Origin of the sequence: Methanococcoides methylutens (assembly GCF_000765475.1) — an archaeon.
Classification (GTDB): domain Archaea; phylum Halobacteriota; class Methanosarcinia; order Methanosarcinales; family Methanosarcinaceae; genus Methanococcoides; species Methanococcoides methylutens.
Genome location: NZ_JRHO01000010.1, coordinates 1 through 57,489, shown reverse-complemented (window position 1 = coordinate 57,489; position 57,489 = coordinate 1). Strand labels below are relative to the sequence as shown.

The 57,489-nt window shown below is 42.7% G+C and carries 62 protein-coding genes and 1 pseudogene; 28 read left to right on the top strand and 35 right to left on the bottom strand.

Features of this window, described 5'->3' with window-relative positions; genetic code table 11:
• Positions 1–15: 15 nt before the first annotated feature.
• Positions 16–765: a DNA/RNA nuclease SfsA gene (gene sfsA / locus LI82_RS05305; RefSeq protein ID WP_236622672.1), complete on the bottom strand. Its 750-nt coding sequence runs from the start codon at positions 763–765 to the stop codon at positions 16–18.
• Positions 766–799: 34 nt separating this feature from the next.
• Positions 800–1,147: a DUF5518 domain-containing protein gene (locus tag LI82_RS05300; protein WP_048193929.1), complete on the bottom strand. Its 348-nt coding sequence runs from the start codon at positions 1,145–1,147 to the stop codon at positions 800–802.
• Positions 1,148–1,584: 437 nt separating this feature from the next.
• On the opposite strand from LI82_RS05300, the gene LI82_RS05295 reads away from it, so the two are divergent.
• From LI82_RS05295 to LI82_RS05245, 12 genes and pseudogenes are all read left to right on the top strand, one after another.
• Complete coding sequence (locus LI82_RS05295; protein ID WP_048193928.1) at positions 1,585–2,106, top strand: DUF367 family protein; 522 nt, start codon at positions 1,585–1,587, stop codon at positions 2,104–2,106.
• 24 nt (positions 2,107–2,130) lie between these two features.
• Positions 2,131–2,586, top strand: coding sequence for a TIGR00725 family protein (locus tag LI82_RS05290; protein WP_048193927.1), 456 nt, complete (start codon positions 2,131–2,133; stop codon positions 2,584–2,586).
• Positions 2,587–2,685: 99 nt separating this feature from the next.
• Complete coding sequence (locus LI82_RS05285) at positions 2,686–2,907, top strand: sulfurtransferase TusA family protein (protein ID WP_048193926.1); 222 nt, start codon at positions 2,686–2,688, stop codon at positions 2,905–2,907.
• Between the two features lie 15 nt (positions 2,908–2,922).
• Complete coding sequence (locus LI82_RS05280; RefSeq protein WP_048193925.1) at positions 2,923–3,360, top strand: DsrE/DsrF/DrsH-like family protein; 438 nt, start codon at positions 2,923–2,925, stop codon at positions 3,358–3,360.
• Positions 3,361–3,391: 31 nt separating this feature from the next.
• Positions 3,392–3,553 carry a rubredoxin gene (locus LI82_RS12890; RefSeq protein ID WP_048193924.1) on the top strand — a complete coding sequence of 54 codons (162 nt, stop codon included), beginning with the start codon at positions 3,392–3,394 and terminating at the stop codon, positions 3,551–3,553.
• 60 nt (positions 3,554–3,613) lie between these two features.
• Complete coding sequence (locus LI82_RS05270; RefSeq protein ID WP_048193923.1) at positions 3,614–5,104, top strand: glutamate synthase-related protein; 1,491 nt, start codon at positions 3,614–3,616, stop codon at positions 5,102–5,104.
• A 107-nt stretch (positions 5,105–5,211) separates the two neighbouring features.
• Positions 5,212–6,186, top strand: a pseudogene (locus LI82_RS05265) (lyase family protein); the annotation flags it as partial.
• Complete coding sequence (locus LI82_RS13355) at positions 6,166–6,567, top strand: hypothetical protein (RefSeq protein WP_330217370.1); 402 nt, start codon at positions 6,166–6,168, stop codon at positions 6,565–6,567. The pseudogene LI82_RS05265 and the gene LI82_RS13355, both read left to right, overlap by 21 nt.
• Positions 6,564–8,240: an FAD-dependent oxidoreductase gene (locus LI82_RS05260; RefSeq protein WP_048193922.1), complete on the top strand. Its 1,677-nt coding sequence runs from the start codon at positions 6,564–6,566 to the stop codon at positions 8,238–8,240. The genes LI82_RS13355 and LI82_RS05260 overlap by 4 nt, the downstream gene beginning before the upstream one ends.
• Positions 8,240–9,007, top strand: a complete 768-nt coding sequence (locus LI82_RS05255; RefSeq protein WP_048193921.1) for a succinate dehydrogenase/fumarate reductase iron-sulfur subunit — start codon at positions 8,240–8,242, stop codon at positions 9,005–9,007. The genes LI82_RS05260 and LI82_RS05255 overlap by 1 nt, the downstream gene beginning before the upstream one ends.
• A 267-nt stretch (positions 9,008–9,274) precedes the next feature.
• Positions 9,275–11,497 carry a DNA topoisomerase I gene (locus tag LI82_RS05250; RefSeq protein ID WP_048193920.1) on the top strand — a complete coding sequence of 741 codons (2,223 nt, stop codon included), beginning with the start codon at positions 9,275–9,277 and terminating at the stop codon, positions 11,495–11,497.
• Positions 11,498–11,519: 22 nt separating this feature from the next.
• Positions 11,520–12,755 (top strand): MBL fold metallo-hydrolase, encoded by a 1,236-nt coding sequence (locus LI82_RS05245; RefSeq protein WP_048193919.1) that lies wholly within the window; start codon positions 11,520–11,522, stop codon positions 12,753–12,755.
• 156 nt (positions 12,756–12,911) lie between these two features.
• Here the strand turns inward: LI82_RS05245 and LI82_RS12420 are convergent, their stop codons facing one another.
• The 4 genes from LI82_RS12420 to mobA all read right to left on the bottom strand — a co-directional run bounded on the left by LI82_RS12420 (position 12,912) and on the right by mobA (position 18,208).
• The gene (locus LI82_RS12420; protein ID WP_052402743.1) at positions 12,912–16,169 is read right to left on the bottom strand and encodes a nitric oxide reductase activation protein NorD; all 3,258 of its coding nucleotides are present in this window, start codon (positions 16,167–16,169) and stop codon (positions 12,912–12,914) included.
• Between the two features lie 6 nt (positions 16,170–16,175).
• Positions 16,176–17,000: a CbbQ/NirQ/NorQ/GpvN family protein gene (locus LI82_RS05235; protein ID WP_048193918.1), complete on the bottom strand. Its 825-nt coding sequence runs from the start codon at positions 16,998–17,000 to the stop codon at positions 16,176–16,178.
• 283 nt (positions 17,001–17,283) lie between these two features.
• Entirely contained in the window at positions 17,284–17,439 is a 156-nt protein-coding gene (locus tag LI82_RS13060; RefSeq protein ID WP_160174948.1) for a hypothetical protein, read from the bottom strand.
• Between the two features lie 163 nt (positions 17,440–17,602).
• Positions 17,603–18,208, bottom strand: coding sequence for a molybdenum cofactor guanylyltransferase (mobA, locus tag LI82_RS05230; RefSeq protein WP_048193917.1), 606 nt, complete (start codon positions 18,206–18,208; stop codon positions 17,603–17,605).
• A gap of 89 nt (positions 18,209–18,297) precedes the next feature.
• Here mobA and LI82_RS05225 point away from each other — a divergent pair, with 89 nt between their 5' ends.
• Positions 18,298–18,843 carry a ferredoxin domain-containing protein gene (locus tag LI82_RS05225; protein WP_048194184.1) on the top strand — a complete coding sequence of 182 codons (546 nt, stop codon included), beginning with the start codon at positions 18,298–18,300 and terminating at the stop codon, positions 18,841–18,843.
• Between the two features lie 53 nt (positions 18,844–18,896).
• Here LI82_RS05225 and LI82_RS05220 read toward each other — a convergent pair whose 3' ends face one another.
• From LI82_RS05220 to LI82_RS05190, 7 genes are all read right to left on the bottom strand, one after another.
• On the bottom strand, positions 18,897–20,882 hold the full coding sequence (locus LI82_RS05220; RefSeq protein ID WP_048193916.1) for a DUF460 domain-containing protein: 1,986 nt from the start codon (positions 20,880–20,882) through the stop codon (positions 18,897–18,899).
• A gap of 248 nt (positions 20,883–21,130) precedes the next feature.
• Positions 21,131–22,021 (bottom strand): serine/threonine-protein kinase RIO2, encoded by an 891-nt coding sequence (locus tag LI82_RS05215; protein ID WP_048193915.1) that lies wholly within the window; start codon positions 22,019–22,021, stop codon positions 21,131–21,133.
• A 71-nt stretch (positions 22,022–22,092) separates the two neighbouring features.
• Positions 22,093–22,485, bottom strand: a complete 393-nt coding sequence (locus LI82_RS05210) for a DUF2111 domain-containing protein (RefSeq protein WP_048193914.1) — start codon at positions 22,483–22,485, stop codon at positions 22,093–22,095.
• Positions 22,486–22,570: 85 nt separating this feature from the next.
• The gene (gene trxB, locus LI82_RS05205; protein WP_048193913.1) at positions 22,571–23,491 is read right to left on the bottom strand and encodes a thioredoxin-disulfide reductase; all 921 of its coding nucleotides are present in this window, start codon (positions 23,489–23,491) and stop codon (positions 22,571–22,573) included.
• A 14-nt stretch (positions 23,492–23,505) separates the two neighbouring features.
• Positions 23,506–23,748: a glutaredoxin family protein gene (locus LI82_RS05200; protein ID WP_048193912.1), complete on the bottom strand. Its 243-nt coding sequence runs from the start codon at positions 23,746–23,748 to the stop codon at positions 23,506–23,508.
• 109 nt (positions 23,749–23,857) lie between these two features.
• Positions 23,858–24,754: a hypothetical protein gene (locus tag LI82_RS05195; protein WP_135607246.1), complete on the bottom strand. Its 897-nt coding sequence runs from the start codon at positions 24,752–24,754 to the stop codon at positions 23,858–23,860.
• A gap of 247 nt (positions 24,755–25,001) precedes the next feature.
• Complete coding sequence (locus LI82_RS05190) at positions 25,002–25,781, bottom strand: archaellin/type IV pilin N-terminal domain-containing protein (protein WP_048193910.1); 780 nt, start codon at positions 25,779–25,781, stop codon at positions 25,002–25,004.
• Between the two features lie 685 nt (positions 25,782–26,466).
• On the opposite strand from LI82_RS05190, the gene LI82_RS05185 reads away from it, so the two are divergent.
• The 3 genes from LI82_RS05185 to trpA are packed head-to-tail and all read left to right on the top strand — an operon-like array spanning position 26,467 to position 29,301.
• The gene (locus tag LI82_RS05185) at positions 26,467–27,309 is read left to right on the top strand and encodes an indole-3-glycerol-phosphate synthase (protein WP_330217369.1); all 843 of its coding nucleotides are present in this window, start codon (positions 26,467–26,469) and stop codon (positions 27,307–27,309) included.
• 29 nt (positions 27,310–27,338) lie between these two features.
• Complete coding sequence (gene trpB, locus LI82_RS05180; protein WP_048193908.1) at positions 27,339–28,523, top strand: tryptophan synthase subunit beta; 1,185 nt, start codon at positions 27,339–27,341, stop codon at positions 28,521–28,523.
• Between the two features lies 1 nt (position 28,524).
• Complete coding sequence (trpA, locus tag LI82_RS05175; protein WP_048193907.1) at positions 28,525–29,301, top strand: tryptophan synthase subunit alpha; 777 nt, start codon at positions 28,525–28,527, stop codon at positions 29,299–29,301.
• A 171-nt stretch (positions 29,302–29,472) separates the two neighbouring features.
• Here the strand turns inward: trpA and ftsY are convergent, their stop codons facing one another.
• From ftsY to LI82_RS05130, 10 genes are all read right to left on the bottom strand, one after another.
• A complete protein-coding gene (ftsY, locus tag LI82_RS05170; RefSeq protein WP_048193906.1) occupies positions 29,473–30,594 on the bottom strand; it encodes a signal recognition particle-docking protein FtsY in 1,122 nt (373 codons plus the stop codon).
• A 59-nt stretch (positions 30,595–30,653) separates the two neighbouring features.
• Positions 30,654–31,070: a prefoldin subunit alpha gene (gene pfdA / locus LI82_RS05165; protein WP_048193905.1), complete on the bottom strand. Its 417-nt coding sequence runs from the start codon at positions 31,068–31,070 to the stop codon at positions 30,654–30,656.
• A 5-nt stretch (positions 31,071–31,075) separates the two neighbouring features.
• Positions 31,076–31,252 carry a 50S ribosomal protein L18Ae gene (gene rpl18a / locus LI82_RS05160; protein ID WP_048193904.1) on the bottom strand — a complete coding sequence of 59 codons (177 nt, stop codon included), beginning with the start codon at positions 31,250–31,252 and terminating at the stop codon, positions 31,076–31,078.
• A 44-nt stretch (positions 31,253–31,296) separates the two neighbouring features.
• Positions 31,297–31,950 carry a translation initiation factor IF-6 gene (locus tag LI82_RS05155; protein ID WP_048193903.1) on the bottom strand — a complete coding sequence of 218 codons (654 nt, stop codon included), beginning with the start codon at positions 31,948–31,950 and terminating at the stop codon, positions 31,297–31,299.
• Between the two features lie 49 nt (positions 31,951–31,999).
• Positions 32,000–32,266, bottom strand: coding sequence for a 50S ribosomal protein L31e (locus LI82_RS05150; protein WP_048193902.1), 267 nt, complete (start codon positions 32,264–32,266; stop codon positions 32,000–32,002).
• Between the two features lie 10 nt (positions 32,267–32,276).
• Positions 32,277–32,432, bottom strand: coding sequence for a 50S ribosomal protein L39e (locus LI82_RS12715; RefSeq protein WP_081955742.1), 156 nt, complete (start codon positions 32,430–32,432; stop codon positions 32,277–32,279).
• Positions 32,433–32,589: 157 nt separating this feature from the next.
• Positions 32,590–33,183 carry a DUF7411 family protein gene (locus LI82_RS05145; protein WP_048193901.1) on the bottom strand — a complete coding sequence of 198 codons (594 nt, stop codon included), beginning with the start codon at positions 33,181–33,183 and terminating at the stop codon, positions 32,590–32,592.
• Between the two features lie 2 nt (positions 33,184–33,185).
• The gene (locus LI82_RS05140; protein ID WP_048193900.1) at positions 33,186–33,542 is read right to left on the bottom strand and encodes a DNA-binding protein; all 357 of its coding nucleotides are present in this window, start codon (positions 33,540–33,542) and stop codon (positions 33,186–33,188) included.
• A 108-nt stretch (positions 33,543–33,650) separates the two neighbouring features.
• Positions 33,651–34,100 (bottom strand): 30S ribosomal protein S19e, encoded by a 450-nt coding sequence (locus LI82_RS05135; RefSeq protein ID WP_048193899.1) that lies wholly within the window; start codon positions 34,098–34,100, stop codon positions 33,651–33,653.
• A gap of 203 nt (positions 34,101–34,303) precedes the next feature.
• Positions 34,304–35,575, bottom strand: a complete 1,272-nt coding sequence (locus LI82_RS05130) for an adenylosuccinate synthase (protein WP_048193898.1) — start codon at positions 35,573–35,575, stop codon at positions 34,304–34,306.
• A 306-nt stretch (positions 35,576–35,881) separates the two neighbouring features.
• Between LI82_RS05130 and LI82_RS05125 the strand changes: the two genes are divergently transcribed.
• The 3 genes from LI82_RS05125 to LI82_RS05115 all read left to right on the top strand — a co-directional run bounded on the left by LI82_RS05125 (position 35,882) and on the right by LI82_RS05115 (position 38,664).
• Positions 35,882–36,550 (top strand): acyltransferase, encoded by a 669-nt coding sequence (locus LI82_RS05125; RefSeq protein WP_048193897.1) that lies wholly within the window; start codon positions 35,882–35,884, stop codon positions 36,548–36,550.
• Between the two features lie 100 nt (positions 36,551–36,650).
• Positions 36,651–37,727, top strand: coding sequence for a DegT/DnrJ/EryC1/StrS family aminotransferase (locus LI82_RS05120; RefSeq protein WP_048193896.1), 1,077 nt, complete (start codon positions 36,651–36,653; stop codon positions 37,725–37,727).
• 1 nt (position 37,728) lies between these two features.
• Positions 37,729–38,664: a UDP-N-acetylglucosamine 3-dehydrogenase gene (locus tag LI82_RS05115; RefSeq protein WP_048193895.1), complete on the top strand. Its 936-nt coding sequence runs from the start codon at positions 37,729–37,731 to the stop codon at positions 38,662–38,664.
• 263 nt (positions 38,665–38,927) lie between these two features.
• Here LI82_RS05115 and LI82_RS12415 read toward each other — a convergent pair whose 3' ends face one another.
• The 4 genes from LI82_RS12415 to LI82_RS05095 form a co-directional block, all read right to left on the bottom strand.
• The gene (locus LI82_RS12415; RefSeq protein ID WP_160174947.1) at positions 38,928–40,076 is read right to left on the bottom strand and encodes a PGF-pre-PGF domain-containing protein; all 1,149 of its coding nucleotides are present in this window, start codon (positions 40,074–40,076) and stop codon (positions 38,928–38,930) included.
• A gap of 384 nt (positions 40,077–40,460) precedes the next feature.
• Positions 40,461–41,156, bottom strand: a complete 696-nt coding sequence (locus tag LI82_RS05105; RefSeq protein ID WP_048193894.1) for a tetratricopeptide repeat protein — start codon at positions 41,154–41,156, stop codon at positions 40,461–40,463.
• A gap of 9 nt (positions 41,157–41,165) precedes the next feature.
• Positions 41,166–41,798 carry a hypothetical protein gene (locus LI82_RS05100; RefSeq protein ID WP_048193893.1) on the bottom strand — a complete coding sequence of 211 codons (633 nt, stop codon included), beginning with the start codon at positions 41,796–41,798 and terminating at the stop codon, positions 41,166–41,168.
• 66 nt (positions 41,799–41,864) lie between these two features.
• A complete protein-coding gene (locus LI82_RS05095; RefSeq protein ID WP_048193892.1) occupies positions 41,865–42,275 on the bottom strand; it encodes a threonyl-tRNA synthetase editing domain-containing protein in 411 nt (136 codons plus the stop codon).
• 237 nt (positions 42,276–42,512) lie between these two features.
• Between LI82_RS05095 and LI82_RS05090 the strand changes: the two genes are divergently transcribed.
• A complete protein-coding gene (locus LI82_RS05090; protein WP_048193891.1) occupies positions 42,513–42,749 on the top strand; it encodes a sulfurtransferase TusA family protein in 237 nt (78 codons plus the stop codon).
• A 73-nt stretch (positions 42,750–42,822) separates the two neighbouring features.
• Here the strand turns inward: LI82_RS05090 and moeB are convergent, their stop codons facing one another.
• Positions 42,823–43,641, bottom strand: coding sequence for a molybdopterin-synthase adenylyltransferase MoeB (gene moeB, locus LI82_RS05085; protein ID WP_048193890.1), 819 nt, complete (start codon positions 43,639–43,641; stop codon positions 42,823–42,825).
• A 303-nt stretch (positions 43,642–43,944) separates the two neighbouring features.
• Between moeB and thrC the strand changes: the two genes are divergently transcribed.
• From thrC to LI82_RS05070, 3 genes are all read left to right on the top strand, one after another.
• Positions 43,945–45,189 (top strand): threonine synthase, encoded by a 1,245-nt coding sequence (gene thrC / locus LI82_RS05080; protein WP_048193889.1) that lies wholly within the window; start codon positions 43,945–43,947, stop codon positions 45,187–45,189.
• 20 nt (positions 45,190–45,209) lie between these two features.
• The gene (locus tag LI82_RS05075) at positions 45,210–45,485 is read left to right on the top strand and encodes a ubiquitin-like small modifier protein 1 (RefSeq protein ID WP_048193888.1); all 276 of its coding nucleotides are present in this window, start codon (positions 45,210–45,212) and stop codon (positions 45,483–45,485) included.
• Between the two features lie 84 nt (positions 45,486–45,569).
• Positions 45,570–46,478, top strand: coding sequence for an ABC transporter substrate-binding protein (locus LI82_RS05070; RefSeq protein WP_048193887.1), 909 nt, complete (start codon positions 45,570–45,572; stop codon positions 46,476–46,478).
• On the opposite strand, the gene LI82_RS05065 is transcribed toward LI82_RS05070, so the two are convergent.
• The 5 genes from LI82_RS05065 to LI82_RS05045 form a co-directional block, all read right to left on the bottom strand.
• Positions 46,467–47,168: a DNA alkylation repair protein gene (locus tag LI82_RS05065; protein WP_244602157.1), complete on the bottom strand. Its 702-nt coding sequence runs from the start codon at positions 47,166–47,168 to the stop codon at positions 46,467–46,469. The genes LI82_RS05070 and LI82_RS05065 overlap by 12 nt on opposite strands.
• A gap of 306 nt (positions 47,169–47,474) precedes the next feature.
• Positions 47,475–49,022 carry a sulfate adenylyltransferase subunit CysN gene (gene cysN, locus LI82_RS05060; protein WP_201770298.1) on the bottom strand — a complete coding sequence of 516 codons (1,548 nt, stop codon included), beginning with the start codon at positions 49,020–49,022 and terminating at the stop codon, positions 47,475–47,477.
• The gene (gene cysD, locus LI82_RS05055; protein ID WP_048193885.1) at positions 49,019–49,927 is read right to left on the bottom strand and encodes a sulfate adenylyltransferase subunit CysD; all 909 of its coding nucleotides are present in this window, start codon (positions 49,925–49,927) and stop codon (positions 49,019–49,021) included. Before cysD ends, cysN begins: the two co-directional genes overlap by 4 nt.
• Before the next feature lie 65 nt (positions 49,928–49,992).
• Positions 49,993–50,817, bottom strand: coding sequence for a phosphoadenylyl-sulfate reductase (locus LI82_RS05050; RefSeq protein ID WP_236622671.1), 825 nt, complete (start codon positions 50,815–50,817; stop codon positions 49,993–49,995).
• 54 nt (positions 50,818–50,871) lie between these two features.
• Positions 50,872–51,732: a 4Fe-4S binding protein gene (locus LI82_RS05045; protein ID WP_048193884.1), complete on the bottom strand. Its 861-nt coding sequence runs from the start codon at positions 51,730–51,732 to the stop codon at positions 50,872–50,874.
• A gap of 218 nt (positions 51,733–51,950) precedes the next feature.
• On the opposite strand from LI82_RS05045, the gene LI82_RS05040 reads away from it, so the two are divergent.
• Entirely contained in the window at positions 51,951–52,910 is a 960-nt protein-coding gene (locus LI82_RS05040) for an inorganic phosphate transporter (RefSeq protein ID WP_052402739.1), read from the top strand.
• An 87-nt stretch (positions 52,911–52,997) separates the two neighbouring features.
• Here the strand turns inward: LI82_RS05040 and LI82_RS05035 are convergent, their stop codons facing one another.
• Complete coding sequence (locus LI82_RS05035; RefSeq protein WP_048193883.1) at positions 52,998–53,225, bottom strand: hypothetical protein; 228 nt, start codon at positions 53,223–53,225, stop codon at positions 52,998–53,000.
• Between the two features lie 98 nt (positions 53,226–53,323).
• Here LI82_RS05035 and LI82_RS05030 point away from each other — a divergent pair, with 98 nt between their 5' ends.
• Genes LI82_RS05030 through LI82_RS05020 form a run of 3 tightly spaced genes read left to right on the top strand, consistent with a single transcriptional unit; the run spans position 53,324 to position 55,855 of the window.
• Positions 53,324–53,611, top strand: coding sequence for a glutaredoxin family protein (locus LI82_RS05030; protein ID WP_135607247.1), 288 nt, complete (start codon positions 53,324–53,326; stop codon positions 53,609–53,611).
• Between the two features lie 28 nt (positions 53,612–53,639).
• Complete coding sequence (pscS, locus tag LI82_RS05025; RefSeq protein WP_330217368.1) at positions 53,640–54,851, top strand: O-phospho-L-seryl-tRNA:Cys-tRNA synthase; 1,212 nt, start codon at positions 53,640–53,642, stop codon at positions 54,849–54,851.
• Positions 54,848–55,855 carry a DUF169 domain-containing protein gene (locus tag LI82_RS05020; protein ID WP_048193880.1) on the top strand — a complete coding sequence of 336 codons (1,008 nt, stop codon included), beginning with the start codon at positions 54,848–54,850 and terminating at the stop codon, positions 55,853–55,855. Before pscS ends, LI82_RS05020 begins: the two co-directional genes overlap by 4 nt.
• Before the next feature lie 98 nt (positions 55,856–55,953).
• On the opposite strand, the gene LI82_RS05015 is transcribed toward LI82_RS05020, so the two are convergent.
• Positions 55,954–56,187 (bottom strand): sulfurtransferase TusA family protein, encoded by a 234-nt coding sequence (locus LI82_RS05015; protein ID WP_048193879.1) that lies wholly within the window; start codon positions 56,185–56,187, stop codon positions 55,954–55,956.
• A gap of 379 nt (positions 56,188–56,566) precedes the next feature.
• Here LI82_RS05015 and LI82_RS05010 point away from each other — a divergent pair, with 379 nt between their 5' ends.
• Positions 56,567–56,863: a winged helix-turn-helix domain-containing protein gene (locus LI82_RS05010; protein WP_236622670.1), complete on the top strand. Its 297-nt coding sequence runs from the start codon at positions 56,567–56,569 to the stop codon at positions 56,861–56,863.
• Positions 56,864–57,489: the final 626 nt, after the last annotated feature.

Below are 57,489 nucleotides of genomic sequence, written 5' to 3'. Positions count from 1 at the left end.
GGCATAAGCAATAATTCAAAGTAATTTCCATCCATCACACAGAGGTATATTGCCCCTGTAGATAATTTCCCGGCCCTCATAATTGAATACCAGGGGGCATACATTAACGCCCGCATCAATCGCATCCCTGAAAGCAGCTGCAAGGTCAGGATCAATAACTTCATTCGGGGCGAAGCATTGTGCATTAGGCCTGAATATCAGTACGATTAGAAGTGCTTCATCACCACCACTGACCGCCTTTATCAGTTCTTCAATATGCCTTCTTCCCCTGGAGGTCGGTGCATCGGGAAATATTGCTTTCCTGTCATTAATAAGAGTGCAACCTTTTACTTCCACCCATATCTTCTTATTCCCTTTTCCCAGAAGAAAGTCCAGCCGGCTATCCCCGAACTTCTGCTCAGCTGCAACTGAATCCAGCCCTTCAAGGAAAGGAGATACCTCATTCCTTATAGCCCATTCCGCGATCTTGCGATGGAATGCTGAATTGATCAGGATCCAGCCATCATCAGCTTTAGCGGCAATGACATCCCAGCCGGTCTTCCGGTTAGTATTGGCAGCTTTTTTCAGAAGCAGGTCATTGCCTGCATAGAGAAGGTCCTCAAGTCTTCCAGGATCATGAATGTGCACCTTCTCTTCCTGCACATCAGCAGGAGATCCGGAAATTGATCTGATATCCACAATTCCCAGGAACCTGTTAGGTCTTGACATTAATTTTGCTTCGGCATCCCATGGGATCTCTATTACCACTTCTTTTTCAGGCATCATTTGGTTTCCTGTATTAAAAAAAGAAAAGGGAAGATCAATTATTATCCGCTACAACTCCACCTACAACAGCACCGATGATTCCGAATATCGCAGTGTAGATGACAATTACGAATGTAATAAAAAGACCTGATCCTGCCAGAATAGCACCCAACACCGGAATATCTGCAAGCAGAAGTGCCAGAACACCTGAAAGCATGAATCCGGGAATAGCTGCCAGTAAAGACATCAAAACACCCACTTTGAAGCCACCGAAAGCACCTTCGGAAGCAACATATCCACCGATAAGACCTCCAAAGAAAGGAGAAAGTGCATTCACCAGCGGTACCATATAGAGAATGACTGTACATATCAGTCCAATAATTGCTCCTTTTATAATATTCATAAGAACGTATCCTGTTACTATATATTTCAATATAACAGCTGAACATTTTATGTAGTTATCTATTGAACAGAAAATGCATGTTTATAAGTTTAGATCGTTTTTTTTAGCATATTAAAATAACTTTCCATAGAATGTTTACGCCGTTAACATTTAAATAGTATAATGATAATTAGCGAATACTGAAAGACACTATTAAATCCTATTTGAGAATGTCTTTGAGGAAAAACGAATACTACCACCAATTTGAACCTGATGCTGGGGTTCCTCAGTGTCAGGATTCATACCTATTCTTGTATATACAGTATTTTGTTCAGACCTATCCGAAATTGTATTTAATCCGATCAATTTCACTATTATGAACTTTTTAATCCATTTAAAATTTTGAGATCGAACTGGAATCCAAAAAGTATAACCTTAAAAACAACAATTAAGGCTTCATGGATAAACAGAAAGAGAAAAAGTACCACCTTCATATTTATCACGCCCGTCAGTGCGATCCGAAAAAATGCACCGGCAAAAAGATGGCACGATTTGACCTTGCACGCCTTTTCGACAAGGTCCAGAAGATCCCACGCGGATCCATTCTACTCGACCCAATGGCAGAACAGGCACTTTCCCCGGCAGACAGCAACGAGCAGAACATAACTGTACTTGATTGCTCCTGGGAAACCGTTGAGGAAGTATTCCCACAACTTTTAAGATTGCAGCTTAAACACCGTGCACTTCCTTATCTTGTAGCTGCCAATCCTGTGAACTTCGGGCGGCCTTTCAAACTCAATTCCGTTGAAGCATTTGCAGCTGCCCTATACATACTTGGTAATAAAGAACAGGCAGAGGAGATCCTTTCAAAGTTCAACTGGGGACATAGTTTCCTTGAGGTTAATAGAGAGCCACTTGAAGACTATTCCAAAGCAAAGGACAGCAAGGATATCATCAGAATCCAGGGCGAATACATCTGACCGGCAAAAAAGGAATTTGATACATTGATACAGATCGGAGTCATTGGCGCAGGTTCATGCGATAAGAGAGTAGCAAAGTTGGCCGAAACCGTCGGTGCTGAAATCGCAAAGAACGACGCAATACTCATTTGCGGAGGCCTGGGTGGTGTGATGGAAGCTGCAGCAATGGGATGTAAAGCAGAAGGCGGGCAGACCATAGGCATACTTCCGGGAAACAAGAAAGAGGATGCGAACGCGTATATTGATCTTGTGATCGTTACTGCAATGGGACATGCAAGAAATGCGATCATTGCACAATCATGTGATGCACTGATAGCTGTAGATGGAGAATACGGCACACTTTCAGAGATAGCGCTTTCTCTAAAGATGGGGAAGCCGGTCGTAACACTGGAATCAAAATGGGACGTAGAAGGAGCATGGATCGCAGCAAGCCCGGAGGATGCTGTTAAGATCGTATTGGGGCTATTTTTGACAAGGTAACAATACTTTAATAGTATAATAAAGATAGCTTATTAGGGACTAAATTGTGGTGCTACATCACAATTTATGATCTACACAAATTTATGGGGGAAATCAAATATGACAGATATTGAAATTGATACCAGAGGGGAAACATGCCCTGTACCTCTTGTAGAATGCCGCAAAGCTTTGAAGAAGGCATCCGAAGGAGATGAGGTCACAATTCTCGGAACGCATCCCGCATCAAAAAAGGAAATACCAATGGCATGCAAAGCACTTGGGCTTGAGATCATTGGTGTTGAAGAAAAAGATGAGGAATGGAAGATAAAGATACGCAGGTAACGTTTGGGGGTTACTATGACCGATACTGCAGAGACTACCGATAAGGCTGTCATTATTGTCCATAGTGGGGATCTGGACAAAATATACAGCGCCCTTATAGTTGGCAATGGGGCACTTGCAATGGGAATGGATGTTTCCATGTACTTCACTTTCTGGGGACTTCAGAGACTTAAAAAAGGTGGACTTGAAAAGGGACCCCTTTCAAAGATGCATATGCTGGGACTTGGAAAATGGATGATAAACAAACGCATGAAAGCAGCAAACGTAGCTTCTCTTGAAAAGCTCATGAACGACTACAAGGAACTGGGCGGGAAAATACTTGCCTGTGAGATGACCATGGAAATTATGGGAGTCAAGGCTGAAGAGCTTCGCACCGAATGGATCGATGAATACGGTGCAGTGGGCACCTATGTCAATGAAGCAAGGGATGCGAAAATAACACTGTTCATTTAAACAAAATTTAACAGAGGGAGTGTGAATTGAAATGACAGGCTATCGATGTAATGTCTGTAACGTTTTTGAATACGATGACGCAGAAGGAAATGCTGAAATGGGCATCGAACCGGGAACAAAGCCGGAAGATTTCCCTGATGACTGGAAATGCCCTATATGTGGTGCAGATAAAAGTCACCTGCTGCCAGTTTGATATTTTTAGATATTATTAAATTTTATATTTTTTAACACAGCAAAGGGGTGTGCTTGCAGGATGACCGAATATCGATGCAACGTCTGTGGCGCTTTTGAGTATGATGATACAAGGGGAGACTCGAACACCGACATAAAACCCGGAACAAAGCCGGAAGATTTCCCTGAAGACTGGCGCTGTCCGATATGTGGTGCTGACAAGAACCACCAGATGCCTGTTGAAAAAGAAGAGATCGAGGAGATCACTTCAGAAGAGATAGTTACCTGTCCCAAATGTGGTACAAAGAGTAAGATCACAGTATCAGAATTTGGAAAAATAGACATCAGTGGTTATCTTGGAGAATGGAGAAGAACCTCAGATACTACTGAAACCTACATGGAAGACATCCACAAGATCTCTGTTAGTGGTGAATCCATACTTGAACCGATGAAGACAAAGCAAGATGTGCTTTCATGGAATGACATCCTTATCAAAGGAGCACAGCTTGCAAAGATACCTCTTAACGAGGATGAAGCTGTCAACACTAACACCGTCATTGGACCAAAAGCAAAGCACCCACTTGTTATTGAAACTCCCGTGTTCATTACCCATATGTCATATGGCGCATTATCCAGTGAAATTAAACAGGCCCTTGCAATGGGAAGTGCTGCTGTAAAGACCGCAATGTGTTCAGGGGAAGGCGGCATCCTCAAGGAGAGCATGGAGAAAGCCCACAAGTATATTTTTGAATATGTGCCGAACAGATACAGTGTCACCGAAGATAATCTCAAGAAGGTGGATGCCATCGAGATCAAGATCGGACAGTCTGCTAAACCTGGCATGGGTGGACACCTGCCTGCTGAGAAGGTAACACATGAGTTGGCGGAGATCAGGGGATTTCCGGAAAGCACAGACATCGTAAGTCCTGCTCATTTTGACGATATCCGAAGCAAGGAGGACCTGAAAGCAAAGGTCGACTGGCTCAGAGAGACCTCAGGAGGCAAACCTATCGGTATCAAGATGGCAGCAGGTAATATCGAAGCTGACCTTGAAATTGCTGTTTATGCAAAGCCCGATTTCATTACCATCGATGGCAGACCAGGAGCAACTGCTGCTGCACTCAAATTTGTAAAGAATGCAACATCGATACCCACAATATTTGCACTTTACCGTGCGAGGAAATTCCTTGATGAGAAAGGCATAAAGGATATTTCCCTTATAATCACAGGTGGCCTGCGTGTATCTTCCGATCTTGCAAAAGCACTTGCACTTGGTGCAGATGCAATTGCCATAGGCACAGCAGCGCTCATGGCGTGTGCCTGCCAGCAATACAGGCAATGTGATACCGGAAAATGTCCGGTCGGCGTCACAACACAGGATCCTGAACTTCGTTCCAGACTTAAGATCGATATTTCTGCAAAGAAACTTGAGAACTTCCTTAGAGTATCCACCGAAGAACTTGAAAATTTCGCAAGGCTCACAGGAAATGATGATGTTCACAAATTAAGCATCAATGACCTTTGCACTACAAATTCCGAAATTTCAGACCATACCGAGATCGAACATGTCTGAGATCTGATGCATATCATAGAAAATAAGATCGTAAAGCAGGTCTATAAAATAAAAGCATAAATAACCGGGGGGGTTATATCCGTTTAGAGAAAGACACACTTGGGGAAGTGGAAGTGCCTGAGGACGCCTATTATGGCCCTCAGACAACAAGGGCAGTTCATAATTTCAAGGTCAGCCGCCAGAGGCTGCCCCCTTCTTTTGTAAAAGCACAGGCTGCAATAAAGATGGCATCAGCACGTGCGAATATGGAAGCCGGAAAGCTTGATATCACAAAGGGAGAAGCCATAATCAGAGCTGCATCCGAGGTGAGAGAAGGTAAGTTCGATGACCAGTTCGTGGTAGATGCGTTCCAGTCAGGTGCAGGGACATCACAGAACATGAACGCAAACGAGGTCATTGCCAACAGGGCACTTGAGATCCTTGGAGTTGAAAAGGGACATTATGACATAATACACCCAAACGACCATGTGAACATGTCCCAGTCTTCAAATGATACTACACATACTGCTATTCACATTGCTGCTGTGGAGACCATTAATTCAGAGCTCATGCCTGCACTTGTGGAAATGCTGACAGTATTTGCTGAAAGGTCAGCTGAGTTCATGGAGATCGTCAAGCCCGGAAGAACACATCTGCAGGATGCAGTGCCGGTCACACTCGGCCAGGAATTCTCCGGGTATGCACATATGCTTGAACTTGGGATCAAACGGCTTGAAGTTGCCATTGATAGCCTTTAGGAGCTGAACATGGGAGGCACTGCTGTTGGTACCGGACTGAACACACCGGAAGATTTCGGACAACTGGCAATAAAAGAGATGGAACATATCACAGGCCAGGATTTTAGGCTGGCTCAAAATGCATTTGAGGCCACGCAGTCTGCAGAGGCCATCCTTGGAGCGTCGGGAGCACTTCGAAGCATTGCTGTAACACTTATCAAGATCGCAAACGACCTGCGTCTTCTTTCAAGCGGTCCAAGAACAGGTATCGGAGAGATCAACCTTCCGGCAGTACAACCCGGTTCTTCCATCATGCCCGGGAAAGTGAACCCCGTGATGGCCGAAATGCTGAACATGGCATGTTTCCAGATCATCGGGAATGATACAACAATAACAATGGCTGCACAGGGAGGTCAGTTCGAACTCAACGTATTCACCCCTGTACTTGCCTATGATCTTCTTAGCTCGATAGAGATCCTCACAGGTGCATCGATCTCCTTTACAGAAAGGTGCCTTCGGGGAATCACTGTGAACAGGGAACGATGTGAGGAACTATCAAAGCAGAGCCTTGCTCTTGTCACCATACTGGGAACAAGCATAGGTTATGAGAAGGCTGCAGAGATCGCACACACTGCACACAGGGAGAACAGAAGCATAATCGAGGTAGTGAAGGAGATGAACATAATGGGTGAGAAAGACGTAGAGAAACTTCTTGATCCCATCACCATGACAGGAGTGGGTAAATGATCACACATGATGTGATAATGATAGGAGGCGGCCTTTCAGGTCTCAGATGTGCTATTGAACTTCATGAAAAGGGAGTGGACGTAGCCATCATCTCAAAAGTTCCTCCGATACGAAGCCACTCCGGAGCTGCACAAGGAGGGATCAATGCATCCCTTGGCTCCAATGACAGCTGGGAATCGCATGCATTTGATACTGTTAAGGGAAGCGATTACCTTGCTGACCAGGACACTGTTGAAATACTATGTAAGGAAGCTCCTGACAGGGTTCTTGAAATGGAACACTGGGGAACCAATTTCTCAAGGAAGGATGATGGGACCATAGCACAGCGTCCTTTTGGTGGTGCAGGATTTCCCAGGACCTGCTATGCAGGGGACAGGACCGGACACAACCTTCTTCATACACTTCATGAAAGGATATTACGTGCTGGTATCAAGGTCTACAGGGAATGGCTTGTAACAAAAGTTGTCATAGAGGATGACAGGTGTCTGGGTTTTGTAGCTATGAACATGCTAAACTCCAAACTTGAGGTTTTCAAGACAAAGGCTACAGTACTTGCCACCGGAGGTTATGGGAGAATCTACGCGAAATCCACCAATGCCATTATCAACAAAGGTTTCGGGATAAGTCTTGCTTATCGTGCAGGAGTACCACTCCAGGACATGGAATTCGTACAGTTCCACCCCACAACATTATGGGGCACTAATATACTGATCACCGAAGGTGCAAGGGGTGAAGGCGGATACCTCTACAACAAGGACCATGAAAGGTTCATGAAAGGCTACGCAGCCTCATCAATGGAACTGGCACCCAGAGATATTGTTGCAAGGTCTATCCAGCAGGAGATCGACGAGGGAAGGGGATTCCCCGGAGGTTATGTCCATCTGGACATCACACACCTTGGAAAGGACCTTATCGAAGAAAGACTGGCAGGAATAAGGCAGATCTGTATCGATTTTATAGGCATTGACCCGGTCGAGGAACCTATTCCCGTACAGCCCGGGCAGCATTACTCTATGGGTGGCATCACCTCAAACAAGGACGGTGCAACCCCTGCAAAAGGACTCTATGCAGTTGGGGAATGTGCCTGTATAAGTGTTCATGGTGCAAACCGACTGGGAGGAAATTCACTCCTTGACACCGTGGTCTTTGGAAGAAGGGCAGGAGTACATGCAGCAGATTATATTGCATCACTTGAAGAAGCGACCGATGCTCCCCTGACAAAGGCACTTGATAGTGAGAGAACTGCAATTTCTCAAATGATGGGGAAAGATGGAGAAAGCTATTCCAGCATCAGTCAGGAACTGAAACAGACCATGCAGGAGAACGTAGGTGTTTTCAGGGAACACGACAAACTCGAGCAGGCGGTCAGGGATATCAAAGATCTGGAAGAGAGAGCAAAGTCACTGAAAGTCAGAACAGAAGCAAAGGAATTCAACCTGGAACTGCTCAATGCCATCGAGCTTAAGGGTATGCTGGACCTGGCACATGTCATCGCATTAGGAGCATTGGTACGTGAGGAAAGCAGGGGTGCACATTACAGGACCGATTTCCTTGAAAGGGACGACAAGAACTGGTTAAAGCACACACTCGCCTATCCCGCACCGGAAGGTCCACGACTGGAATACAAAGATGTTAGTATAACGATCTTCCAGCCACAGAGGAGGATTTACTGATGATCAAGCTAAAGATCAGAAGACAGGATGGTGAAAAGGTCTGGTATGATCTCTTTGAGGTTGAGGACAAGCAGGGAATGAATCTGCTGGAAGCATTGTTCTTTGTCCAGGAAAAACTTGATGGAAGCCTTACTTTCCGATACTCTTGCAGAGGTGCTGTCTGTGGAAGTTGTGGAATGCTCATCAACCGGGTACCAAGGCTTGCCTGCAAGGTACAGGTATCTGAACTGAGGAAGGAACCTACGAATGAAGGGAACTCGGAGGTCATGATAGCTAACAAGAAGACTGAAACAGACAATAATGAAATATTGATAGAACCACTACCTAACCTGAATGTCATACGTGACCTTGTAGTAGACATGAATCCATTCTATAATTTGCTGGAAAGTGTAAGACCCTGGCTTGAGATGAAGAATGATATTCCTGAAAAGGAAAACATTATAGATCAGGAAATGCAGGTCAAGCTTGAACAATATACTAACTGCATCCTATGTGCAATATGCCACGGGTCATGCCCTGTTGCAGCAAGGGACAGGAAATACTACGGACCGGCAGCTCTTGCAAAAGCATGGCGTTTTGATCTTGACCCAAGGGAAAATGAATCCAATAGAAAAGAAAGGCTTGAAATCGTGAACTCAGAATCCGGCGTATGGGGTTGCGACACTGTATACAAGTGTGTTGCAGTCTGTCCCAAAAAAGTGGCACCTACGTTAGGGATAAATGAACTTCGCAACAGGATAAATACAAATAAGAAAAAAGAAGAGTAAGTAAGTAAGTAAGTAAGTAAGTAAATAGTACTTTTCTTTGAAAATTATTATAGAATATGGATAGAAAGATACAAGATTGGAAATAACAAAATATATTACATCATTTCAACAGGAACATATGATCGGGAACTAGTATGCGAGAATATTAGTGTGACACAAAACTTTTTATTATATAAAGATTTTCAACACCTGATATACTCATTATAGTTTCACTGGTAACGGCAAGACGTTCCATATATTTATAAATCGATAATACCGGAGTTTTCGATGCATCTTATCATAGCAGAAAAACACATTGCGGCCAAGAGGATAGCAACTATCCTTGCCCCGAAGAAACCAAAGCAGGTACGTGTCAGCGGAATGGATACCTACGAGTTCAATGCTGATGACAGGACCGTTGTCATGGGGCTTAGTGGACACATCGTCCAGCTGGACTTCCCTAAAGCATACAACAACTGGCAGAAAGTAGAGTCAAGAGAGCTCATCGATGCTGAGGTCATCACCACACCCACACATGTAAAGATCGTGAGTGCACTTAAAAAGCTGGGAAAAGAAGCAACACACGTTACCATTGCTACTGACTACGACCGAGAAGGAGAACTTATTGGTGTCGAAGCGCTTGAGATCATCAAGAAAGTGAACCCTGAAGTAGACTTTGACCGTGTATTCTACAGTGCGATCACAAAGAAAGAGATCGATGATGCTTTTGCAAACCCTGCAGCTATTGATTTCAATCTTGCTGATGCAGGCCATTCCAGACAGGTCATCGACCTGGTATGGGGAGCATCGCTCACAAGATACCTTTCAATTTCAGCAGGCAGGCTGGGTAAGCTATTCCTATCTGTAGGAAGGGTACAATCACCGACCCTTGCACTTATAGTCGACAAGGAGAAAGAAAGGCAGGCTTTCATCCCAAAACCATACTGGGAAATTTTTGCCACCCTCAAGGATGATAAGGGTGAACTCTTCAACATCCAGCACAAGACCCTGAAGTTCTGGGACAAAGCAGAAGCAGAAAGGGTAATGGACATCATAGGTGACAATGCAACCGTTACTTCGGTAGTCAGATCAAAGAAGACAGACAAGCCCCCCACTCCTTTCAATACCACCGAATTCATAGGCGCTGCAAGTTCCATCGGGTATAGTGCTGCAAATGCCATGAGGATCGCAGAATCACTCTATACAAGCGGTTTCATTTCATATCCGAGGACTGACAACACCGTATATCCGGCATCTATCGATCTGAGAGAGCAGATCGAGATATTCAAGAAAGGCACTTTCAAGGAATATGCCGAAAAACTGCTCGCCAAGGAAAAACTTGTTCCGACCCGTGGTAAGAAAGAGACCACCGATCACCCTCCTATCTATCCTGCATCACTTGCAAAGAAGAGCGAGCTCAATGACCAGGAATGGAAGCTTTACGAACTTGTGGTCAGAAGATTCTTTGCAACCTTTGCTGAAGAGGCCGAGTGGGAGACCCTGAAGGTAAAGTTCGATATTGAAGATGAGGAATTCAAAGCGAACGGTGCCAGACTTCTTCACGCAGGATGGAGATGGTACTACCCATACAATGCACCACAGGACAGGCTGCTTCCTGCCCTTGAAGAAGGTGAAGTACTCACTATAAAGAGCAAAGAGATGACGTCAAAGGAGACACAGCCACCCGGAAGATATGGTCAGGGAAGGCTCATCAAGCTCATGGAAGAGCTTGGACTTGGCACAAAAGCAACACGTCATGACATTATCAGCAAGCTATATTCAAGAGCATACGTCCACGGAAATCCGCTCCAGCCTACAAAAACATCCTTTGCAGTAGTAGAGGCCCTTGAGGAATATGCCCCTACTATCACAAAGCATGACATGACAAGCAAGCTGGAAGAGGACATGGACCGTATTGCAGAAGGCAAGGTCAATGAAGAGGATGTCCTGAGCGACTCAAGGAAGATGCTTGACAATGTATTTGCCGAACTTGAAGAAAATAAGGAGAAGATATCGGAATCATTGCGTGCCGGTCTTCGAGAAGACAAGGTCATTGGCATCTGCAAAGAATGTGGCTCAAAGCTTATAGTCAGACGCTCAAAAAGAGGTTCCAGGTTCATCGGTTGTGACGGTTATCCTGACTGTAATTTCTCCCTGCCGCTTCCAAAGAGCGGACAGGTTATTGTTACTGATAAGACATGTGAGGAACACGGCATCAACCATATTAAGATCATAAATGCCGGAAAAAGACCATGGGATCTTGGTTGCCCGCAATGTAATTTCATCGAATGGAAAAAGACACAGGAAGAAGAGAAAAAGAAGCTTCCTGAAGTTCCAAGACCTGAGAAGATACTGGATGTACCCGGTATCGGAAAGGTTACAGCTGAAAAGCTCAAAGATGCAGGCGTTTCAACTGTAGATGAGCTTGGTGAGATAAACGCAATAGAACTTTCAAAAAGCACAGGAATTTCTGTCGGCAAGATCATGAAATGGCAGGAAGCTGTTGCATAAATAAACAAAAGAAGGGATATAAATGAAACTGGGATTCAAAGGCGGTTGTAAGGAAGTCGGACGTTCTGCACTCTTAGTCAACGATGAGATATTGGTCGATTACGGTATCAAACCTGGAGAGACTCCGCTCTATCCTGTAGACCAAGTAGCTCCTAAAGCTGTCTTTGTTTCACACGGCCATCTGGACCATTGTGGGGCTGTTGCAAACCTCATGGACATGAAACCTGAAGTGTTCATGACACCACCAACAGCTGATCTTGCACATGTACTCGCAAGGGACACACTTGCAATAGCAGAAAGAGAAGGAAGGGCTGTACCATATAGTGGTTGGGAACTCCAGCAGCTGACAATGAACACCCGGAAGGTGGACACAGGCATAGAATTCCATACTCACGGTTACACCGCAGAGTTCTATAATGCAGGTCACATACCAGGCTCCTCAGCAATATATCTTGAAAAAGATGGGAAAAGCATTGTTTATACCGGTGATTTCAACACCCTTGATACAAGACTTGTACCGGTAGCCGATGAACTGCCAAAAGCAGATGCACTCATAACAGAAAGCACATATTTTAACGAGGACCACCCTTCCAGAAAGGAAACTGAAAGGGAATTCATCGACTCACTGAAGGACACACTGGACATGGGAGGCAATGTCCTTATACCTGCTTTCGCCATTGGAAGAACACAGGAAATACTCATGCTTCTCAGCGACTATGGTATCCCATGCTATGTAGACGGAATGGGAGTTGGGATATACAAACTTCTGATGAACCATCCTGATTATCTGAAGAACCCGGCACACCTGAAACATGCATTTGATAATGCAACATTTGTCAAAGGCAGAAAAAGAGCAAATGTTTCGCTTCATGGATCCGTGATCGTGACAACTGCAGGCATGCTTAACGGTGGCCCTGTTCTTTACTATATCAACCAGCTCTACAAGGATGCAAAATCCAAGATCATGCTCACAGGCTATCAGGTGGAAGGTACCAACGGAAGAATGATGCTCGACACCGGCATCATCGACAACGATGGAGTTATCCAGCAGGTTCGCATGAAGGTCGAGCAGTATGATTTCTCAGCCCACTGCGGTGACCATGAGCTAAAGCAGCTTGTGAAAGATTTCTGTGACAAAGGTGGAGAGAAGGTCTTCCCAATGCATGGAGAGAACGCAGAAGATTTCGCCACATGGGTCAATGAAGAGATCGGTGCAGAAGGATATGCTCCTGCCAACGGCGAAGATGTTATGATCTAAATTTCAAGGGGTTCACAGGTTTTTCATAAGAATACATAATGGGTTGCGGATCTAATTTCTGCAATTTCATTTTCTTATCTTTTTTAATTCAAACTTCAAGTTCAGTCTAACATAAATGTATCATCACTTAGCAGAACGCAGCATCGCTTTGATCGATCAGGTAGTTATCCTGTTGTAAAGCATCGGAAGCCTTTCCGGTAGTGAAGCCGCATTATCGATTATTGTGTAACCTACATCTGAGAAGATGGTATCCAGGTACTCTCCTGCTTCACTATCAACGGTAATACAGAAGAAGTGCATCCCAAGTGTATTGCCCTCCTGTATTGCAACCCTTGTATCCTCAATGGCCATCTGTCCTTCATATTTGCCGTCAGCAAAACCAAGATCGTAAGGGTTGCCATCTGAAAGCAGGACAAGAAGCTTTACCTTGGCATCGATATTCTTAAGCTTTGAGATGGAATGACGGATCGCAGCACCCAGCCTTGTGTTCATTGCAGGTTCCAAAGCGCTTATCTTGCATTCCGCATCCTCTGAAAAGTTCTCGTTGAACTCCTTTATCGTATAAAATTCAACATCTGACCGGGTATTTCCGGAAAAGGCTGCAATTGCATATTTATCTCCTATGCTCTCAAGAGCCTGGGTCATAATGATAAGTGAATCCTTTTCCACATCGAGTATTCTACGGCCATTTTCCAGTTTCTTTCTGGTTGATGAACTCATATCCAGAAGGAAAAGAGTTGCAACATCCCTCTCACGCTTATCCCTTCTAATGTACAACCGGTCAGTAGGGTTGATACCGCACTTCCTGTCAGTAAAAGCCTCGATCAAAGCATCAAGATCAAAATCATCCCCATCCAGCTGCCTGCGTAATTTGCGGAAGGATTCCGGCTTCATCATCTTGAAGATCCGGTTTATCAGAGTGATCTCACGCGCATAATGTTCTCTGGCCTCAAGGTAGAATTCATTGTCACTTCCTGAAGGGGATACCTCATAGACAGTACACCAGTCGTTCTTATAGTCCTGCATACGAGAATCCCATTCATCATAACTGTAACTTCCAAGCACTTCCCAGTTCTTCGATCTTGCATATTCAGGACCTTTGCCTGGCCTGTCCTCAATGAGCTCTTCGTCATCCGGAAGGACGGACTGAGGAATAAAAGATTCCATTACCTGCTCCGTAAATTCTTCACCACTAGTTTGAGTGGCAGAGGAAGAACCGACACCCATTCCACGATAGTCAAAATTCCTTATCGACTCATATTCCAAAAATTTGAGGGGACCAAACCGATCATTAAGCACGGCATAGATTTCGATAGTCGCTTCAAGTGAATCAAGTGTGGATGAATCAGGTTTGAAAACGTTATTAACAAGTAGTTCATGAGAAAGATCCAAAATTTCCTGGAGATCGCTCTCAATTTCAAATGATGGTTCGATACCTACAGAGTAAAGCAAAAGGCCTTCCATGAACTTCCCAATACCGAATACATCTGAACTTCTATTCTGTGAAATTTGAATTCTTACTTTTTCGAACTCCCGTCGCAATCCCCTGTAAAAGGATGTCGTCATGTGCTCCACCCTTGCATCTTCTATAATTCCCATTATGTCAGCAGCAATGAATGGAGCTGGAAGCTTCCCGATAACGAATGCAACTACGTTAGACTTAACAGCAGGATCAACTTCCACATCCTCAGGAAGATCCAAAATGTCTATACCGATCTTTTCGAGCAGTGACAAAATATCCTTCAGCTCAAAGACCGAAGTTCCAAACTGGATATGCCCCACTTCATGCATTACAGCCAACTTATAGATAGTGAAGTTCTCCTCGAAATCTCCATACCCTTTCACCGTAGGCTCCAAATAGATCGTCCTGCCGGAAACTATCGGATTAGGATACCTGCTGAACTCTCCTGAAAGGAAACTCTTTGAACGTATTGTGAAATTTATGCCTGAAATTCCCACTGAATAATACTTAAGGACCCTTGACACGCGCTTAAGTGCCACGCCACTCATCAGTTTTTCAGCAAACTCCGTTGCACTCTTTGACCTCAGCGAGAAATAGGCCCTGCCACTCCCACGATCCTCTTCAAAAATGGAAAGGCCTTTTTTCACCCAGTCATCAAGCTCTGTTACATCGAGGTCCTTTAACAATGCCGGGGAATTCCTGAAAAAACTGAATGCCATTTCTCTGTCGATTTTAAAGACTTCAAGCCCTGTATACACCCATCTTTCGATCTCCTTCGGATGTATACTGAGCAGGATATCTGACAGGATGGAGAAATATATTCCTGCAAGCATTCCGTTATTTTCTGCCAGAAGCTTTGCATTACTGAATATTGTCGAATAGTATTTCCGATCGCTGTTCTTCAATACAGAAAGAGAACTGTGGAAATAGTCCGAGCCATAAAATGTCGAACTCTGCGAAATGCTCTCCCCAATAAAGACCCACTCATCGAACTCCCCTTTTTCCAGATGAATTAGCATCTCAGGTGCAGTCTCAAAAAAACTCCCAACACATCTCCAGCAGATTTTAGTTAATTGTAGACCAATATCGATGAGATGTCTTGTCTCTTCCCCGTCAGCCCGCCGAAGATCCTTACCCAATCCTCTGAAAACCGCTTCATAGAAAGTTTTTGCAGCTTCAGGCTCATCGTGTGAAAAGATTTCTTTGCCCATTACCACATATTCTGCAAGATCTTCAATATCGATCATGCCAATGAACTTTGGAGTAATCTTCAGGAATGAGGTGGCTACATCGCTGTTCTCAACAGCAAGTTCTTTCCCGAGATGCGACCATTTATCGAACTCACTTTTACTGAGTGCAGCTAATGCAAGAGGTGCACTGGTTAAGAATGTAAGGAATATCTGAAGATCAATATTCCTGAAACTTTCTAATGAAAACAAAAGTAATTTTCTCTGATGTTCTGGAAGAGCAGGAAGAGCATTGACAGTCTGCTCAATAAAGTCGATAGCAACTTTCCATTTTATCCCGGCAATATCCTGTACCATCGGATACCAGATGTCTAAAAGCTCCTGATCCATCAAAGGTACAAGCGTTTCGAGATTTCCCAGAAATGTCTTTCCGACACTGGGATTCAAAGAATTAAGTTCTGTGAACATTTCGACCCATCCGCTGAAAGCGGCAGAACCAAGTTCAAGGAACACAGGAAATGTTGCCGAAAAATAGATATTTCCAAGACTTATATCCTTGTTAAGTGAAGATTTCCAGACATCGAACCATTCTACAAACCGGGATGGTTGTTTTCTGAAAAGTACAAGCCTTTCCAGAGGTATTTTTTCAAATTCAGCCGATATTTCTGAAATTTCCACATCTGACAAATCCTCGAGCAGACCTGCTGAATCCAGGATATCAATTACATCCTTAAGATGAACGACCTCCCCTTCATCCTGTGACAACTACTTTCACTCCATAATAGCTGATATGATCTCATCTATGCTTTTCTGGAGGTCAGAATCATCTGTGATCGGCTTGACCATGGCGACCCTGCATGCTTCCCTTGGTTCTATCCCGGAACTGATAAGCATACCTGCATATATGAGAAGACGGGTGCTTACTCCTTCCTCAAGGCCATGCTGCTTAAAATTACGTATGCGATGACCAATATCCACAAGGGTCCGGGCAGTTTCCTCATCCACGCCACTTTCATGAGCAACTATGTCGGTTTCCAGTTCAGCAGGCGGGTAGTCAAAATCAATAGAAACAAATCTCTGCCTTGTGCTCTGCTTCAGGTCCTTCAGAACGCTCTGGTATCCCGGGTTGTATGAAATGGTCAGCATGAACTCGGGTGGTGCCTGAAGTACAATACCCATTTTCTCGATGGGCATGATGCGCCTGTCATCTGTCAGCGGATGAATTACGACCCTTGTATCCATCCTTGCTTCCACGAACTCGTCAAGGTAACAGATAGCACCGCTCTTCAAAGCAGCTGTTAAGGGTCCATCGTTCCATTCGGTTCCTTCACCTTTTATCAGGAACCTCCCGATAAGATCGTTAGCTGTCAGGTCCTCATGACAGGAGATCGTAATAAGAGGACGACCAAGATGGTAGGCCATATATTCAATAAAACGTGTTTTCCCACAACCGGTTGGTCCTTTGAGACTTACAGGCAGTTTATTTTCATAAGCAGCCCTGAAGATCTCGACCTCATTTCCGACAGGAACGTAGTATGGTTCTTCTTTAATGACGCATTCTTCAACACGCTGCTGGGAACAGATAATATTGGTCATTGGGATCACTCCTTAACTTTCTGATATAATTTTAGTGTTTAAAGTTGATAATGTTTTGCAGATGAAAGAGGTAGATCGAAAACAAAATCAGACAAAATAAATTAGAGTAAAATCAGAAATATCGATGAAACATAGATGAAAATAGTAGCAATCAAATAAAATAGTTAAAAACAAAAAGAAGAAATTAAAAAGAAAACTTCTTTTGCTGAATAAGTTCTGCCTAATATCAGATAAACCGAATAAATCGATCAACAGATCGATGGAAAAAACATTGGAAATCAAATTATTTCATCGGTATTCTGATAAACGCCTGTCCTGAACTTGAATAGAACCCATTACATTCTTCTTCGTACATCATCTGCCCAGATTCTTCTTCCTCTTGTGCTGATTCTGAATCTCTCAAATCGTTCCCCTCTGTATCAGGCTTAATTGCCTGCAATTATGGGATGTAATATAACATCCTCATAATAATTATGAGAGTGGCTGATATAAATAGATTTTGTATGAACTATGGGAAGAACAGTATCTAAAAAAACATAGAAAACAAATTGTTTGCGATGAATTTTAGAATCCTAAAGAAAAATATAAAATGTAACGATATATCAGCATACATCCAGTTTATCCATATCATCAAATGTGTTAATGTTGATAAAAGTCCTTAAATGCGGATCTACTTCACGGATACGCTCCATTTCAACGCCTATAACGTCATCCAGTTCAAAGACCGGCGCAAGTATGAACCTCTTTCCTGAGCCTATCGATTTTTCGATCAAAGGCAACAGAGGTGCAACACGATAAACACCACACAATGGCTCCATAGAACCATCCAAGCGCAAGGGTACTGCTGCATCATGCCCTTCTGCACACTGGAACATGAACTCAACGACCTTCGGGTCAATAAAGGGCATGTCACATGCAGTCACAAAGATATACTCTCCCTTTGCTGCCTTGAAACCCTCAAGTATCCCTGCCAGGGGTCCTATATCAGAATAACTGTCAGGAACCATCTTTTTGCCACGGGCATGTGACTCGAATTCTTTTTCCTGCTTTTCATCTCTGACAGAAACCAGCACTTCATCAACTACATCATCAAGCATATTGATGGTTCTTTCCAGCACAGACTTCCCATCACATTTCATAAGGGCCTTTTCCATATTTCCAAGGCGTCTGCCACGCCCGCCTGCAAGGATCAATGCTGATATTGTCATCTTAAATTGTAATTGAGAATGATGATACAAAAAGATGCGTATAGCTTTACACAGAAATAATTAAGTCTGAAAATAACATAAATATGTTCATGAAAATTAATCCTGAATCTGAAACTATTGAGATGCTTGCAAAGACAATACTTGTTGCAGCAAGGACAGCACCTAAAGCAAAAGGAAAGGACGATATTGTAACAGCATTACTGGAAACAGAAGATGTGGAAAACCTTGCGTCATCCATGGAAGAGATGGCAGAAAAGAAGGGAGATGGATTTGCATTCTTCAAGCGTGATGCACAGAATGTACGCAATGCAGATGCAGTATTACTTATCGGTTTCAAGACCGAAAGTGTCGTTGGTCTTAACTGTGGAGCCTGTGGTTTTGAAAGCTGCAAGGATATGTTCCAGCAATCAAAGGTAAACGTTGATTTCACAGGTCCACACTGTTCTTTCAAGTACATTGACATGGGTATTGCACTGGGAAGCGCTGCTGCAAGAGCAAAGGACCTCTGTGTTGACAACAGGGTAATGTACTCGGTAGGTGCCGGAGCCTTATCAGCCGGACTTCTGGATGCTGACATCGCATGTGGAATGCCTCTCAGCATCAAGGGCAAGAACCTGTTCTTTGACAGGAAATAAGGAATATTGAGACTTATAATTATAGATGGGGGTAGAGGGAGAGGCCATACAGCTCAGACAAGACCCCTACGCCTCTCACTTCTGTACTCATCCACAAGATGCTTCAATTTCTTTTCCTTTTCTTCCTGACGCTTTATCTCAGCTTCCTTTTCCCACTCACCCAGGGCTTCCTGAAGAAGAGCAGGATCCACTACTGCAAGATCGTCAACCCTCTGTATCCTGACATTTTTAAGCAATGGGACATTTGCCCTGAAGAAAACATCCTCTGCAGCATATGTCATATCCGAGTAAGTGATCACAGCACGAACACCTAATTCAACTACCATTGAAGCTGTCACTGAACTCCCACCACTTGCATCCTGAAGGAAGATGACATCCCCTTTCTTAATGCCAAGACGGTCCTTTATTTCAAAAATTGCCTCACGTGTAAAAGAAGGAAGTATCTTTACAGGGATCCCTTCCCCCTTGATCTCCATCTTTCTTATCTGCTTCAACTTCTTGATGTTGTAATGTGCCTTTTTTAGCGACTTTTTAGCCCTGCGCAGGTCTTTCTTCAGAGATGAGATCTTATGTTCACGTATCTCGATCTCCTTGTCCTTGCGGATCTGAAGATGGTTGGCTTTCCTCATATTCTCCAGCTTAAGTTCAAGTTTTGAGATACGCTTATCCTTTGCCTTCAACTCCTTCTTGAGTTCCTGGAGATAATCTCTGAGATTGTTTATCTGGGTATCTTTTAGCTTAAGTTTCTCTGAAATTTTCCTGTCCCTTTCTTCAGTATCTTCAGCAGGAGTTTCCAACACCTTCACAGGTTTCTTCTCAGGAACCGGTAGGCCGGAAACTTTCTCGATGGCTTCACCTATGGAAGCACCCTGGATCACGTACAATTTGATCTTATCCATATCCAGATGCTGAGGTGCTTTCTTTTCAACACGCGAGAACATGTTCTTGTAATTCCGGTAAGCATAAAGAGCCGCGGCAAGAGAGTCACGTTCATGGTCATTAGAATATCCAAAAGGTCTTCCAAGAGCGATCTTCTCCTCAGAGGATATCTCAGCTGAAGGCGTGCTTATCACAGCATTGAAACTGCGCCTTATCCGCTCCACAGAACCCGGAGTTGGTGTGACATCCGTAGCAATGACCGCAGGTTTCCCATATTCAGCAATAAGCTTGACAACTTCATCGTGGGAAATACCACGAATACTTTTCAGAAGCAGAAGCTCAGCATCGAAGGAGAGTATAGCTATTCCTACCGTGGTTCCAGGGTCGATACCCACAATGGTAGGACGTCTTTTGAGTTTCTTCAGGGGAGTGTACTGGATCTTATCCCGCACCACGCTACTTACACGTATCTGGGCATCCGCAGTGGAACCGGAACCAACGGGCACCTGATTCCTCTTTGCATATACTGTGAACTCAGCACGCACATAACCTCCAAACCCACTGGATATCCTGCTTGTATAGGTATATCCGTGTTCCTTTGAAGCTTTCTTCAATATCGCCTCGACCTCGCGGCTCCGTTCCCTCACAGCCCCATGGACCTTACGGCGATACCTGTTCTGACTCCAGCCCCCACGTCCAAGGGAGCGGGCACGACTTACCTTGATCTTCGTGATGTCTTCAAAAAGGGAAACTTCAGAGCCAACTCCCATGCTCGCAAGGCGCGCACATGTCTCTGCCTCCTCGTTTGGATCGAACTGATTGAAGGATAGGCCATTTTCTTTTGCAAGATGTATCAGGGATTTTTTGTGCAGACCGCCTGTAACCTGTACAAGCCGGACACCTTCCGGAAGTTTTTGAAGAAAGCGCACAAGTTCCTTCTTGTCAGGAGCCAGTTCAAAAATATTATCCACTGCGATATATTCAGGATGCTCTTCGCGAATCATCTTCAATATACGCGGAAGGCGCACCATTTTATGGTGGGTTACATCTCCCTCTTTCAGCACAGCAACTGCATACCTTGGCAATTCCCGAGCCCTGGAGGAGCCTTTTGCGATATCAATGCCAAATATTACCCTGGTTTGATAATCTGGATTTTGCATAATCTACCATCATCACATAGAGTTTGATCAGATGCCCCCATGTAATATATGTTAAAGAGAAATATATAGACAGTTGGTTCCATTTAAAGGAAAAATAGATGTGAGCAAAATAATAATTAAATTATAAAATAATAATTAAATTATAAAAATCGAGCTTTGGCTAAAAAAGTAGAAAGGAATATTCTGGAGCAGAACCAGAATTTCCATAATAATTATTTTAAACTAACATACAGTTCTGATTTTAACCTTTATACATTTTCTTTGATCTGGGAAATTACCTCATCCAGATCCTTCTCAAGATTGTACTTCCGCCTGAAATGTGTAAGTACATTGAAAACATCCCTCTCAAGAAGCTCATCTGCATGCGGATGCTCCACTGTAACATACTGAGGCCAGTCTATGAACTCCACACCTTCATCACTGACGAAGATATTGTACTCACTAAGGTCAGAATGTATTATTCCTTCAGAGTAAACGATCTTTATCTGTGAAAGGATCTCATCGAGAACCCATTCCGGTTCCAGAAGTCTGGTCTTTACAAGAATGCTTCCCTTTGCGGGAGCCATGACAATTGCATGTCTGTTGTGATCAAGAGGTTTAGGTATTGATATCTTGCCATATAATGTCTGCATGATATCATACTCCCTTTTGGCCGCAAGTCTGGCTGCGTATATCCAGGAGAAGTGTTCACGGTCAACAAGGTGGTCACGCACTCTTTTTACGCGTTTAAAACTTGTCCTTCCTTCCCTATGGAACTTGATGATAACAGGGATAGGATCTGCAATAGCTAATTCAGGTTCCTGAATGGCTTCATGGACCACTGATTCCTTGCCGACACCGATCTCATCACCTATGGCGCTGACAACGCCCCTTTTAACAAACGTGTTCAATGCAAGTGCATCATATCCGTCAAAATAGATCTGATAGCCCTCATAGGGGGTTTTCGTACCAACTACTATGTTGGATTTGTAAAGCTTAAAAAGCCTGTACTCAAGTTGATCAAAATTAAGTTTGGTATATTTACGGATCTCTTCGAGGGGGACCCATTCAAAATTTTTCATCCCGATCTCAATACCGGTCAGGATTCTGAGGTCCTTACTATCCAGTGTCCTGAAGAACTTGAGTACATCGTCTATCATCGGCAGTAATTGTCCTGAATATTAAAGAGCTTTGTGTTACCAAATCAAAAATGAGAAGAAAACCTATGCCATTATGACATACGTTTTTTAGCATCTTCGACCTCACCAATGATGTCAGGATATTCACGGAAAACAGAAAGGATATCAAGAGCTGCCACAAGGTCCACAAGACCAAGAGCTCCTAAAACCTCTCCATCGGCTGACCTGATCGGGACCACGACAACAGCTTTGCCCTTGTAGACACCCTCCATAGGAACTTTCCTGATGATCATATTCTTTTCCAACACCTCTTCCAGAACAGGACCGCTATAATCATCATCGATTATCTGACCCTTCTCCATTCGGATCCCATGGAAGCTCTTGCTTCGGATAGTAGTAGGGATTCCGAGAAGCGAATGTACCGCTTCTGCAATTGGCTTAAGGTCTTCAGAAGTTGAATCCGGACAGATCTTCAAACACATCATATTATTACATCCCACTTAAAATTGAAACATTTAGTTATTTTGTTTTTAAGGTATTCCTAAAGGGTAAGACAATAGAAATATCTGTTCATTCGCTTTTGTGTTTTATATTGGAAACATATTCGTAGGCACCAAACGCTGCAATAGAGCCATCACTTACGGCAGTTATAACCTGACGCAGAATACCTGCCCTGCAGTCCCCAACTGCAAATATGCCATCAACTGATGTAGCCATTCTCTCATCGGTTATGATGAAACCGGAAGCATCTTTATCAACATCAACAAATTCAGTATTTGGCTCAATGCCAACGTAGATGAAGATGCCGTCAATAGGAGTTCTCCACACCTCATCTGTAACGGTGTTTCTAAGTACGACCTCCCTTACAACTGAATCACCAATGATCTCTTCAAGGACGGTGTTCCATGAGAACTCAACGTTGGGCTTCGCAAAAGCCCTGTCCTGAAGTATCTGTGATGCCCGAAGCGTATCCCTGCGATGCACAACACATGCAGAAGCTGCAATGTTTGAAAGGATCAATACATCGGTAAGTGCAGATTCGCCTCCTCCCACAACGATAACATTGCGGCCCTTGAAGAAAGGACCATCGCACGTAGCACAATATGAAACCCCTTTTCCACGAAACTCTTCCTCCCCGGGAACACCGAGATGTCGTGGGTTTGCGCCTGTGGCAATTATGACACTGAACGTTTCCAGATCACCGGATTCTGTACTGATGATCTTTCGATCACCCTCCGACCGGATTCCAAGAATCTCCCTGCTCTCCACTACAACACCGGCTGTTTTTGCATGTTCGGAGAACTTATCCATCAGGTCCATACCACTTATGGAAGGAAAACCCGGATAGTTCTCTACTTCACCGGTTGTCGCGATTTGGCCACTGACAAATCCTTTCTCGAGAACGAGTGTGTTCAACCCGTAACGAACAGCATATATTCCGGCAGACAGGCCACCCGGGCCACCGCCTACAATAATTAGATCGTATACCATTTTGAGCTACCTCATCAGGATATTTTCGAAAGCGCTTCTTCCTTGCCAGGGACGCCTATAAAAGCAATCTCACCATCGATTATAGTTGTTGGAACAGACATGATCGAATACTTTTCCGAGAGTTCGTCACCCTCCGGAGTATCATAATCTACCTCCTCATAATCAAAGTCACGTTCCGATCTAAGATCATTCCAGAACTTTCTGGCAGCAGGACAAACATGACACCATGAAGCATGAATAAGAGTTACTTTTACCATAAACTACCTCCCCTTGTTTGTAAAACAACAGAATATAATATGTAGCTCATCTTTTAAAAATACATACTAAAAAGTGAAAAATAAAAAGGTTTCGAAAAACCTTCTGCCTTCACTGAACATTAAGCCAGACAGGATCAAGCTGCCCGGAATATCGAGTACCAGCATACTCGAAAACGACCATAGGTTCTTCTATGGCAACCCAACCAGATATAGCCGGAGTTATATTCCATGTCTTCTTGACAGTCTCACCCGGACCAATGCTTCCAAATGATAATGCAGGCTTTTTAACTTTGACAGTTCCCGGGAAATTGGCAATTACTGCTAAGTTATCATAGGATTGCTGCGAGAAGTTCTTGATCCATATATCCACTGCTGCCTTCGAACCTGCAGAGTACTGATGAGCAGGTACGAATTTAATGAACTGTGCAAGAGCTTCTTTTTCCACCGGCACAGCAGTAGAAATATCCAGTAACGGAGTGCTGCCACCACCGGACTTATCCTTTTTATTCAAGATAATACCTAGAGCCAACACAGCAACTGTTACCCCTGAAATTAGAGGAATATTATTGATGATCGGATCAACCGGTGTAGCGGGAACTTCTATATTTTCAAGCGTTTCAGAAGCAGATATCGGTCCATCAAGATCTACTTTTGTAATGACCCAGAGAGCACCCACTTTCTGGACCCTGAAGTATATCAGTTTCTGTTCTGTACCAGCAGCTTTGTTCTTTTCAAAATGTGTAACCTCACATACTGCAGTTGTATAACCAACATCTCCATCAACCACAGTATCCTTCAGTTCGAACTGTTTTATGGAATCAATTAGTATACCCCTGTTATTGAACTTGATCTCCAATGTCGCAGGAACAAGGAAATCTTTCCCTTCATAATAAGAAAATGCCGTATTAAGATCACCATTATTAAATGAAGTCAAAAATGAAGTTATAGTCTCATTTACCTCTTCATCGGAACTTGAACCCAGGCACCCACTACAAGTGACCAGCAACAAGGCAATGCACATTAATGTACAAAAAAATGTTTTTCCCAACACTACCACCATATGAAAATAACTCCTTGTATAACCTATGCATTTCTAAATATGCATACAACCAGATACAATTTTTACCACATTATTTTTAGATTAATAACCTGAAGGCAATATAATACACTAAGATAAATTAATGGTCAAAATAATATAAATATTGATATTCACGGTTTTAAAAATAAAAAAGAATAAGGTGAATTAATTCACCTTATGCCTTGAGGGCAATATTTGTGTCCAGACCAAAGGATGGTGCTGTAAACTTCGCAGTAGTTGATGAACCAGCTTCAGGAGTTAGTATTAGGCTGAATGTTGATCTTGGTTCGATTGTAAGCCCGGTATTATCGAGACTGCCAGACGATACAGTCAAATCACCAACAGCTGTGTTACCTGTTGCAGCATTGCCTACAGTAGAGATGTAGATCGTAACAAAATCTCCCTGGTTCATAATTGGACTATCCTGTGAGAATGACTCGTCATCATCCCTCATCTTCTCAACAGTGAAGAAGTACTTGCCGTTCTCACCGACACCAGTTGTGTTGTTTGTGAGTAACTGAATTGTATTTGCGGAAGCGTTTGCAGATGAAGAGAAACCAGCCATGGCAGTACTATGTGTTTTATCATTACCAGCATAGACAAGATCATTTGTAGTCACACCATCGGTCACAGTAATGACAAACTGATTAAGGTCCATGGCAGAACTACCAATATTGAGTGCTACTTTGACCTTGAGAAGGTCAACGGTGTCAGAGAGCTCGGTACCATTACTGGACCTTACACCTTCAATGCTCTTGATCATCATGTTGGTTGATACTTCCTGAGCAGCTTGTGTACCAGTTGACTGTGCCCTATCCTGAAGAACACCAGATGTCTGGATCAATACCGCGGCAGCTACCGCAGCTACCAATACCATTGCGATGAAGATGATAAGTGTGCCTATACCTACTTGTCCACACTCATCTTTTCTCATCAGATGCCTGTTTGCTTTCATTTATTCATCTCCTCATAAGTTATATTCGATCATTGAATTATGATTATGTCATGTATTTTTCATTCAAATTCAGAGTTGAATGCTAAACTTTGAATCGTTTGGAACCCATTTTATGGAATTATCTGGATATCCCCGGTTGTCATTGAATTAAGGCTCAAGCCTGAATCCAGAACAAGTATCGAGGCATTTAAGTAATTGTTTTCATCCTTTCTAAAGCTTATAGCCCAAACAAACAATGCTACATATTACTTAAAGTTAATATCATTATAATCATTATGAGTCTGAAGAATATCGTATAAATACTCACCGGTTGGAGATTTCAAATAAACCTTTGCTTCAAACGTAAACGACTGGATTTTTTGTATAAGAAGTTATTATATAATTAGAAAAGATGAATAGAAAGAATCCAGTACTACTTTTAAGCACAGCAATTTGCATTGCTATCACAACTATGCATTTTAACCTTTGCAGCAATTATTACTAAAAAAGACATTCGAAAAGATAAAACAGCCGTCACTACAGAATTGATATTAGTAGGCTAATTATAACGATCGTATCTATTTAACAGTCTTGTGTACCCTAACTACCTACCAAAATAATTCAGAACATGAAATGCCTGTACACTATATAGCAGCAATACTTGAGAATATTTTATAATCCGCAAAACGTATATACAATAAGTATTATGTACATCATTAGACATCATTGTACACAAGTGGTTATTATGCATTCTGCAATACATAAAATAATAAATTCAACTGAAAATAGGGTTAAAAAACTTTATGAATTTAAAAATAATAGCATACCCCTAGATAATTCCACACCCAATACACAAAACATAATCAACTCAATATTATCGAAAAAACAGAAGGGAAAAGCTCCTATCATTTCTGAGGTAAAGCCAGCATCCCCATCAATGAAAATAAGAGATATAGATCCTACCGAAGCAAAGAGAATAGCCACAGAAATGGAAAAGGCCGGAGCTGTTGCAATCTCTGTCCTAACTGAACCTGAATTTTTTAACGGATCCACAGATAACCTGACAGCGGTCAGGGAAAATATATCATTGCCAGTCCTCAGAAAGGACTTTATAATTGACAAGGTCCAGTTCGATGAAGTTAAAAGTGACCTTATACTGCTTATTGCAGGACTTCTAAATGAGAAACTTGAAGATTTCATCCTATATGCACGTTCAAAGGGATTCGAACCTCTGGTCGAAGTGCACAATGAAGAAGAACTGCTCAATGCACTTGACACCTCAGCAAGGATCATTGGAATTAACAACAGGAACCTTACAACAATGCAAGTGGACATTGCAACAACAGAAGAACTTATACCAATAATAAAAGAACACGATCGCATGAGCGATACTGAACATCTCATAATAAGTGAAAGTGGAGTTCATACTGCAGATGATGTGAGAAGGATGATCTCAGCTGGTGCCGATGCGATACTCATTGGAACATCCATCGTGAAAAATGACGATATTTACAGCAAGACAAAAGAGCTTGTTGATGCTCTTGACTGAAATACAATTGACAATTAGGAGGAAATGAAATGAGTGGACCAAAGTATGGCAAGTACGGAGGACAATTTGTCCCTGAGATACTTATGCCCGCACTTGAGGAACTTGAGGAAGGGTATGAAAAATATAAAAATGATCCAGAATTCCTGAAGGAACTGGATTATTACCTCAAGGACTTTGCCGGACGTGAGACCCCATTGTATTATGCAAAGAACATGAGCAAGAAATACGGTGTTAAGATCTACCTGAAAAGAGAGGATCTCGTACACGGTGGAGCACACAAACTGAACAATACCATCGGCCAGGCACTGCTTGCAAAATACATGGGTAAGACAAGACTTGTAGCTGAGACCGGAGCAGGACAGCATGGAACTGCAACCGCTATGGCAGGTACGAACATGGGATTCCAGACCCACGTTTACATGGGGGCAAAGGACACCGTCAGGCAACGAATGAATGTTTACCGCATGGAGCTTATGGGAACGGAAGTACATCCCGTAGAATCCGGTTCAAAGACGCTCAAAGATGCAATCAATGAAGCTTTACGGGATTGGGTCTCAAATGTCGAGGAAACTCACTACCTTATAGGTTCAGTAGTGGGACCACATCCATACCCAATGATGGTCAGGGATTTCCAGAGTGTGATAGGAAATGAGGTCAAACAGCAGATAATGGATAAGGAAGGACGTTACCCTGATTCCATAGTAGCCTGCACAGGTGGTGGCAGTAATGCCATGGGGATCTTCCATCCGTTTGTTGAAGAGAAAAACGTGAAGCTTGTTGCTGTGGAAGCCGGAGGTAGCGGGATGAAACAGACAGAAGGAGCTGCACTCCACTCCGCATCACTTTCAGTGGGAGAAGATGGCGTCCTCCAGGGAGCTCGCACCCGTATCCTGCAGGACAAACATGGACAGATCCTGGAATCAAGTTCTGTTTCTGCCGGACTGGACTATTCCGGAGTGGGACCTGAACTGGCATATCTTGCAGATATTGGCAGACTTACACCGCGCGTTGCAAATGATGACATGGCACTCAATGCATTCCATGAACTAAGCCTTATGGAAGGCATCATCCCGGCACTGGAATCATCACACGCAGTTGCCCATGTCATGGAAGCAGCAGAATCAGGAGAGCTTGGTGAACTTGTGGTTATCAACCTTTCAGGAAGAGGAGACAAAGACCTTGAAGCTGTTCGAAAGATCGACAGGGGTGAGTAAAATGCAATTATCTACTAAATTCATTGAACTTAATGCTAAGAAAGAAGCTGCTTTACTGGCATATGTTTGCGCAGGAGATCCAAATATTGAGGCAACACCAGCAATCGTTGATTCACTTATAAAAGGCGGTGCCGACATCATCGAACTGGGATTACCTTTTTCAGACCCTGTTGCAGACGGACCTACGATACAGGAAGCATCCGAAAGAGCACTTGCAGCCGGAATGAACCCTGACAGGTACTTTGAACTGGTTGCATCCCTTGATGTTGATGTACCTCTTGTCTGCATGACATACTATAACCTGATATTCCAGCGAGGTCTTGACAAATTCGTGAAAGATTGTGTAAACTCCGGCATTAGCGGACTTATAGTACCAGACCTGCCTGCAGAGGAAAGTGAAGAACTTGCAAGATCATGTTCAACTAACGGTGTAGACCTGATCTTCCTGATAGCACCTGTTACCACAGATGAGAGAATAAAGATGATACTGGAAAAAAGTTCCGGCTTTGTTTACATTGTCTCAAGACTTGGCGTTACAGGAGCACGTTCAGAGGTCACCGATGCTACTGCACAGATACTTTCCAGGGTGAAGACCGACATACCAAAAGCTGTCGGATTTGGGATCTCGAACGGAGAACAGGCTTCAAAAGTTGTTGCAGCAGGAGCTGACGGCATTATCGTGGGATCTGCTTTTGTGGACATCGTCGCATCCGGAGACAATGTTAACAAACGTCTTGAAGAACTTGCAAGCGATATTAAAAGCGGATGCAAGGTCTGAGAAATAGTAAAATTTGGTTAAGTATGCCATTATATAAGGGAATACAATCGAATATAATAAAATGCAAAACTAAATGAAAATTAAACAAAAAGATAACAAAGAAGGTCCTTGATAAACTCAAAGACCTTTTTTCGTTAAGATTTTTTTTAAAGTGTCTTTATTAGGATCTTCTCATTCGAACAACTGGTCTACAAACCATTGCGGATCAAATTTCCTAAGATCATCATATCCCTGACCCATTCCAAGGAAAAGGATCGGTTTTCCAGTGATATATGCGATAGAGATCGCTGCGCCACCTTTTGAATCTGCATCTGTTTTTGTCAGTATGGACCCATCGATAGGGACAGCAGCGTTGAACTGCTCTGCACGCTCTACAGCATCGTTCCCTGCAACGGCCTCATCAACAAAGATGATAAGATCAGGAGTGCTTACACGACAAACCTTTTCAAGCTGTGCCATGAGATTCACATTGGTGTGCATCCTGCCTGCAGTATCAGAAAGAATGACATCCACATTGTGGGCCTTTGCATGCTGTACCGCATCATAGACAACAGCAGCAGGATCGCCGCCTTCCTGATGTTTTATCAGTTTTACGCCAATTCGTTCTGCATGGATAGCGATCTGGTCAATAGCCCCTGCCCTGAAAGTGTCACCTGCTGCAATGACAACAGAATATTTCATATCTTTCAGACGTTTTGCCATCTTGGAGATCGTTGTGGTCTTGCCGGTTCCGTTAATGCCTATGAAAACTATATGAACAGGCTTATCAGCCTTTTCTATATATTCGTCAAGGTCGAAAACATTAGCAGACATCACATTATAAATGGCAGTCCTAAGAGCCTGCTCCACATGTTCACCAGTGTTACTTCCAATCTTTTTACGGCTGCCCACAAGTTCTGCTTTGACAGCTTCGACAATAGCTTCAGCAACGGTAATAGCAATATCACTTTCAAGCAATGCCACCTCCAGTTCCCAGAGGGAATCGCTGATATCACCCTCGTCCAGTATGACCTCACGCTCAAAAACAAGAGCTTTGGCCTTCTGGGCAAAGCCTATTTTCTGCTTGAATGAGGGTTTTGATTCTGGCTGGACTACAGGAGTAGTTGAAGCTTCAGGAGTGGAAGTTTTTTCCTCTGGAATGACGGACTCTTCGATAGGTTCGGCAACCAACTCTTCAGCTGGTACTTCAACAGATTCTACCACCGGCTCTTCAAGATCAACTGCTTTCTCATCGATCGTTTTTCCAATCGATTGCTTGAAATTACTGAGTTTATCCTTGAGTTTATTGAACACGCAAACTCATCCTTAAAAATAATAAAAATAAAAAAAGTATCAGAACTTCATGAACAGGATCACTGCGGACTTCTGTTACCAACCATAGATTCTATGGACTGGATACGCTGTCCGACCTGAGCAATTGATCCATTCAAGCGTTCAACTACCTTATTTAGCTCTTCTTTGCGCTGATTAAGGAGTTCCTTTGCTTCAGCAGGGGGTTTCTCCACGCTTATGCCTGCACCAACACTTACAACAACCTTCTCGAGATTTGCGACATTTGCATGTACGAATGCACCGCCTCCAAGAGGAAGCATCGTGTTGATACTGCCGGAAACAGCTTCAAGTTCCTCGAGAGTTCCTATTGCACGTGTGCACTCTTCGATGGACATCTGAACCATTCCCATCTGCTGCTGCAGGGATTCTGCCTGATTCTGGAGCTCGCGATGCTGAGATGCGAGATTCCTCACATCCTGCTCACTTAATTCTGACATGTGCTTCACGCCTCTACGATACTATCGATCTTGATCAATGATCTGTTAATATGATGTTTACTGCCGAAAGTGGAATACGTCTTTTCACGAGCATTCTTCTCGTTCTGGCTCTCAACGGTCTTAGTAAAATTTTCCCAAGAATGACCTGCTTTGAATGTGCCTTTGACAACATAATTCTGCATACGGAATCACCTGTTTTATAATTTAAATTTTAACAATAATATGATCAATCAAAGAACAGAGCATCCTCAATCCTACCTAGCTCATGTCCAGTTGTATTGGAACCTGCTACATACCCTTTCGAGTTGGCCAGTAATCCGGAACCTACGGCTTGTGAGCCATAATTTGTAGTTCCCACATCCACAGAAAGTCCGAACACTTCCTCAAGATGCGCAAGTTCCTCCTGCGTCACCATTGGGTGAACCAGAAGTCCCTTGTTAGTAGCTACGCCGGACATTCCAACCGTACCGAGGCCTGCAATTGTACCCCTATGAACATCCACACCAAGAACCCTTGATATAACTTCCATGGACCTGTCACTGATATCCGGATGCACCAGTGCAGACGTATCATTTGCTAATATCACATTCCCAGTGGCAGTGAGCCTGTCTGGAAGCACTTCCACAGGGACATCAACGTCTTTAAGATCGTTGACACTAGCATCCCTGGATAGTAAAAAACCATTCGAGTTGCCCCTGGAAAGAGAACCAACAACAGTACTGCCATTTACCAGTGTAGAGATGACCCTGACATCAAGCAGTTCTGCGATCATATCAATGGCCTTCTTAGTTGTACCAATAGGAACAACTGCCACATCCTCTGTGCATGTGGCAAAAACCCCTAGAACGGGATTGTCGTAAATGTTCACGGTTTTGATCATTATTGTCCTTTATACTTTTGTTGAATATTATCCATCATCGAAAGAAGGATCAGGCAAGTTCTGCCTGAACTTCCCCATCTTCGAACTTAGCTGCACGAATGCGTATTGAAGATGGTGGTTTCTGAGAACCTCTCTCCCAAACCTTGTGGTTGACGGAAGCATCGATCTTGATCTGTGAAGGTTCTGCCTTCATGTGTCTTACCAGATATTTTCTGATAAGTGAAATTGCCCTGCTGGAACGTTTCCACCTTGGTGCAAGCTTTGCCTGGCGTAGTGGAATTGTGTATATCTGTTCCTTTACCGCGTCTTCTGCCATTGTCATCACCTTACTTTACATCTAAACTATTTCTTCTCCAGTGTCTTCTCTTAGGGTGGCTAACAACGTGTCTGTTAGTCTTTATGATAACCCAGGTTGGAACGCGCTGATTCTGATTGTGCGCTTTTGCCAACCTTATTTTCTGTCCTTTTGTATTGTGGCTCACTTATCTCACCTGTGAATTGATTAATTGTAACGCCAATCTAAAAGATTTGCGTCTATAAATCGATTATCCTATAAATTATTAATCTATGTACGATAGATTCCTGCCTTCACATAACAAATTGCTTATTAAATTGCTTATCCAAAACATCGTAAGACTATCAGACACGCCTGATAACCCTCGATTGAACATGTTCCGGAAAGATTTCAAGTACTTTTTCATCACCATATTGCTGCCTTATCAGTTCACGAAGCTCAGTTTCATAGTCTGCTTTTGCAATACTATCACTTTGACCTTCTTCGATCACCAGATATCGGCTCACCAGCAAATTAACGGCACTTCTACCATACCCATGAAGAGGGCATATGTAACTTACACTGAACCGGTCCTCTATGCTTCGAACTTCTGAATCGGTCAGTTTCGGAACACGATCATCGCGCCTGACGCCATCCGCAATCAGAGAGACCTCATCTTCCTTTGCAAGTGTCTCGATCACGGCCTTGTGTATGTAATTGATAGCGTTCCTTGGATAACCATCATCTATTATGATCTCCAAAGCGGATTCTAATATGCACCTGTCAAGTTCCAGTACTCTGTGGGAATAACCCAACTCATCTGCGGCAACCTTTGCAACTTCCCCAACCGGAAGGATAGAGAAACTGCAAGTCACAAGTTCGACATCAAAGAAGGGATCAAGCAATATTGCTGATAGTGAACTATCTTTTCCTCCACTGAACAGTACCTGAGCTTTCATGTTCACATGCGTGTGATGGTTGGTTCACGTTTTTTAGGCTGCATCTGTGAAAGGAGCACTTTAAGCTTATCATCATCGATCATTGACTGTAAGCGACCACTTTGAGCAAGCATCACAAGCTGGGATTCAAGTTGCTCAGCCAGTTCCTTGCGTGATAGTTTCAGGCGAGTCAGCCTCTCACGCGCCTCCGGAGTCATGATCTGACGAAGGACCGCCTGGACCTGGGCATCCCTTTCAGCCTGTGCCTGTTCCTGCTGGTATGCGGCCTGGGCATCATTTTGCATCTGGGGAGCAGCCTGCTGTTGCTGCTGCATTTCAGCAAGTCTCTTTCTTCGGATAGCTTCAATATCGTCCACCATTACTTCATCACGTCCTTTCCGATTTAATTATAATGGCTCCAATGGAACCATCATATAGCAATTATTATGTATCTGAGCAGGAGGGGAGATCAACTCCCTTAAACCCATTCAGTACTTTGCAAGCTCTGGAATTGTTTCGACAAGCTCGTTCTTGACCTCAACTGCCATATTGTCAAGCAGTGACTGGCCAGCAGGAGCGATTACTCTTCCGCTCTTCAACTTGCGGACAAAACCTGCATTTTCGAGCTGCTGAGCTGCTTCCCTTGCGACAGAGCCGCTTCCTTTTGCTTTCTTGGAAGGGTTTGCGCCTCTCCTCTTCTTACCACCATAGACAGACCTTAATCTCTCCACACCGATAGGACCTTCCATGTAAATGGTCCTCATGATAGCTGCACAGCGGGTGTACCACCATTCATTATCAATAGGTGGCAATTCTTTGTGAACACCTGTCTTAACGTGAGCTGCCCATACGGGAGCATTGATCTGCTCGTTCTCTTTTAACTTCTCTGCCACCTTTGCAATAATATTTGCAGCAGGAACATCATATGCTGTAGTCATCTTATCCTCCTTGGAATGAAATGTATCGATTGGATTTTTATTTGTAGTTGATTTATTCAGTAAACTTGTTACCAGCAAGTATAATTATCTATCATAATGTGTGCATGGAAATAGGGTTGTAATTTATTGATTAGTATATACGTGTTTCGGCAGCTTTCGTATATCCCACCATACCCATGCATTGTATCATAGATAATAGTGCATTATTTCTTGAAAGTTTGCTCCCTGCCAGGTCCTACGGACACGTATTCAATAGGTACGCCCATCAATTCTTCAAGGCGCTCAACATAGTTGCGGGCAGCTTCGGGAACATCTGCATAGCTTTTGACATCTGTGAGATCGTCAGACCAGCCAGGCATCTCTTTATAAACAGGTTTACACCTTTCAAGATCGGAAGTATCAATAGGTGGATAATCCAGTTTTTCCCCATCAAGTTCGTAGGCAACACATATCTTATTAATTTCAAGGCCTGTTAACACATCTAATTTTGTCAATGCAACACTTGTGTAGCCGTTCAGGAAGATCGCCTTCTTCAAAAGAGGGAGATCGAACCATCCACATCTGCGGGACCTTCCGGTAGTAGTTCCGAACTCATGACCAACATCATGTAAATGTTTGCCTGCCTCATCATCAAGTTCTGTTGGAAGCGGACCTTCTCCGACCCTTGTAATATAAGCCTTAACAATACCCAGAACCTCATCCACCTTAGTAGGACCAACACCAAGATTTGCACATGCTGAACCTGCAATAGTGCTTGAAGAGGTCACAAACTTCTGCGTACCGTGGATAACATCAAGGTGAGTGCCCTGTGCCCCCTCAGCCATTACGTTCTTGCCATCTGCAATAGCTTTGTTCACTTCATATGACACATCCGTAACATAAGGAGCTAATCTCTTACCAAGTTCCACATACTTATCAATAAGTTCCTTATCGGTCACAATTGAAGGATCACCGCCAAGTTCCTTAATAGCCGCCTCTTTGGAAGCTGCTATCAAAGATAGTCTGCTAAGGAGTTTCTCGGAATTGACCAGATCCCCCATGCGGATCTCATCCCTTGCGATCTTGTCCATATAAGCAAAAGCAATACCTCTCTTAGTAGTGCCGATCTTCTCCTTACGGGAAGATTCACGAAGACCGTCCTGCTCAATATGATATGGCATAATGATACTGGTCTTAGCATCAATACCAAGTTTATCGGAATGGATATCAACACCACCCTTTGCAAGCATATCGATCTCTTCTGCCAGAACCTCAGGGTTCAGGACGGTACCCGGACCTATCAACACCCTAGAATCAAGCAAAAAACCTGAAGGTATCAAGTGTAACTTATAGACATCTTCGCCAACTGTTACCGTATGGCCGGCGTTGTCGCCACCCTGGAACCTGACGACAAGATCGTAGTCTTTTGAGAGCAGATCAACGATCTTTCCTTTTCCTTCATCACCAAACTGTGATCCTGTCAGAATAGTAAACATAGAGGGGGAAATTGCAGTTTATACATATAAAGCATTTGGCAACATTGGAGATTTTGAGAAAATTGATACACTTTTTCTTCTGAAATAATAATTGCACAGAAGATGGAAAACATATTAGATCACTCATTGAAACTGATTATAAATACAAGCTAAAGACAAATTGGATATAAGGTAAAAAACCTGTCATCAATAGGTAAGCTATCGGTTTCATCAATTATTTTAAACAATAATTCCAAAATGATATATGTTACAAGCCATAAACATTATCAATATATTACTGACATATAAGATTCAGGGGAGTTCATATTGCATAATATAAATTTAAAGATACATTCTTCTGCCAGAGTATATGGATCAAGCACCATAGGAGATAATTCAGTAGTGCTTGAAAACGTCATACTTGGATATCCGGAACATAAGATCCTCTCCCGAATAGTAGAGGAAAATGGCCGCATCGAAGATTCTGATTTTCAAGGATGTGAAATTGGATCAAACTCATTCATAAGACCAAACACAACGATCTTCAGTAATGTCAGGACAGGTAGCAATTTCAAGACCGGACACAACTGCATGATACGTGAGAACACCATCATTGGCAATAATGTCCTGATAGGGACCAACGTTATCATCGACGGAAATGTAACTATCGGGAATAATGTCAGTATCCAAGGGAATGTCTATATCCCTACTGATGTAATGATAGAGGACAACGTCTTCATTGGCCCATGTGCAGTACTTGCAAATGATAAATATCCAATTCGTAAAGAATACAAGCCAGAAGGCCCCATCATTCGAAAAGGAGCATCAATTGGTGCAAATGCAACCATACTCCCGGGAGTTGAGATCGGAGAAGGTGCATTCATAGCAGGTGGGGCACTGGTGACACGTGAAGTCCCCCCATGGAAACTTGCAATCGGATGTCCCGCAAAGATAAAAGAGCTCCCAGAAGAGCTGAGATCCTTAAACAGCATCTAATTTAGCCACCCCAGTTGATCTAATCAATCTAATCTAATCTAATCTAATCTAATCTAATTTAATCAGCCATCTAAATAATTCCAAACACACGAGGAATAAAATGATCCCAATCGCAAAACCAAATATTGGAGATGAAGAGATAGATGCAGTATCCGAGGTGCTGGCTTCAGGAAACATTGCGGAAGGAAAGCGTGTTGCAGAGTTTGAAAGTGCTTTTGCAGAATTTATCGGAACAGATCATGCGATCGCGGTGAACTCTGGAACAGCTGCTCTTCATGCCGCACTACTGGCACATGGAATAGGTAAAGGCGATGAGGTCATCACAACGTCCTTTAGCTTCATAGCAACTGCTAACAGTATCATGTATACCGGTGCAAGGCCAGTATTCGTGGACATTGAACCTGAAACGTTCAATATTGATACAAGTTTGATAGAGAATAGTATAACCAAAGACACAAAGGCACTGATGCCGGTACACCTCTACGGCCATCCAGCAGAGATGAAGCAGATTAATGAAATTGCAAAAGATCACGATCTGGCTATTATTGAAGATGCATGCCAGGCCCATGGTGCAACTTATCAAGGCAAGAAAGTAGGTTCCTTCGGAACGGGAGCTTTCAGTTTCTACCCTACAAAGAACATGACAACCAGCGAAGGCGGAATAATAACTACCAATGACAGCGAAATTGCCAGAAAAGCCAGGATGATACGTGCACATGGTTCACAGGAACGTTACCTTCACGAGATGTTAGGATATAATTTCAGAATGACCGATATTGCAGCTGCAATTGGTCTTGTTCAGCTCAAAAAGGTCAATGGGTTCAACCTTAAACGCCAGAAGAATGCACATCTCCTTTCAGAAGGACTAAAAAGTGCAAGTGGCATTACCATTCCAACTATCAGGAAAGGATGTGAGCACATGTTCCACCAATACACCATAAGGACGGAATCACGCGATGATCTTATCACAAAGCTGACTGAGAATGGCATTGGTACAGGCATCTATTATCCAATACCAATACATATGCAGCCGACATATATTGATGCAGGATACAATTACGATCTGCCAGTATGTGAAAAAGCAGCAAAGGAAGTAATCTCACTCCCGGTACACCCGGGTGTTTTAGAGAACGATCTTAAACATATAATCAAAACTGTAATAGAGGGGGTCAAGTAAAATGACACGCGTAGGAGTTATAGGGGTTGGTGCTATGGGGCAGCACCATGTCAGGATCTACAAAGAAATGGAAGGAGTAGAACTTGTAGGAATATCCGATGTTGATAGGGAAAGGGTCGAAGAACTGGCAGCAGAATATGATGTTAAACCTTATACTGATTATGAAGAACTCTTAAAAGAGAATCTTGATGCAGTAAGTATTGTTGTCCCAACTACACTCCACAAAAATGTCACATTGGATGCTATAAATTCAAACACGAATGTACTTGTAGAAAAACCCATTGCAGATACACTTGAAAATGCCGACATAATGATAGAAGCCGCTGAAAAAGCAGGAGTCATCCTTATGGTAGGACAGATCGAGAGATTCAACCCGGCAACAACAAAAATGAAAGAAATAATCGATAGCGGACTCCTTGGCAAGATAGTATCAATTTCCACAAAGAGAGTTGGGCCTTACAACCCGAGGATAAGGGATGTGGGAATCATCTTAGATCTTGGAGTACATGACATCGATGCTATATCCTATATGTACGGCAGCAATGCTACAGAAGTCTACGCCATTGCCGGCAAGGATATTCATTCAAAGGAAGACCATGCATCAATAATGCTTAGATTTGATGATGAACAGGCAGGCGTAGTTAATGTTAACTGGTTGACCCCACACAGGGTGAGAAAAATGGAAGTTATTGGAGTAAGTGGGGTCGGATACCTGGACTACATCGAACAAACAGTTACGATACATGATGCTAAATGGATAAGAGATGCAAAGGTCGAGAAAGCTGAACCATTGCAAAAGGAACTCGAACATTTCATCAACTGTGTAGAAACAGGTGAGACACCCCTCGAATCAGGCATTGACGGAAAACATGCATTAAAAGTTGCACTCGCAGCCATAGGATCCTACAATCGAGATGGCATAATAAAGATCGACTGAATTGATCCAGCCTTACTGTGATTTTTAGGATCTTTACCTTTTTTATTAAGTAGAAAACCCTTGAATGTTATAATAAAGAAGACAAGGCGACAATATACTTGAAGTTCCAACTCCAGAGATGTTGAAATGGAGAGTTCATTATTATAATAACCAAATCCAGAAGCAGGCAATATCTGCAATGTAAGTTCTGGCAGACTTGTTCTACTTTATTGAATTTGTTGTTCCAAGGCAAGTATAAATGATAAAAAGTGTATTGACAGAGATTATGTATCTCTGCCACGTTTTGCAATCAGGACCATAATCACAATAAAAAGTACCAAAGCCATATTCTGGTCCAGAGTTTGATCTTCATCATCTTCAGATGCTGAATCCTCTAGAGAAACATCATCTGAGATAACACTTGAATCTGGAACTGCAGTTATTGCAAATGGTGAAAAACCTGGCGTTGAAGATTCAAAGTAAACATAACCATCTTCCTCACCCGCAGACATCGTTTGAAGAGCCTCCCATTTTCCATCAGAATGCCTGTTTAACTTAATAGCAGAAGTATTTACGCCATTTGCCTCCATCCATGAACTTTCTACCTTGAAACCAATTGTCATAGCTTCAATGTTTGCAGGAGTTGCAAAGCCGTATTTGCCAACCCAAATGTTCATGTTCCGATAAACAAGACCCTCAGGATCATCCGAGACAAGAGCAGACCTCTCCTTCAAAACTTCAACCGTTGTAGTTATATAACCTGAATTTTTAAGTGGAGTGAAATTTACGTTCACAATCGGGTTTTCAGGAGATTTAAAAGTATAGGACACATTCATTCCCTTATTAACCGGCCTTTCAGTAACATCTTTAAATTCAATATTTCCAAATTGTTCGCCTGAATCACCGGCACCTCCTCCACCACCACTTCCTGAACCAGCACTGTCGGTGCTCCCTCCGGATGAAGACGTATCCGATATGCTCACCACAGCATTTTCCACAGTTATCGGGACTGCTGTCCCATCGGAATTACTTACCACAACATTGACCAACTGCAAGTTGGATTGACCAGTGGCTGTTGTTTTAAAAACGATCGTTGCAAGTATACCGGGACTTGTGACCTCTTTTTCAAAAAGAACACTATGTGCATATATGATATTTCCAGTTGTATTATCAAAAGTACCTTCACCGAAAAGAGTAGTACCAGTTTTGCTAAACAGATCTCCCTCTGATACACTTTTCACATCAAGTACAGAACCATCAAAATACAGGTCGAACTGTGCCCCGGATATAGGCATATCTGGCTCGACGTAGACATTGACAACGATTTCCGACCCCAATTCCACGGATTGGTTAGCCGGAGAAAGACTCACACCTGTTTCTGCAGAGACCGGACTCATGATAACATATATTGATAGTACCAACATAAAAGCCATCAAGAGATATCTAGGCAAATTAGAATCAAGGATTTTTAGCTGACTATTCGTAAAACTATCTGAAATTTTATTTTTATTGATCATATTGAGCACCACTTATAAGAAAAAATTAGTCCATTCTAACATATCTATCTGTTGATTGGAACCACTAGAAGAGAACTTTGAGTTTGAGTGGGGGAATATATTGGTGGTACAATAGTTTATGTATTTGTGTTCAGGAATGGTCTCAATGTTCTCTTCTAAGGACAAAATATAGTATAATTGCTTAATAGATAAACCTTTCCATAAATGAACGGGTTTTTTTAAAAAAGAAACCGATTTTCTAAAAATAACTTCCTTATTGATTGAAATATAATAATACATTTCGTGAAAATCAAAATCGAATCAATGCTTTTCAGGATAAAAACTTTTACATATAGAATCCGGCAATACTTTCCTGCCAACTTTTCCTTTTTTCCTGCATGTACCTGCAGAGAAATAACGACATGAATTGCAGCGGTAGACTCGCTGTTCCAATTTGTTCCGGACAAACTTTTCGTGAAGATCGGTCTCACCCAATCCACGATGATATTTGTAATCATTCCAGTCAGCATAATATATCTGGCTGGTAAGCGTCGAAACTGCCGGAGGATCCCATTCGTCATAGGTTGCACCGATCTCCAGAGCATTCGAAGTTATCTTTGGAGCTGATTCTTTTGAACCACTACTTAAAAGATCAACAATCTCTCCTTTTAACTCAAGAAATATCTCATCGTCAGGCTTTATTGCCAATGCCCTGTTTATGTATGTTTTTGCGCCTTCAAGGTTACCAAGACTTTTCAGACAAAGTGAAATATTATAATATACAGGATATGGTCGTGCCACAACACCTATGCTCAGGATCTTTTCATAGAGATCTACAGCTTCCCTGAATTTTCGTTCCTGCTGCAAAAGAAGAGCCATATTGTTCAATGCGTGGACATTTTTAGGCTGCAGCTGCAGAGCCATCTTGAAGTAATGTTCCTTCCTTTCAACATCCTTTTCAGATCTGCCGGAAGCAATGTACCTCTCAACGATCTTACTTACATCATCTTTTGCCATAGAATATCCTCATATCCCTCTTTTTTTCTGTACATACCAGCCCACAAGAGGTGGAACCCAGCATAGATTTGCCACAATGGTCTCAAGGGCAGTAAATGTTTGGGTGGTCGGGCTGAAACCATATATGCGTAAAAGTAAAAGACCGATAGGTACGATAATAATTATTGCAAGGCTTGCGAGCATCACCGGATGATGCACATACCTATTGACCGCTCCAACCCAGGAACCTTCCTTTCCCTTCAGGAAAAGCATCCCGGAAATGTTCGCACCGATCTGGTCACTAAGTGCATAGAAATAAGGAATGTAGAAGCCCTCAACACCATATACGTTAACGCCTGCAAGGCGACTGAAGATGTCGATAATCCAGGGCACTGCCAAGCCAAATAGCTTACCCCAACCGTAGGCTTCTGCCATTGTACTCGCACCACCAAGAAAGCGCTGACGAATTGAATAGATACCCTCCAGTATGCTTTCGCCTTCACCGGATAATGTCCTGACAAGCCATTGCCCCACAGGACTTGTCTGGTAACCCTGCATATCAAGGAAAATGCCTGCAAAAATACCCAGGACATATCCGGGAACAGTATACCTGATAAGTTCTTCAAAGCCTTCACTTTCAGGAAGTTCATCCTCGTTACCCATACATTTGGAGAATGTTGCTTTTGTTAATTATAGATATGTGATAAAATGGATAAAATGATCTGCTTTTTAGATCTCTTTGAACACTTTTGCCAGTGATTCGCCACGAACATGGATCGAAAATTCAGAGAAGTAACCAAAAGCAGTAGTGTGAACATCAATTCCTTTATTGTCCAGCTTTTCTTTGATAGCCAAAATTATCTCTACTGCGAATTCAGGAGAGGACTTGCTTGAAGAGAGATGAGCAAATGAGTGAAGTACCATTCTTTCTTTATTCACTTTATTAAGATACCACTTCTGATTTGCGACTGCTTTTTTTACCACTTTGCTCTTTCTTAATTCATCCTCTGCCTCAACATGAATGAAAACAACTGCCGTGTCTTCTATCTTTTCCTCTCTTTCAGTATCATCTACGTGATCAAGGGTCTTGCTGAAGGTTTCAAACCAAAAATATTCCGTATCGAACATTAGCATTTTCATGGATCTTTATCCCCCGTTAATGATATTGTAAGATAATATGGCAGGCTTTTTCTAAGGTTACACCATTGTTAAAGTATTGAAGTATGTCAGTAAAATATTCCCATATACATAGCAGCACTGTTTGCGGTAAGAAGTGCCGATGAAGAGAAAAACAGAAGAATATAGATATAGTGATAACAAATATTGCCTCATTGAATATCTACAATATTAAACAGATAATAATTATGGTTGATTCAAATGGATAAAATAATAGCAGACTTTGAACTTGATGTAAGAGGACAGTGCTGTCCTTACCCACTTATCAGGACAAAGGAGATGGTGGATGAGATGGAAACAAATGAGATACTGTTGGTCATAGCAAATGAGGCCATGACACCTCAAAACATCGCCACCTGGGCAAAAAAGACAGGGAATGTACTGCTTGCTGTTGAAGAAAAGAGAGGCGTCTTCAACATATACGTCCGTAAAGCCTGATATTCATCCCCTTTGATGTTTTTATTTTCTTGTGTATAATACTTTCATTCTCATGTATGATGCTTTGATATTGTTATCCAATACTACAGACCCCGCCGCCTTCCTGATAATTCTCATCCTCAATTGATGTTATCGACGGATCTTCACCACATACCGGGCATAAAGGGTTCTTACGAACCTTAATTTCATCGAAAGACATGCCAAAGGCATCATAGAAGATAAGCCGGCCTTTCAACAGATCCCCGAATCCCAGCAGGTATTTGATGACCTCAGTTGCCTGAATAACACCAATGATGCCCGGAAGTACTCCGATAACTCCGGCTTCCTGGCAACTTGGAACCATTCCGGCAGGTGGTGCATGTTCAAAAAGACACCTGTAACAGGGCCCATCACCCGGAAGAATGGTCGTGACCTGGCCTTCGAAGCGGAAAATACTGCCATGTGAGAGAGGTTTTTTTGCAAGTACACAGGCATCGTTTACTAGATAGCGGGTTGCAAAATTGTCGGAACCATCCACTACGATGTCGTAATCGTTTATGATATCAAGAATATTATCAGGACTTATCCTTTTCTGATAAGTGATAACCTTCACATCGGGATTTAAATTCTCAACATATTGCCTTGCAGATTCTACCTTTGGAACATCGACATTTCCGCCATGTATGACCTGTCTTTGAAGATTACTGAGATCCACAACATCATCGTCAACTATCCCGATAGTTCCAACCCCGGCAGCAGCCAGATATTGTATGATAGGAGATCCAAGTCCTCCTGCACCTATACAGAGTACTCTGGAAGACAACAGTTTTTGTTGTCCCTTTCCGCCAACTTCCTGCAGTATGATGTGTCTTGAATACCGCCGGATCTGTTCTTCAGTAAATTCGCCTAACATTTTAACCTCCCTTGAAATAATAAATCGCAATGAATTGCATCGGTCATGGTTGATCAGAGTCATGTGACAATGTTTCGCAACACCTTGCAATTCGTATTAGCATTTTCAAAAAAGTGCAATTTCCTGATAAATAGGTATAGAAAGCGGCAATTTTGTGCAACCACACCCCAAATTGGTCAAAACCCAACTCATAAGGCATCAAATCAGAATATAGGCAATTATTGCCCCATAACTAATAGTAATATTATAACGTGTTTTTATGTTTAATACTTAATAATCATCGGCTATTAGGAGAGATACAAAATGAGTAAAGTAATTGGGTTAAAATGCAGAGAATGTGGTGCTGAATATCCGAGTGGAATCCAGAATACCTGCTATGAATGTTTCGGACCTCTTGAAGTGCACTACGACTGGGATGAGATACATAATACAGCAAGTAAGGAGAAGATCGCAAGAGGGCCTCCGTCCATATGGAGATATGCAGACCTGCTTCCAATAGATAGTACGAATTATGTTGACCTTGGATCAGGTTACAATAAGTTACATCATGCAAAGAACCTTGGAAAGGAACTGGGACTTAAGGAACTATACATTCTTGATGATTCTGTCAATCCCACAAATTCATTCAAGGACAGGGTAACATCTGTGGCTGTAAGCAAGGCATTGGAACTCGGTGCCACCGCAATTGGATGTGCATCCACAGGAAACCTCGCATCCGCTGTAGGAGCACATGCTGCAAAAGCAGGCATTCCATCATATATCTTCATACCTTCCTCGATCGAGCTTGGAAAGATAACACAGATGCTATCATACGAACCAAACGTCATAGCAGTTGACGGGACCTATGATGACGCGAATCGTCTTGCAAGTGAAGTTGCAGACCAGAATCCTGACTGGGCATTTGTCAACATAAACATAAGACCATATTATACGGAGGGTTCCAGGACACTTGCATTCGAAACTGCTGAACAGCTCGGGTGGAATGCTCCGGATCATATCGTTGCACCACTTGGAAGTGGAGCACTTCTGTGCGCCCTTACCAGAGGTTACAGGGAACTTGAAAAGATAGGTTTTGTTGAACCCGAAAGGAAGATCAGGATATCAGGTTCACAGCCAGCAGGTTGTTCACCCATATCGACCGCTGTCCAGAACGACGCGGAAGTTATCCCGATAAGAGAACTTGACACCATAGCCCACAGCCTAGCTATTGGTAATCCTGCAGATGGACATTATGCAAAACAGGAGATCCAGAATTCAGGCGGTTATGCTGCATCTGTGACGAACGAGGAAATACTTGAAGCCATATTCCTGCTTGCAAGAACTGAAGGTATTTTCACAGAACCTGCTGGCGGGACAACGGTTGCAGGTCTTAAGAGACTTGTCGAAAGCGGCCATATTGACCCCGATGAGAGAACAGTTGTATATGTAACAGGTAATGGTCTAAAAGCGCAGGATACGATTGCAGGAGCAGTTGAGAGACCTGGATCGATCAAGCCGTCATATTCCGAATTCACGAAGAAGTACAGCAATATTACAAAAAATAACTAATGATCAAGAGGTGAAGTAAAATGGTATCTATAAGATTTTCATCAGCATTGAACAACATAACAAGAACAAGGTCAACAAGCATCGATCTGGGCGATACTACAGTAAAGAGCCTTTTTGATAGACTTACTACTGAGTACGGCGAGGAGTTTGAAAGACGCCTGCTTCATGATGGAGAAGTGCGAAGATTCGTCAATGTCTATGTCAACGGAGAAGATATAAGGCATCTTTCAGGTCTTGCTACCGAAATTACCGATGCTGACGAAATTTCAATATTGCCGGCAGTAAGCGGAGGCTAATCCTCAGGAAGTTAACCGGGAAGAGCAGGTTCTGGAAATTATATCGATCAAAAAGGACCTGCAAATCCTTAAAGTGGTGAATCTATGATGAAATTAAGGATAGGACACCTTTCAACCATATACCATACCTCATTCATACTGATGGGAACGGACTGGCTTAAAAACGCAGGCATAGAACCTGAGTGGAAACTTTATGGAGGAGGGCCTGCAATTGTCCGAGCGTTTGAGAACAACGACCTTGATATCGGATATATCGGACTTCCTCCTGCTATGATAGGAATAGATCACGGTTTGAAGATCAAGTGCATTGCAGGCGGTCACGTTGAAGGGACAGTGATGATCGCTACTGCCGAATTCCTTACGCTGGAAGAATGCAGGAACGAACGGACACTTTTTTTGGAGCAATTTAAAGGATACACAATAGCCTGTCCGCCGGCAGGTTCTATCCATGACGTGATCATCAGGAATTATATCAAAGAAACAGGTCTTGAGAATGATATTGATGTCCTCAACTACGAATGGGCTGATATGATCCCCGAAGCAATAGCAGACGGAGAGATCAAAGCTGCAGTCGGAACACCATCCCTAGCTGTTGTGGCAAAGAGATACTGTGATGCAAAGATAGTGATCCAGCCTGAAAAACTGTGGCCTGACAATCCAAGTTACGGCATAGTTGCAACCTCTGAGATGATCGAGAACTCACCAGAGATTCTTTTGAAGTTCATAGAATTGCATGAAAATGCCTGTGAGCTCATTCGTGAGAATACCGAAGAGGCAGCAAGCATTGTCGCCAAGACGATTGAGATCATTGATGCAGATTTCGTGAACGATATGTATAAAGTATCACCAAAATACTCAGCAAGCATATCAGAAGAATATATCAAGTCTACGATGAGATTTGTAGATGTACTGAACGAACTCGGATATATCTCAAAGGAACTTGAGGAAAAGGATATCTTCAACCTTCGGTTTGTTGAAGAATTAGGACTTTGAGTTTATTTTTTTCATTTCTTTTTCCATAGCACTCTTCCTTAGTTCTTCCGGGAATTTCTCGATCGCATATCTAAGCGCTGTACGAGGCATATTTTCCTTATTTCGCATGACGTAGTCGAATATTTCATTCAGATGTTTTCTGCTAGCCTCTTTGAGCATCCACCCATACCCTTTTTGGACCAGATCATCTTTATCTGTTAATAACAGATCGGCAATCTCCAGAACATCATCCAGAAGATCTCCTCTGCGGGCAGGCAAGATCAGTGTAACAGCAGCAGCACGCCTGAACCAGCGATTATCTGAACCTGCCCAGGTCTTGAGCGATCCAATGTATTGAGGATACATTTCGATGAACGAACCCAGTGTGTGATTGCAAAGAATATCACATTTCGCCCAGTTGTTCACATAATCCCCAATCCACCTTTCAAAAACTTCGAAATCCTCAGGTTCATACTGATTTCTCAAACTATATGACCATTCGAATGCGATGAAGGCTTCCTCAATGTAATCCGACCTCAGAAGTTCCTCACATAAAGAAAATATCTCCGGCTTGGTTTTGCCGGATATGCTTTTAAAATGCTCATTTGCTATTTTCCTGACTGCAGCAACATACACACCATAACACTTTATTTTTTCTTTAAAAACACGTGAGGAACTTATCTTTGTTTGTTCATCAGAGTTTTGTTCCAGGTCTTTTCATATTTTAGCGATAATCTTGTTCATAGATTTTTATTGACCATATTCTTAGATAATGCTAATGTACAATTGAAATTTGAAAGATGAAATCGGATTGTATATGATCTCGAAAAAAGAAAAGTAATCCTTTTTTACATTAACTTGCTTTTTTAATATAAATCCTAAGAAAAAAAGAAAGAAGGAAAGAGCTATCTTTTAATAACCCCTTCAGCAGTGTAGCAACAGGAAATGTGCCCACAATAAAGAGGAAATAACTCCGCACCCATCTATCAAATGCAGAGGTATCCCACCTCAATAAATTCAACTGCTCAAATGATCAGAGCACAAGACCACAGACACACCTGAGCTCGTAACGATCTTGCACAGATCCTCAATTGTGTCGGAATATTGATCACTGTCAACCGGGACTCCTTTGCAAAGGGTTTCCTGTAGCAGATCATCATCTACATAGATGCAATGTGTACCCTTCATGGAAAGGCGGTCATAATTGGCCTTTGCCTCTTCCTTTTTACCTCCCGGATATCTAATAACTCTGGCCGTTACCGCTTTGCATGCTTTGTCAGGAGATACCTGTTTGCATTTCAGGATCATTCCCGCAGCAGCAGTCTGGTTGGTGTGAGGATCGATCACAATAAATGAACCCGTGATCTTGTTCTCAGAGTAAATATCGGCAAATATCGGGGCCTTTAACTCGACCTTAACTTTTCCGATCTCATTTAAGCTCAAAACTTCCGAAGGTTTCATGCTGATATCTTCAGGATCATATTCATGAATTACTTCTGAGAAATTTCCTTTCACCGTGCTGGTAGTATGCTTGATCAAATAATCTTTCCCGATCTCCATGGGAGCGCTATCCATCCATACTATGTTTACCTCCAGACTTCCGGCAATTACAGGAAGATCATCAACCTTTGCGACCATATCACCGCGGCTTATGTCAATGTCATCCTCAAGACAGAGGGTCACTGCCATGGGAGCAAAGGCATGATCGAGGTCCCCATCATAGGTGACGATCCTTGAGATATTACTGGTTTTTCCCGAAGGAAGAACCCTTACCTCATCGCCCTTGTGAATCACGCCTGAAGATATTGTACCACAATACCCTCTGAAATCATCGCCGCCTCCCCAGTTAACATACTGGATCGGGAACCTGAAATCAATGAGGTTGTGACCACCGGATACACTTACGTTCTCCAGATAATCAAGTAATGTTGAACCCTGATACCAAGGCATATTCGCGCTTCGTTCGATGACATTGTCACCTTTGAGGGCACTTATGGGTATGTAATAAATTGATTCATCCGATAACTTATCAGCAAAGGCATTAAACTCGCCTACAATATTCTCAAACACTTCTTCTGAATAATCTACCAGATCCATTTTATTAACTGCAACCACAAAGTTCCGGATACCAAGAAGGGATGAGATAAATGAGTGCCGTTTTGTCTGTGTCACAACTCCGTTCCTGGCATCAATGAGGATCAGGGCAAGTGATGCATTTGATGCACCTGTAGCCATATTTCTTGTATATTGCTCATGCCCTGGAGTATCGGTAATAATAAAGCGCCTTTTTGGAGTCGAGAAAAACCTGTATGAGACATCAATTGTAATTCCCTGCTCTCTTTCTGATTTAAGGCCATCAGTTACCAGGGAATAATCAATATCCTGGTTCCTATGAGCTTTCGAGAATGTCTTAATTAAATTCAGTTGATCCTCAAATATTGATTTTGAATCGTATAATAATCTCCCGATAAGGGTTGATTTACCATCATCAACACTACCTGCAGTGGCAAACCGTAATAGATCAATGTTCTGATTTTTTTCAATCAAAGAGTCAGAACCCTTCAAAAGTATCCCTCCTTCTTCTTTTGCTCCATGGAGCTATCCTGATCGTGGTCTATCACCCTTGTAATACGCTCGGAATGGCGGGCAACCATCATCTCTTCAATGATCTTCGGCAAAGTGTCTGCCTCTGATCTTACTGCACCTGTACAGTAATGGCACCCCAGTGTCCTGAAGCGGCACATGACTTCCTTGACCTCTTCCTCATGCTCATCCGTATAAACCGGAATTAGCTGACCATGCTTCTCAATAACCGGTCTTTTCTTTGCAAAGTAAAGAGGAACGATCTCAATATTTTCATGGTAGATATATGTCCAGATATCAAGTTCGGTCCAATTCGAAAGCGGGAACACCCTTATGGATTCTCCCGGATCGATCTTTGAATTAAAGAGGTTCCACAGCTCAGGTTTCTGGTCCTTCGGATTCCACTGTCCATGCTTGTCGCGGAACGAATAGATCCTTTCCTTTGCCCTTGATTTCTCCTCATCTCTCCGGGCACCTCCAAAAGCTGCATCATAGCCACCTTCATTTAAACCATCAAGGAGTGCTTTTGTTTTAAGCTCGGCACAACATTTGACCGTCCCCACCGTAAGTGGATTTATCCCTTTTTTGAGGGCTTCTTCGTTCCTGTGAACCTTCAGGTCAAGGTTGTGTTTTTTTGTATAATAATCCCTGAATTCGTACATTTCAGGAAACTTGTATCCGGTGTCAACATGCAATAAAGGGAAAGGCACTTTTTTCGGATAAAAGGCCTTGATCGCAAGATGGGCCATTACTGATGAGTCCTTCCCTACCGAATACAACATCACTGGATTTTCAAATTCTGCAGCGACTTCTCTGATAATGCCTATGCTTTCCGCTTCAAGTGTCTTTAAATTTGAAAGCCGATAAGATTCTTCCGTAGTGACCATATTTGACCCTCCACTTATTTTTTATAAATATATTCAATGACGTTCTCAATTGAAACGGTGGTCTTTTATTGAAATCTTGATTTTGATTTTTGAGACTGTGATCTGACATTTCCTGAATGAAGTCCACATTCTTTCTTGGTTGCTTCTTCCCACCACCAGCGTCCTTCACGTTCATGCTGTCCAGGCAGTACAGGTCTGGTACATGGTTCACAACCAATGCTGACATATCCCTTCTCATGGAGTTCGTTGTATGGGACATCGTTTTCCCTTATGTAATCCCAAACCTGTTTGGAGGTCCAGTTGGCCAGAGGATTGAACTTCACAAGTCTACCGTCACCAAATGCCAGATCAAATTCAGCTACAGGTATTTCTGCGCGCGTGTTAGGACTCTGGTCTTTACGCTGGCCTGTGATCCATGCAGCTCTCTTGCTAAGGGAGCGTCTTAGTGGGTCGACCTTCCTGGCACCACAACATTCCTGATGACCATCCTTGTAGAATGAGAACATACCCTTTTTGAGGACAAGTTCTTCGGTCTTTTCCCTGTTAGCAAAGAAGATCTCCAGTGGGATATTATAATGCTCCCGCACCAAGTCGAAGAACTTGTAGGTTTCAGGGTGCAAACGACCTGTATCAAGTGAAAATACACTGACTTGTGCCTTGATCTTCATTGCCATATCAATGAGCACAACATCCTCAGCACCACTGAATGCAATAGATATGCCTGAGCCAAACCTGTTCAGTGCATACTCAAGAATCTCCTGCGGAGAACTGTCTTTATAATCTTCAGCAAATTGTTCGATCTCTTTTATTATTTCCGGATCCTTTTCTGGCATGATCTCGTTTTCCTGTGATCTTGATGAAGTATTAGGAGAAACTGTGATTATAAGCATAAATAAAATGAGGTCCGTACCAGCAGTTCCTTACTGATGGTCCAAACTCTCAAATTATTCCAGCACAAAGGCCTTGAACTCTTCAAGCCCTACACGCTGGATAGTATCTCCAAATCGTTCTCCTGAAGTTGCTTCTATTTTGAAGAACTCCACAGACCTCTCAATGATCCTGAACAGAGTATCTTCGTCTACAAGCTCGGTTAGTCTGATACCAAGCCTTGGATGCTTCCCAACCTTGCCGCCAATGTATACAGTGTACCCTTCTCTTGCCTTGATCCATGCCTCAGTTGGGCATATCAGGAGACACTGACCACACAGGTTGCATTTGCCCCTGTAAAAGTGTAGGGCTCCATCCTCAACCTTGATCGCATCTACTGGACATACTGTTTGGCAGAGACCACAATAAGTACATTTATCCTCTACCCATTTTGGTTCAAGTCCACCCATTACACCAAGGTCGTTCTCCTGTGGTTTCATACATGATGATGGACAGCCTGTAACTGCAAATTTGAACTTGCCGGGAAGTTCCATGGCAAAGTACTTCTCATCGATCTTTTTTGCGATATCCTCTGCATCGATCAGTCCACGCGGACAGATGAGATTCCCCTGGCAGGCAACTACTCCACGAACTCTCGGACCACAGGTACCCTGGCGAACATTTCTGTTCTCGAGTTCGTCAAGAAGGTTCTCTGCATCATCAAAAGGAATATATGAGATCTCAAGTCCCTGTCGTGCAGTTATGTGAACCTCACCCTTGCCATACTTCTCAGAAGCGTCAGCGAGTGCCCGAAGCTGATCGGCGGTCAGCTGACCTCCGACAACACGAAGTCGCATTGAGAAAAGGTCTTCCTTCTGCCTCTGTCGAAGAAAACCGCCCTGTTTGAGCCTGTCATAGTTGATAGTCTTATTACCCATGTATTATCACCGTAAGTTCCGCAGATATAGATATATATGTATATAATAAGGCAAAAGTTGCACTGTTTTAGTGGTAATTTTAGCCCCATTCCCCACTGATATATAGCAAATTACCTTTCATATACTATATATTTACTCTAAAAATAAAACTTGTAAATAAAGCTAAGTAAATCGAGAGATTAAAGTAAACGGGACGAAATCAAGGGAGTTACTAACAAATGATCATAGCACTGGCTGCCATTGCATCTGCGATCTTCATGGGGATCAACATTGGCGGGAACAATGCAGCCGCTGCCATGGGAGCAGCATATGGTGCACGAGCCCGTACCAAAAGACAGGCAGTAATATTAATTGCAATATTTTCCCTGCTTGGCGCTGTACTTAGTGGAGAGGAGGTCATCAGGACCCTAGGTGAGGGAATTGTTCCCGGCAATACAATAACCCTTACTGCAGCCATCATTGCAACAAGTGCAGCTGCCATCAGCCTGTTCATCGGAAACATACTGAAGATCCCTATATCAGCCAGTCAGTCAGCTGTAGGAGCTATTGTCGGAATTGGCATATTCTACGGGGTACTCGATACACAGCTGCTTTCACAGATCGTGGGTTGGTGGATAGCCACACCGTTACTTGCATTCGTGCTTGCGTACCTTTCCGGCAAATATATTCACCCCAGGCTTGTGGTCTGGCTTGTGGAACATGAATCTGAAGCACAGATAAGAAGCACTATTGCAAAACTCCTGACTGTGACCGGTTGTTATGTTGCTTATTCAGCAGGTGCGAACAATGCTGCAAATGCTGTTGGTCCTCTTGTGGGAGCAGGATTTATGGATCCGACAACCGGAGCTGTTATCGGGGGTCTTACACTTGGCATTGGAGCTATACTGATAGGTGGCCGTATCCTCCAGACGGTCGGAACGGATATAGCAGAGATCTGTACGATCCGTGCGATCTTCATTGAAGCAATCGCAGCGATCATAGTACACGGTGCATCCCATTACGGCATTCCTGTGGCACTTGGCCAGTTAGTACCTGCAGCTGTTATTGGTATTGGATGTGCCAGTAAAGGTATGGATACAATAAAGAACAAAACGGTAAGACGTATTGTAGTTATGTGGGTAACATCCCCACTGGTAGCAGGTCTGATAGCATATACTGCTATCAGTCTTGTTTCCTGAACAAAAAAATAGAGAACTCGATACAAAAAAAGAGATTCAAGGTCGATACTTCATAGCCTATGATATTACTGATAAGTTCTGACAGTTTCATCTGGCATTTTCTTTTTTAAGAGATTCTTCTGCCCTGTTCATAATTTCTTCATTGTCTTCATAGATCTTCCGGACATTGTCCATTGCGCGATTAAGGCGCTTTTTCAATAGTACAAGTTCCCTGTCTGAAAGATCATACTCAGGTACATTGTCTATCCACAACTGCTGTACCTCGATAAGAGCATCTATCGCTGACTTTGTCCTGTTGATCGTTGTAGCGTCCATAGAACTTCTTATATATGCAAGATATTAATAAGGTAACGGGGGAGGCAATAATTGTCAGAATACCATTTGTTATTTATCTGGCAGTTAATAGACCATCGATGACATTAATCGAACTGTATTATTCCGATATTTGCATGAACTGCCATTATGTCAGGAACCAGATAATAGAAGTTCTCCCTGAAGGTGTTATGTTCAAGGAAATAAACGTAACAAGCCTGGAAGGTGTTATGTTCAAGGAAATAAACGTAACAAGCCTGGAAGGTGCTGAAAGAGCAAAGCAACTCGGGATAGAAGAAGTGCCTACTATCACTATTAATGGGGAAGTCGTGTTTATCGGACGAGTGGAAAAGGACGAGATACAAGAGGAACTTGAAGGCTTCCTTTGAGCAAGAAGAATTGTATTAGACCAACAGAATACAGGAGGAATTCCAACTGAATCTTGACATTTATAAAAATTTAAACAGGGGTATTGAAAGCACATACATTAACCTGAACCCGATCCAGCGGGGAGGAGTGCTTACCGCTGAGGCCAGAAAAGCAGCACTTGAATTTGCGGATGGTTATTCAGTTTGTGACTTCTGTTTCGAATCAAGGGTAGATCTTGTCCAAAACCCACCTGTAAGAAATCTTACAGCAGATATTGCAGAATTCCTGAATATGGATGACGTGAGGTTCACAGCCGGTTGCCGCCATGCAAAATGGGCAGCAATGCACATGGTCACAGAACCCGGTGAGACCCTTGTACTGGATTCACTTGCACATTATACATCATATCTTGCAGCAGAGGCGAACCAGTTGAAGGTCGTTGAGGTGCCACATAGCGGCTACCCGGAATTTACAATAGATCCTGAAGGATACGCAGAAAAGTTCGAGGAAGTTGAACGCAATACCGGCTCACTACCAGCACTGGCACTGCTTACACATGTTGATTATCGTTATGGAAATGTGGCAGATGCTGCCTCCGTTGGGAAGATCTGTAAAGAATACGGTGTTCCTTTCCTGCTGAATACAGCTTACTCTTCAGGAATAATGCCTATTGATGGAAAGAAACTTGGTGTGGATTTCCTGTGTGCTTCCGGGCACAAAAGCTGGGCGGCATCCGCCCCCATGGGAATACTTGCAACTACCTTTGAATGGAATCAGCAGGTATTCGATAAGTCAACCATCAGGGGAGACTGGAGTGGACGTGGCTTCACAAAAAAGGAGGTTGCTTTATTTGGATGTTCACCTGTCTTTGGAGTTCCGGTAATGTCACTTATGGCATCATTCCCGAGTGTTGTAGAACGTGTGAAGCACTGGGATGAACATGTCGAGAATGCAAGATACCTTGCATCACAGCTCGAGCGTATAGAAGGATTTCACCAGATGGGTGTCAAGCCGACAGAACATACTCTTGTGGCATTCGAATCCCTGCCACTCTTTGAAGCTGCTGCCAAGACCAAGAAACGTGGTTACTTCCTATACCATGAACTTAAGAAGCGAAAGATAATTGGAATCCAGCCCGGGATGAGCAAAAGTTTCAAATTAAATACATTCGGACTCAGCAGAGTTCAGATAGAATATGTCGCTAACGCTTTCATTGAGATAGCAAGGAAATATGATATACCGGTGGAGGATGAAGCATGAAATATACGGAACTGACAAAGCAGTTCAGACAATTGTTCGAGTTACCGCTTACACCGGTTGCCGTGAAGTTCAATACCGACGATGAGCCAAATATTCCACACCCAATGCGTTATTGTGAGATCGTTAGAAAAGCAGCAGCCTTTGGTACGTCCTATACTTGTTCAGCTGATGATATGTCATGTGCAAGCGCAGAACTGGCACTTGGTTTCACAGAACCTGCTTACGGAGATGTGTATCCAAGGATAAAAACTGCAGATACCAGGACAATGACCATCACACCGCTTGACATATGTGAATTCGAACCTGATGTTGTGGTGGTTGTAGGAACCGCCAGCAAACTCATGCGTGTAGCTGCAACACTCTCCAAAGTGAAAGGAGATATGGTTAATGCCAAATTTAAAGGTGAATTCGCTGTCTGTGGAGAATGTACGACCATCCCGGTAATGGAGAACAAGGTGAACCTATCACTTTTGTGTGCCGGAGCACGTATGTTCAGTGATTACAGGAACGATGAGATCGTGTTCGGGTTCCCTATGGAGGCCTTTGTTGAGCTCACAGAATCGCTGAAGGAAGAGAGTATCACAAAAGCACTTTGTGGCTGTCTTATGGATGACCTGCCGGCACGTTTGGTGGATGCAATACTTGCACTTGGTTTCACAAAAGGCACGGATCATTTCATCGGACGTTTCGGGGATGAGATCGTAAGGCTATACATTCCAAAGGACGAAAGCGGGAAGAGCTCATCGGTTACACTGCATGTTCCAGTCAAGTTCAAAGATGCGGATGCATCAAAAGCTTCAGAGGATGGGGCATCCTGCCTGTTCGAGGAACCGATGAACTATCGTCTCAGGGACAACTGGATGGATGCAATATTGCTGATCGAACTCCACGAACCGATAAGGCGTGCAGCCATGAAACCTGAGAAGTTCAACGCACTTGTTAACAATGGAATAGAGGTAATGCTGGATCGTGTTGCTAAATTCAAGCGCAAGACGATACAGTGAATCTTTAGTAAAAGTGGATCTCCTATGAGGTTGTAGAAGATCTGCTTTTGTTTACTTTTAAAAGTATAAAATGATAAAAAAGAGGGTTTGTCGAGAGATCAGGCTTTCTTAATGTGAACTTTCCAGATGTTATTTTCTTCTTTGTCAATACCAAGAATTGTATGACCCTCATTCTTGACACTTTTAGGAACATTTGAAATCGCGGGTGCATAATCAAAGACGACCGTGAGATTATCACCACTTTCCAGCTCCTCTAATTGTAATTTAGTTTTTACGAAAGTAAAGGGACAAATCTCCCCCCTAAGATCTAATTCGATCGAGCCTTCAGTCATTTTTTCACCTTTGGTCATTAATATTAGAATGAAATTAGCTCTACTTCTAAAGATATAAGATCTAAGATACAGGCAAATAAAGACATATTCTTCATCAATCAACTGTAAGGCCAGCAACACAAAAGATGCTATATATCTTGTCTAACAGATGTATTTTGCCGACATGTATATATATTAGAGACATGTATTCACAAGTGTGACTTCACAATAGTGAATTTGCGATGTGCCATATCAAACTATGGTGCGACTATATTCAACCTATACAAAGGAGTAATGAAAATGAGGGATCGCTTTTGTTGACAATCACGAGAAAAAAGTACAGATAAAGAAAAGCATCGAAGAGCCAAAGGACAAACACCTGAGAAAGACAATTGAAGCGTTGCCGCCTTCTGCAAAACTTGTCTACAAGGTACTTGAATACGGTGGTCTTCTGACACAGAAAGAAATCGCCGAACAAAGTTATCTTCCCCCACGTACCATCCGATATGCATTGGGAAGACTGAAGGATGAGAATTTCCTGCAGGAAAGATTCTACTTCAAAGACGCGAGGCAAAGCCTGTATGGTCTAAAAGAAATGACCAACCAACAGGCAGCAGGCGAAACAGCTTCACAGGCTGAATTTGATTTTGCCAATGTATATACTGTACCTAAGGAGTACGAAGTATTGGCAACATAAATTTAATTCTGTGAAAAAAAGATCAACTTAATAACCTGGAAACCAATTATCAAAATCAATTGGTAAAAGGTGTTACAACCTATGGCGAACTCATTGTGAGAACAATGAGCTCATTACTCATTTTAACTATTTTCTTTTCATTTTCCCAAGATATCGTTTATAAATCAATAATGAAAATAAATTATTATTAGGATACATCTTCAGATTAGATATATGAAGAGTATTGAAAGTATAGTCAGATCACCAACGATGATTGGAATGGTGTATTCAGATCTAGAAACAATCCCATCTTTTCAAGTATCTCTATTCTCCACTGGTTTAATAAATTAGTTAGAAAATATACCGCAGGCTGTAGAGATCATTTCCACTAAGCAGAAGTTAATCAGATTAGCATAGCAATTCGAATTTTCAAAAATGTGATCATAAATAAAAACATATCAAAACAGCAAACTCAAAGCTAGTGAGTTAAGATCAGTTAAAGAAAAAGTGCATTAGAGTAGGAACAGGAGTTGCCCTGCCGCTATGGCCGCCGTACTCTAACTCATATTAATGAATCAGATATTACTTTTGTTAACGGATGAAAGCCAAGGTCCGGATTCGAACCGGAATGGAATCGCTCTGCAGGC

Excerpts from the sequence above, each read along its gene's own strand:
- sfsA (WP_236622672.1), bottom strand. The coding sequence starts at position 765 with ATGATGCCTGAAAAAGAAGTGGTAATAGAGATCCCATGGGATGCCGAA.
- LI82_RS05300 (WP_048193929.1), bottom strand. The coding sequence starts at position 1,147 with ATGAATATTATAAAAGGAGCAATTATTGGACTGATATGTACAGTCATT.
- LI82_RS05295 (WP_048193928.1), top strand. The coding sequence starts at position 1,585 with ATGGATAAACAGAAAGAGAAAAAGTACCACCTTCATATTTATCACGCC.
- LI82_RS05285 (WP_048193926.1), top strand. The coding sequence starts at position 2,686 with ATGACAGATATTGAAATTGATACCAGAGGGGAAACATGCCCTGTACCT.
- LI82_RS05280 (WP_048193925.1), top strand. The coding sequence starts at position 2,923 with ATGACCGATACTGCAGAGACTACCGATAAGGCTGTCATTATTGTCCAT.
- LI82_RS12890 (WP_048193924.1), top strand. The coding sequence starts at position 3,392 with ATGACAGGCTATCGATGTAATGTCTGTAACGTTTTTGAATACGATGAC.
- LI82_RS05270 (WP_048193923.1), top strand. The coding sequence starts at position 3,614 with ATGACCGAATATCGATGCAACGTCTGTGGCGCTTTTGAGTATGATGAT.
- LI82_RS13355 (WP_330217370.1), top strand. The coding sequence starts at position 6,166 with ATGCTGAACATGGCATGTTTCCAGATCATCGGGAATGATACAACAATA.
- LI82_RS05260 (WP_048193922.1), top strand. The coding sequence starts at position 6,564 with ATGATCACACATGATGTGATAATGATAGGAGGCGGCCTTTCAGGTCTC.
- LI82_RS05255 (WP_048193921.1), top strand. The coding sequence starts at position 8,240 with ATGATCAAGCTAAAGATCAGAAGACAGGATGGTGAAAAGGTCTGGTAT.
- LI82_RS05250 (WP_048193920.1), top strand. The coding sequence starts at position 9,275 with ATGCATCTTATCATAGCAGAAAAACACATTGCGGCCAAGAGGATAGCA.
- LI82_RS05245 (WP_048193919.1), top strand. The coding sequence starts at position 11,520 with ATGAAACTGGGATTCAAAGGCGGTTGTAAGGAAGTCGGACGTTCTGCA.
- LI82_RS05235 (WP_048193918.1), bottom strand. The coding sequence starts at position 17,000 with ATGACCAATATTATCTGTTCCCAGCAGCGTGTTGAAGAATGCGTCATT.
- mobA (WP_048193917.1), bottom strand. The coding sequence starts at position 18,208 with ATGACAATATCAGCATTGATCCTTGCAGGCGGGCGTGGCAGACGCCTT.
- LI82_RS05225 (WP_048194184.1), top strand. The coding sequence starts at position 18,298 with ATGAAAATTAATCCTGAATCTGAAACTATTGAGATGCTTGCAAAGACA.
- LI82_RS05220 (WP_048193916.1), bottom strand. The coding sequence starts at position 20,882 with ATGCAAAATCCAGATTATCAAACCAGGGTAATATTTGGCATTGATATC.
- LI82_RS05215 (WP_048193915.1), bottom strand. The coding sequence starts at position 22,021 with ATGATAGACGATGTACTCAAGTTCTTCAGGACACTGGATAGTAAGGAC.
- LI82_RS05210 (WP_048193914.1), bottom strand. The coding sequence starts at position 22,485 with ATGATGTGTTTGAAGATCTGTCCGGATTCAACTTCTGAAGACCTTAAG.
- trxB (WP_048193913.1), bottom strand. The coding sequence starts at position 23,491 with ATGGTATACGATCTAATTATTGTAGGCGGTGGCCCGGGTGGCCTGTCT.
- LI82_RS05200 (WP_048193912.1), bottom strand. The coding sequence starts at position 23,748 with ATGGTAAAAGTAACTCTTATTCATGCTTCATGGTGTCATGTTTGTCCT.
- LI82_RS05190 (WP_048193910.1), bottom strand. The coding sequence starts at position 25,781 with ATGAAAGCAAACAGGCATCTGATGAGAAAAGATGAGTGTGGACAAGTA.
- LI82_RS05185 (WP_330217369.1), top strand. The coding sequence starts at position 26,467 with ATGTACATCATTAGACATCATTGTACACAAGTGGTTATTATGCATTCT.
- trpB (WP_048193908.1), top strand. The coding sequence starts at position 27,339 with ATGAGTGGACCAAAGTATGGCAAGTACGGAGGACAATTTGTCCCTGAG.
- trpA (WP_048193907.1), top strand. The coding sequence starts at position 28,525 with ATGCAATTATCTACTAAATTCATTGAACTTAATGCTAAGAAAGAAGCT.
- pfdA (WP_048193905.1), bottom strand. The coding sequence starts at position 31,070 with ATGTCAGAATTAAGTGAGCAGGATGTGAGGAATCTCGCATCTCAGCAT.
- rpl18a (WP_048193904.1), bottom strand. The coding sequence starts at position 31,252 with ATGCAGAATTATGTTGTCAAAGGCACATTCAAAGCAGGTCATTCTTGG.
- LI82_RS05155 (WP_048193903.1), bottom strand. The coding sequence starts at position 31,950 with ATGATCAAAACCGTGAACATTTACGACAATCCCGTTCTAGGGGTTTTT.
- LI82_RS05150 (WP_048193902.1), bottom strand. The coding sequence starts at position 32,266 with ATGGCAGAAGACGCGGTAAAGGAACAGATATACACAATTCCACTACGC.
- LI82_RS05145 (WP_048193901.1), bottom strand. The coding sequence starts at position 33,183 with ATGAAAGCTCAGGTACTGTTCAGTGGAGGAAAAGATAGTTCACTATCA.
- LI82_RS05140 (WP_048193900.1), bottom strand. The coding sequence starts at position 33,542 with ATGGTGGACGATATTGAAGCTATCCGAAGAAAGAGACTTGCTGAAATG.
- LI82_RS05135 (WP_048193899.1), bottom strand. The coding sequence starts at position 34,100 with ATGACTACAGCATATGATGTTCCTGCTGCAAATATTATTGCAAAGGTG.
- LI82_RS05130 (WP_048193898.1), bottom strand. The coding sequence starts at position 35,575 with ATGTTTACTATTCTGACAGGATCACAGTTTGGTGATGAAGGAAAAGGA.
- LI82_RS05120 (WP_048193896.1), top strand. The coding sequence starts at position 36,651 with ATGATCCCAATCGCAAAACCAAATATTGGAGATGAAGAGATAGATGCA.
- LI82_RS05115 (WP_048193895.1), top strand. The coding sequence starts at position 37,729 with ATGACACGCGTAGGAGTTATAGGGGTTGGTGCTATGGGGCAGCACCAT.
- LI82_RS12415 (WP_160174947.1), bottom strand. The coding sequence starts at position 40,076 with ATGGCTTTTATGTTGGTACTATCAATATATGTTATCATGAGTCCGGTC.
- LI82_RS05105 (WP_048193894.1), bottom strand. The coding sequence starts at position 41,156 with ATGGCAAAAGATGATGTAAGTAAGATCGTTGAGAGGTACATTGCTTCC.
- LI82_RS05100 (WP_048193893.1), bottom strand. The coding sequence starts at position 41,798 with ATGGGTAACGAGGATGAACTTCCTGAAAGTGAAGGCTTTGAAGAACTT.
- LI82_RS05095 (WP_048193892.1), bottom strand. The coding sequence starts at position 42,275 with ATGAAAATGCTAATGTTCGATACGGAATATTTTTGGTTTGAAACCTTC.
- LI82_RS05090 (WP_048193891.1), top strand. The coding sequence starts at position 42,513 with ATGGATAAAATAATAGCAGACTTTGAACTTGATGTAAGAGGACAGTGC.
- moeB (WP_048193890.1), bottom strand. The coding sequence starts at position 43,641 with ATGTTAGGCGAATTTACTGAAGAACAGATCCGGCGGTATTCAAGACAC.
- thrC (WP_048193889.1), top strand. The coding sequence starts at position 43,945 with ATGAGTAAAGTAATTGGGTTAAAATGCAGAGAATGTGGTGCTGAATAT.
- LI82_RS05075 (WP_048193888.1), top strand. The coding sequence starts at position 45,210 with ATGGTATCTATAAGATTTTCATCAGCATTGAACAACATAACAAGAACA.
- LI82_RS05070 (WP_048193887.1), top strand. The coding sequence starts at position 45,570 with ATGATGAAATTAAGGATAGGACACCTTTCAACCATATACCATACCTCA.
- cysD (WP_048193885.1), bottom strand. The coding sequence starts at position 49,927 with ATGGTCACTACGGAAGAATCTTATCGGCTTTCAAATTTAAAGACACTT.
- LI82_RS05050 (WP_236622671.1), bottom strand. The coding sequence starts at position 50,817 with ATGCTTATAATCACAGTTTCTCCTAATACTTCATCAAGATCACAGGAA.
- LI82_RS05045 (WP_048193884.1), bottom strand. The coding sequence starts at position 51,732 with ATGGGTAATAAGACTATCAACTATGACAGGCTCAAACAGGGCGGTTTT.
- LI82_RS05040 (WP_052402739.1), top strand. The coding sequence starts at position 51,951 with ATGATCATAGCACTGGCTGCCATTGCATCTGCGATCTTCATGGGGATC.
- LI82_RS05035 (WP_048193883.1), bottom strand. The coding sequence starts at position 53,225 with ATGGACGCTACAACGATCAACAGGACAAAGTCAGCGATAGATGCTCTT.
- LI82_RS05030 (WP_135607247.1), top strand. The coding sequence starts at position 53,324 with ATGACATTAATCGAACTGTATTATTCCGATATTTGCATGAACTGCCAT.
- LI82_RS05020 (WP_048193880.1), top strand. The coding sequence starts at position 54,848 with ATGAAATATACGGAACTGACAAAGCAGTTCAGACAATTGTTCGAGTTA.
- LI82_RS05015 (WP_048193879.1), bottom strand. The coding sequence starts at position 56,187 with ATGACTGAAGGCTCGATCGAATTAGATCTTAGGGGGGAGATTTGTCCC.